Origin of the sequence: Desertibaculum subflavum (assembly GCA_003576705.1) — a bacterium.
In the GTDB taxonomy this organism is placed as follows: domain Bacteria; phylum Pseudomonadota; class Alphaproteobacteria; order Ferrovibrionales; family Ferrovibrionaceae; genus Desertibaculum; species Desertibaculum subflavum.
In genome coordinates, this window is the sequence record QOZS01000002.1 from 110699 (window position 1) to 168369 (window position 57671).

Annotated in this window: 51 protein-coding genes (2 of these 51 running past the window's edge); 14 read left to right on the forward strand and 37 right to left on the reverse strand. The window is 66.8% G+C overall.

Going from position 1 to position 57671, the window contains the following annotated elements; all coding sequences use genetic code 11:
* The 5 genes from lptF to DT074_RS01845 all read left to right on the forward strand — a co-directional run.
* Window positions 1–388, forward strand: partial view of an LPS export ABC transporter permease LptF gene (gene lptF, locus DT074_RS01825; protein ID WP_119418089.1) — the 3' portion only. The gene continues 812 nt to the left of window position 1, outside the view; 388 of the gene's 1200 nt are visible here — the last part of the coding sequence; its start codon lies off the left edge, out of view; it ends in the stop codon at window positions 386–388.
* A complete protein-coding gene (gene lptG, locus DT074_RS01830) occupies window positions 385–1455 on the forward strand; it encodes an LPS export ABC transporter permease LptG (protein ID WP_162914555.1) in 1071 nt (356 codons plus the stop codon). Before lptF ends, lptG begins: the two co-directional genes overlap by 4 nt.
* A 127-nt stretch (window positions 1456–1582) precedes the next feature.
* Window positions 1583–2353, forward strand: coding sequence for a sterol desaturase family protein (locus DT074_RS01835; RefSeq protein WP_162914556.1), 771 nt, complete (start codon window positions 1583–1585; stop codon window positions 2351–2353).
* Window positions 2354–2359: 6 nt separating this feature from the next.
* On the forward strand, window positions 2360–3514 hold the full coding sequence (locus DT074_RS01840; RefSeq protein ID WP_119418091.1) for a GNAT family N-acetyltransferase: 1155 nt from the start codon (window positions 2360–2362) through the stop codon (window positions 3512–3514).
* Complete coding sequence (locus DT074_RS01845; RefSeq protein ID WP_119418092.1) at window positions 3511–4314, forward strand: nucleotidyltransferase family protein; 804 nt, start codon at window positions 3511–3513, stop codon at window positions 4312–4314. The genes DT074_RS01840 and DT074_RS01845 overlap by 4 nt, the downstream gene beginning before the upstream one ends.
* Here the strand turns inward: DT074_RS01845 and DT074_RS01850 are convergent.
* The 11 genes from DT074_RS01850 to DT074_RS01900 form a co-directional block, all read right to left on the reverse strand.
* Complete coding sequence (locus DT074_RS01850) at window positions 4295–5047, reverse strand: phosphocholine cytidylyltransferase family protein (RefSeq protein ID WP_162914565.1); 753 nt, start codon at window positions 5045–5047, stop codon at window positions 4295–4297. The genes DT074_RS01845 and DT074_RS01850 overlap by 20 nt on opposite strands.
* Before the next feature lie 62 nt (window positions 5048–5109).
* Window positions 5110–6537 (reverse strand): glutamate synthase subunit beta, encoded by a 1428-nt coding sequence (locus tag DT074_RS01855; protein WP_119418093.1) that lies wholly within the window; start codon window positions 6535–6537, stop codon window positions 5110–5112.
* Window positions 6530–11206, reverse strand: a complete 4677-nt coding sequence (gene gltB / locus DT074_RS01860; protein ID WP_119418094.1) for a glutamate synthase large subunit — start codon at window positions 11204–11206, stop codon at window positions 6530–6532. The genes DT074_RS01855 and gltB overlap by 8 nt, the downstream gene beginning before the upstream one ends.
* A 119-nt stretch (window positions 11207–11325) precedes the next feature.
* The gene (locus DT074_RS01865) at window positions 11326–12867 is read right to left on the reverse strand and encodes an AMP-binding protein (protein ID WP_119418095.1); all 1542 of its coding nucleotides are present in this window, start codon (window positions 12865–12867) and stop codon (window positions 11326–11328) included.
* 46 nt (window positions 12868–12913) lie between these two features.
* Window positions 12914–13888 carry a branched-chain amino acid ABC transporter permease gene (locus DT074_RS01870; RefSeq protein ID WP_119418096.1) on the reverse strand — a complete coding sequence of 325 codons (975 nt, stop codon included), beginning with the start codon at window positions 13886–13888 and terminating at the stop codon, window positions 12914–12916.
* 4 nt (window positions 13889–13892) lie between these two features.
* The gene (locus DT074_RS01875) at window positions 13893–14759 is read right to left on the reverse strand and encodes a branched-chain amino acid ABC transporter permease (RefSeq protein ID WP_119418097.1); all 867 of its coding nucleotides are present in this window, start codon (window positions 14757–14759) and stop codon (window positions 13893–13895) included.
* Between the two features lie 3 nt (window positions 14760–14762).
* The gene (locus DT074_RS01880) at window positions 14763–15467 is read right to left on the reverse strand and encodes an ABC transporter ATP-binding protein (protein WP_119418098.1); all 705 of its coding nucleotides are present in this window, start codon (window positions 15465–15467) and stop codon (window positions 14763–14765) included.
* Window positions 15454–16200: an ABC transporter ATP-binding protein gene (locus tag DT074_RS01885; protein WP_119418099.1), complete on the reverse strand. Its 747-nt coding sequence runs from the start codon at window positions 16198–16200 to the stop codon at window positions 15454–15456. The genes DT074_RS01880 and DT074_RS01885 overlap by 14 nt, the downstream gene beginning before the upstream one ends.
* Before the next feature lie 81 nt (window positions 16201–16281).
* A complete protein-coding gene (locus tag DT074_RS01890) occupies window positions 16282–17574 on the reverse strand; it encodes an ABC transporter substrate-binding protein (RefSeq protein WP_119418100.1) in 1293 nt (430 codons plus the stop codon).
* A gap of 102 nt (window positions 17575–17676) precedes the next feature.
* Window positions 17677–18558 (reverse strand): MBL fold metallo-hydrolase, encoded by an 882-nt coding sequence (locus DT074_RS01895; RefSeq protein ID WP_119418101.1) that lies wholly within the window; start codon window positions 18556–18558, stop codon window positions 17677–17679.
* Window positions 18555–20960 (reverse strand): thiamine pyrophosphate-binding protein, encoded by a 2406-nt coding sequence (locus DT074_RS01900; protein WP_119418102.1) that lies wholly within the window; start codon window positions 20958–20960, stop codon window positions 18555–18557. Before DT074_RS01900 ends, DT074_RS01895 begins: the two co-directional genes overlap by 4 nt.
* Before the next feature lie 64 nt (window positions 20961–21024).
* Between DT074_RS01900 and DT074_RS01905 the strand changes: the two genes are divergently transcribed.
* Genes DT074_RS01905 through DT074_RS01920 form a run of 4 tightly spaced genes read left to right on the forward strand, consistent with a single transcriptional unit; the run spans window position 21025 to window position 24520 of the window.
* Window positions 21025–21876 carry an SDR family oxidoreductase gene (locus DT074_RS01905; protein ID WP_119418103.1) on the forward strand — a complete coding sequence of 284 codons (852 nt, stop codon included), beginning with the start codon at window positions 21025–21027 and terminating at the stop codon, window positions 21874–21876.
* 16 nt (window positions 21877–21892) lie between these two features.
* Complete coding sequence (locus DT074_RS01910) at window positions 21893–22711, forward strand: enoyl-CoA hydratase (protein WP_119418104.1); 819 nt, start codon at window positions 21893–21895, stop codon at window positions 22709–22711.
* A gap of 1 nt (window position 22712) precedes the next feature.
* Window positions 22713–23852, forward strand: a complete 1140-nt coding sequence (locus DT074_RS01915; RefSeq protein WP_162914557.1) for a CaiB/BaiF CoA transferase family protein — start codon at window positions 22713–22715, stop codon at window positions 23850–23852.
* 2 nt (window positions 23853–23854) lie between these two features.
* Entirely contained in the window at window positions 23855–24520 is a 666-nt protein-coding gene (locus DT074_RS01920; protein WP_119418106.1) for an aspartate/glutamate racemase family protein, read from the forward strand.
* A gap of 56 nt (window positions 24521–24576) precedes the next feature.
* On the opposite strand, the gene DT074_RS01925 is transcribed toward DT074_RS01920, so the two are convergent.
* The 6 genes from DT074_RS01925 to dnaE form a co-directional block, all read right to left on the reverse strand.
* Window positions 24577–25017: a putative toxin-antitoxin system toxin component, PIN family gene (locus DT074_RS01925; protein ID WP_119418107.1), complete on the reverse strand. Its 441-nt coding sequence runs from the start codon at window positions 25015–25017 to the stop codon at window positions 24577–24579.
* Window positions 24998–25240, reverse strand: coding sequence for a hypothetical protein (locus tag DT074_RS01930; protein WP_162914558.1), 243 nt, complete (start codon window positions 25238–25240; stop codon window positions 24998–25000). The genes DT074_RS01925 and DT074_RS01930 overlap by 20 nt, the downstream gene beginning before the upstream one ends.
* Window positions 25241–25389: 149 nt before the next feature.
* The gene (locus DT074_RS01935; protein WP_119418109.1) at window positions 25390–25806 is read right to left on the reverse strand and encodes a hypothetical protein; all 417 of its coding nucleotides are present in this window, start codon (window positions 25804–25806) and stop codon (window positions 25390–25392) included.
* A 116-nt stretch (window positions 25807–25922) separates the two neighbouring features.
* The gene (locus tag DT074_RS01940) at window positions 25923–27353 is read right to left on the reverse strand and encodes a mannose-1-phosphate guanylyltransferase/mannose-6-phosphate isomerase (protein WP_119418110.1); all 1431 of its coding nucleotides are present in this window, start codon (window positions 27351–27353) and stop codon (window positions 25923–25925) included.
* Between the two features lie 80 nt (window positions 27354–27433).
* Window positions 27434–27994, reverse strand: coding sequence for a hypothetical protein (locus DT074_RS01945; protein ID WP_119418111.1), 561 nt, complete (start codon window positions 27992–27994; stop codon window positions 27434–27436).
* Window positions 27995–28028: 34 nt separating this feature from the next.
* Complete coding sequence (gene dnaE / locus DT074_RS01950; RefSeq protein WP_368744374.1) at window positions 28029–31514, reverse strand: DNA polymerase III subunit alpha; 3486 nt, start codon at window positions 31512–31514, stop codon at window positions 28029–28031.
* Window positions 31515–31668: 154 nt separating this feature from the next.
* Here dnaE and DT074_RS01955 point away from each other — a divergent pair, with 154 nt between their 5' ends.
* From DT074_RS01955 to DT074_RS01975, 5 genes are all read left to right on the forward strand, one after another.
* The gene (locus DT074_RS01955; protein WP_119418112.1) at window positions 31669–32439 is read left to right on the forward strand and encodes a PEP-CTERM sorting domain-containing protein; all 771 of its coding nucleotides are present in this window, start codon (window positions 31669–31671) and stop codon (window positions 32437–32439) included.
* Window positions 32440–32687: 248 nt separating this feature from the next.
* Entirely contained in the window at window positions 32688–33389 is a 702-nt protein-coding gene (locus DT074_RS01960) for a PEP-CTERM sorting domain-containing protein (protein WP_119418113.1), read from the forward strand.
* 140 nt (window positions 33390–33529) lie between these two features.
* Window positions 33530–34501: a hydroxyacid dehydrogenase gene (locus DT074_RS01965; RefSeq protein WP_119418114.1), complete on the forward strand. Its 972-nt coding sequence runs from the start codon at window positions 33530–33532 to the stop codon at window positions 34499–34501.
* A gap of 492 nt (window positions 34502–34993) precedes the next feature.
* Window positions 34994–35665 (forward strand): PEP-CTERM sorting domain-containing protein, encoded by a 672-nt coding sequence (locus DT074_RS01970; RefSeq protein ID WP_368744376.1) that lies wholly within the window; start codon window positions 34994–34996, stop codon window positions 35663–35665.
* A gap of 70 nt (window positions 35666–35735) precedes the next feature.
* Window positions 35736–37427: a thiamine pyrophosphate-requiring protein gene (locus tag DT074_RS01975; protein ID WP_438503660.1), complete on the forward strand. Its 1692-nt coding sequence runs from the start codon at window positions 35736–35738 to the stop codon at window positions 37425–37427.
* Window positions 37428–37430: 3 nt separating this feature from the next.
* Here the strand turns inward: DT074_RS01975 and DT074_RS01980 are convergent, their stop codons facing one another.
* The 20 genes from DT074_RS01980 to DT074_RS02075 form a co-directional block, all read right to left on the reverse strand.
* Complete coding sequence (locus tag DT074_RS01980) at window positions 37431–38102, reverse strand: ABC transporter ATP-binding protein (RefSeq protein WP_119418115.1); 672 nt, start codon at window positions 38100–38102, stop codon at window positions 37431–37433.
* Entirely contained in the window at window positions 38095–39342 is a 1248-nt protein-coding gene (locus DT074_RS01985) for a lipoprotein-releasing ABC transporter permease subunit (protein ID WP_119418116.1), read from the reverse strand. Before DT074_RS01985 ends, DT074_RS01980 begins: the two co-directional genes overlap by 8 nt.
* 48 nt (window positions 39343–39390) lie before the next feature.
* Entirely contained in the window at window positions 39391–40710 is a 1320-nt protein-coding gene (gene proS, locus DT074_RS01990) for a proline--tRNA ligase (protein WP_119418117.1), read from the reverse strand.
* Window positions 40711–40778: 68 nt separating this feature from the next.
* Window positions 40779–41153, reverse strand: coding sequence for a hypothetical protein (locus tag DT074_RS01995; RefSeq protein ID WP_119418118.1), 375 nt, complete (start codon window positions 41151–41153; stop codon window positions 40779–40781).
* Window positions 41154–41370: 217 nt separating this feature from the next.
* Entirely contained in the window at window positions 41371–41922 is a 552-nt protein-coding gene (locus tag DT074_RS02000) for a nucleotidyltransferase family protein (RefSeq protein WP_119418119.1), read from the reverse strand.
* Entirely contained in the window at window positions 41919–42179 is a 261-nt protein-coding gene (locus DT074_RS02005) for a DUF1467 family protein (RefSeq protein WP_119418120.1), read from the reverse strand. The genes DT074_RS02000 and DT074_RS02005 overlap by 4 nt, the downstream gene beginning before the upstream one ends.
* A 9-nt stretch (window positions 42180–42188) precedes the next feature.
* Window positions 42189–43856, reverse strand: a complete 1668-nt coding sequence (locus DT074_RS02010) for a ribonuclease J (protein ID WP_368744378.1) — start codon at window positions 43854–43856, stop codon at window positions 42189–42191.
* Window positions 43853–44626, reverse strand: a complete 774-nt coding sequence (locus DT074_RS02015) for a type III pantothenate kinase (protein ID WP_119418121.1) — start codon at window positions 44624–44626, stop codon at window positions 43853–43855. Before DT074_RS02015 ends, DT074_RS02010 begins: the two co-directional genes overlap by 4 nt.
* Before the next feature lie 3 nt (window positions 44627–44629).
* Window positions 44630–45376, reverse strand: a complete 747-nt coding sequence (locus DT074_RS02020; protein ID WP_368744379.1) for a biotin--[acetyl-CoA-carboxylase] ligase — start codon at window positions 45374–45376, stop codon at window positions 44630–44632.
* Window positions 45373–46800, reverse strand: coding sequence for an NADH-quinone oxidoreductase subunit NuoN (nuoN, locus tag DT074_RS02025; RefSeq protein WP_119418122.1), 1428 nt, complete (start codon window positions 46798–46800; stop codon window positions 45373–45375). The genes DT074_RS02020 and nuoN overlap by 4 nt, the downstream gene beginning before the upstream one ends.
* Window positions 46801–46809: 9 nt before the next feature.
* Window positions 46810–48330 carry an NADH-quinone oxidoreductase subunit M gene (locus tag DT074_RS02030; protein ID WP_119418123.1) on the reverse strand — a complete coding sequence of 507 codons (1521 nt, stop codon included), beginning with the start codon at window positions 48328–48330 and terminating at the stop codon, window positions 46810–46812.
* Between the two features lie 3 nt (window positions 48331–48333).
* Window positions 48334–50259, reverse strand: coding sequence for an NADH-quinone oxidoreductase subunit L (nuoL, locus tag DT074_RS02035; protein ID WP_119418124.1), 1926 nt, complete (start codon window positions 50257–50259; stop codon window positions 48334–48336).
* A 4-nt stretch (window positions 50260–50263) separates the two neighbouring features.
* Entirely contained in the window at window positions 50264–50572 is a 309-nt protein-coding gene (gene nuoK, locus DT074_RS02040; RefSeq protein WP_119418125.1) for an NADH-quinone oxidoreductase subunit NuoK, read from the reverse strand.
* Window positions 50572–51186 carry an NADH-quinone oxidoreductase subunit J gene (locus tag DT074_RS02045; RefSeq protein ID WP_119418126.1) on the reverse strand — a complete coding sequence of 205 codons (615 nt, stop codon included), beginning with the start codon at window positions 51184–51186 and terminating at the stop codon, window positions 50572–50574. Before DT074_RS02045 ends, nuoK begins: the two co-directional genes overlap by 1 nt.
* Before the next feature lie 27 nt (window positions 51187–51213).
* Entirely contained in the window at window positions 51214–51702 is a 489-nt protein-coding gene (gene nuoI, locus DT074_RS02050) for an NADH-quinone oxidoreductase subunit NuoI (protein WP_119418127.1), read from the reverse strand.
* A 97-nt stretch (window positions 51703–51799) separates the two neighbouring features.
* Window positions 51800–52816, reverse strand: a complete 1017-nt coding sequence (nuoH, locus tag DT074_RS02055; protein WP_119418128.1) for an NADH-quinone oxidoreductase subunit NuoH — start codon at window positions 52814–52816, stop codon at window positions 51800–51802.
* A complete protein-coding gene (gene nuoG / locus DT074_RS02060) occupies window positions 52809–54875 on the reverse strand; it encodes an NADH-quinone oxidoreductase subunit NuoG (RefSeq protein WP_119418129.1) in 2067 nt (688 codons plus the stop codon). The genes nuoH and nuoG overlap by 8 nt, the downstream gene beginning before the upstream one ends.
* Window positions 54876–54887: 12 nt before the next feature.
* On the reverse strand, window positions 54888–56168 hold the full coding sequence (gene nuoF, locus DT074_RS02065) for an NADH-quinone oxidoreductase subunit NuoF (protein WP_119418130.1): 1281 nt from the start codon (window positions 56166–56168) through the stop codon (window positions 54888–54890).
* A gap of 7 nt (window positions 56169–56175) precedes the next feature.
* Window positions 56176–56793, reverse strand: coding sequence for an NADH-quinone oxidoreductase subunit NuoE (gene nuoE / locus DT074_RS02070; protein ID WP_119418131.1), 618 nt, complete (start codon window positions 56791–56793; stop codon window positions 56176–56178).
* A protein-coding gene (locus DT074_RS02075; RefSeq protein WP_119418132.1) for an NADH-quinone oxidoreductase subunit D crosses the window boundary here: on the reverse strand, window positions 56790–57671 show its 3' portion. The gene runs 312 nt beyond the window's last position; 882 of the gene's 1194 nt are visible here — the last part of the coding sequence; its start codon lies beyond the right edge, outside the window; it ends in the stop codon at window positions 56790–56792. The genes nuoE and DT074_RS02075 overlap by 4 nt, the downstream gene beginning before the upstream one ends.

Below are 57671 nucleotides of genomic sequence, written 5' to 3' on the forward strand. Positions count from 1 at the left end.
TCCCGGCATGCAGCGCCGGGTCCGCTCGGAGCTGAACGGCCGCCTGGCCCGCATCCTGTCCATTCCGGTGCTGCCCTTCGTCGCCCTGCCGCTCGGCATCTCGGCCAAGCGGGCAAGGCGGGCCTCCGGGCTGGCGATCGCCGGCGGCCTGCTTTTCCTGTATCACCACGCGCTGCAATTCGGCGAGAGCATGGCCGATCTCGGCCGCATCCCGCCGGCAGTCGCCATCTGGTCACCGTTCATCATCTTTGCGGCCAGCGGCGCCTGGCTGTTCAGCTGGGCCAATTCGCGGCCGGGCTCGAACCCGCTGGCCAGCCTTGCCGAGTGGCTGGCGCGATGGCTCGGCCGCTACGGCCGGCCGGTTTCCGACAAGACGGCCGCCTCGTGAGCCGGTCGCTCGCTCTCTACGTCTCGCGGCTCTTCCTTGCCCGCTTCGCGATGTGCCTGCTGGCGCTGGCCGGCCTGCTGCAGCTGCTCGACCTGCTCGACAGCGCCAAGGACATCCTGGCGCGGGAGAACAGCGGGCTCTCGACCATCTTCTACTATGCCCGGCTGCGCTTCCCGTCGCTGATCGTGCAGATGGGCACGGTCGCCACCCTGCTGGCGGCACTGATCACGCTGGTGACCCTGGTGCAGCGCAACGAGATCATCGCCATGAAGGCGATCGGGATCTCGTATTTCACACTGCTGCTCACCTTCACCCCGGCCGCCGCGGTGGTCGCCGCCTTCCATTTCGCCGTTGGCGAGTGGGTGGCGCCGCATACCGATCGCGAGCTGCAGCTCTGGTGGGAGGCGACCGCGCCGCGCGGCGAGGACAGTCCGGTCAACCGCTCGATTTCCTGGGTGCGCCGGGCGGATGTCATCGTCGCGGTCACTTCCATCCGGCTGCCCGGAACGCATCTGGAAGGATTGCGGATCTTCGACCTCGACGATGCCGGCGAGCTGACGATGGTCACGCTGGCCGAACGGGCCGATTATGTCGACGGCCGCTGGCGGCTCGAAGAAGTGCAGGAGATCGACCGGCGCGCCGACAGCCGCCAGCTCGCCAGCGCCGTCTGGCAAACCGACCTGAAGCCGGTCGATTTCGCCGAGCTCGCCCTGCCGCCGCGGCAATACTCCATCGCCTCGCTGGTCAGCCTGAGCGAACGCAGCAAGGTGGGCGCCCGCAACGTGCGGTTCTACGACGCCATGCTGCAGAAGAAGTTCGCGACGCCGGTGGCGACCTTCCTGATGGTACTGATCGCCGCGCCGGTGGCGCAGACCAGCCGCCGGCGCGGCGGCACCGGCTATGCCTTCGGCCTGGGCGTCATCATCGGCTTCGCCTTCTTCGTCACCGACGGCCTGGTTCTGGTCGCCGGGGAGAGCGGCATGTTCCCGACCGCCTTCGCCGCCTGGGCGCCGACCATCCTGTTCACCAGCGTCGCCGGCACCATCCTGGTGCACACCGAACGGTAGCTTCCATATCCAGAAAACCGCGGAAATCCGCCAGGGAAACACCCGCTAACATTTTGTGACTTTGCGTTAAGGCTGCGAGCCGCATCTATGCGGTTGAAGGCCGGTGAAAGGAACGGGCCCGCGCGCCATGTTCAACAGCAAATCCTGGAAGGGCCATGCCTACGACCTGGGACGCATGACGTTCCGGGAGCTGGTGGTCGCCTATGTGACCTATCCGGCGATCCAGGTCTATGCCCTGCTCGCGGCGGTCAGCCTCGGCCTGGCGATCTACTGGCTCGACGGGCTGGCCGCGCCGCTGCTGGCTGCTGCGGCCACGGTCACGATCTACCCCGCGGTCTGGTACGCACTGCACCGCTGGGTGCTGCACGGCCGCTGGCTCTATCGCATGCGATGGTCGGCGGCGCTGTGGAAGCGCATCCACTTCGACCATCATCAGGATCCGAACAAGCTTGAAGTCCTGTTCGGTTCGCTGACCAACACGCTGCCGACCCTGGTGCTGGTCACGCCGGCGATCGGCTGGCTGATCGGCGGGCCGCCGGCCGCGGCCGCCGCCTTCGCCGCCGGCCTGCTGACCACCTGCTTCTACGAATTCTGCCACTGCATCCAGCACCTGAACTACAAGCCGCGCTATGCCTTTCTGGCGCGGATGAAGGAACGGCACCTGCAGCACCATTTCCACAACGAGAACGGCAATTACGGCATCACCAATTTCGCCGTCGACCGGCTGCTCGGCACTTACTACGGCGCGGCGAAGGACCTGCCGCGCAGCGCCACCGTGTTCAACCTCGGCTATGACTTGGAAGAGGCCAAGCGCTATCCCTGGGTGGCGCAGCTCTCTGGCGAGCTGCCGCGCGACCGACCCCGCCGGCCGGCCCAGGGCTTGAGACAAGCGACCTAGGGCGTTGTGACGGCGGGGGGAGCACAACAAGGCCTGGAGATCGTCCCGGTCGAGGGCCCGCGCGATCTTGATGCCTTTGTCCGGGTCCAGCACGAGCTGCACCGCGGTCAGCCGCACTTCGTGCCGCCGCTCTACATTGAGCGGCGCGACGCGCTGTCGGCTACGAAGAACCCATATTTCAAGCATGCCGAGACCCGCTTCTGGTACGCCCGCCGGGGCGACAAGGCGGTCGGTCGCATCAGCGCGCAGATATGCCGCCTGCACATCGCCAAGCACGATCCCCAGGGCGGCCATTTCGGGCTGATCGAATCCATCGACGACGCGGACGTGGTCGCCGCGCTGACCGGCACGGCCGAAGCCTGGCTGAAGTCCAAGGGCATGCGCCGGGTGCTGGGGCCGTTCAACCTGTCGATCAACGAGCAGATGGGCCTTCTGGTCGCCGGCTTCGACACCCCGCCGCGCCTGCTGATGGCGCATGACCAGCCTTATATGGGCGGGCTGCTGGAACAGGCCGGCTATGCCAAGGCGAAGGACGTCTACGCCTACGACTACGACATGGTGGCCGAGCCGCCGAAGGCGATTGCGCGCCTGCTGTCGCGCCAGGCGCCGCCGCGGCTGGTGATCCGGCCGATGCGGGCGAAGGAATACGGTGTCGAGCTGGCGCGGGCCCTCGACATCTTCAACGACGCCTGGGCCGACAATTGGGGCGCCGTACCTTATACGCCGGAGGAGGTGCTGCATCTCGGCAAGGAGCTGAAGCCGCTGATCGAGGCGCGCTATTTCTGGTTCGCGGAGCTGGACGGCGAGCCGGTCGGCTTCATCATCGGCCTGCCGGACCTGCACCAGGCGATCCATGATCTCGACGGGAAGCTGCTGCCGTTCGGCGTGGTGAAGCTGATCTGGCGGCTCAAGATCAGGGGCGTGAACGGCGGCCGTGTGCCGCTGATGGGGATCAAGCGCAAGCTGCAGAGCACCGCGCTCGGCGCCACCATCCCGCTCTACCTGATCGCCAAGCTGCGCGAGGCGGGGCTCGCCCAGGGCTATCGCCATATCGAGCTGTCGTGGATCCTGGAAGACAACACGGCCATGCGACACATCTGCGAGGCGCTCTGCGGCCCGCCCTACAAGACCTATCGGATCTACGGCAAAGAGCTGGCGTGAGCGGCCCCATTCCCGCGCTCATTCTGGCCGGCAGCCGCGGGCCGGACGATCCCCTGGCGCTGGCGACGGGAACGGAGCACAAGGCCTTCATCGAGATCGGCGGACAGCCGATGCTGGCCCGCGTCGTCGCGGCCTTGTCGCAGGTGCCGGCGGTGGGGCGGATCACCATTGCCATCGAGCGGCCGGAACTGGTCGAGGCGGCGACAAGCCTGGCGCATTGGCGCGCAGAGGGCCGCCTCTCCGTGATGCGCGCCGCCGACTCGCCGGCGGCGACCGTCGCCCGGGCCTTGGAGCAGATCGACGGCGCCCCGCCGCTGTTCGTCACCACGGCCGACCATGCCCTGCTCACCCCGCAGATGGTTCGGCATTTCCTCGATCACGCGCCGGCCGAGGCGGATGTCGCGGCCGGCATCGCCACCGACCACACCATCCAGGCGGCCTATCCGGGCACGCGGCGCACCTATCTCCGCTTCCGCGGCATCGCCTTCAGCGGCTGCAACCTGTTCCTGTTCCGCAGCGAACGCGCCCGCCATGTCGCCGACCTCTGGCGCGAGGTCGAGCGCCACCGCAAACGGCCTTGGCGCATGATCGCAATGCTCGGCATCGGCAATCTGACCCGCTTCCTGCTCGGCAGGCTGACGCTGCCGGACGCGCTGGCGCGCCTGTCGACACGGACCGGGGCGCGGCTTGCCGCCGTCGACATGCCGTTCGCCGAGGCCGCGATCGACGTCGACAAGCCGGCCGATCTGGAACTGGTACGCGGGATCGTCGAACGCTCGGTCAGCCCTTCCCGGCCTTGATCCAGCGCCGGGCGAGATCGTTGGCGCGATCGACATCGGCGGGAAAGTCGACTTCGCCCCATTCCAGCCCCTCGATCGAGGCGACGCCGACATGGCCGGCGCGGGCGATCTCGGCGATCACCGAGAGGTACCAGAGCTTGAGCCCCTCGGGCCGCTTCATCACCGTCTCGACGGCGTTGCGGAACAGTGCCGGCCCGTCGCCCTTGAAATGGAGCATGCCGATCGATTCGCCGTTGGTGACGTCGCTGGTCAGCGTCTTGCCGATATCGATCAGCCGGTCGCCTTCGACCGCGACCTTCATGTCGTCGGCGTCGTAATTGTCCTTGCGGTCGATGGTGACGGTGATCGGCATCTTCGCCGTCTGCAGCAGGCGCTGCATGATCGCCGGTTCCGAGATGGTGTCGCCGTTCATCAGCACGAAATCGCCTTCCATCTCGCCGCGCGCCAGGAAGCAGCTCGCGAGATTGTCGGACACGGCATAGAACGGGTTGTGCAGCAGGCGGATCTTGAGACCCGGGATCTTCACGCGGGCGAGCCGCTCCTCGACCTTCTCGGCCATGAAGCCGACGACGACGACAACCTCGGTGATGCCGTTCCTGGCCAGCGAATGGATCTGCCACTCGATCAGGGTGCGGTCGCCGACAGGAAGCAGGCATTTCGGCCGGTCGGCGGTCAGCGGCATCAGCCGCTTGCCCTGGCCGGCGCTGAGGGTAATGGCTTTCAAGATCGCGATCTCCGGATCGGGAAAGCCCCCTTCTAGCTCGGATTCACCGCTTCGGGGAGAGCCGTGAGCGCTCAGCGCGGCAAATCGGAGCTTCCCATCAGGAAGGCATCCACCGCGCGGGCGGCCTGGCGCCCTTCGCGGATGGCCCAGACGACAAGGGACTGGCCGCGACGCATATCGCCGGCGGCGAAGACCTTCGGGTTCGACGTCTGATAGCGGTCGGTGTCCGCCTTGACGTTGCCGCGGCCGTCCCGCTCCAGGGCGAGCTGCTCCAGCATGCCGGCATGCACCGGATGCACGAAGCCCATGGCGAGCAGGACGAGATCGGCCGGGATCTCGAACTCGCTGCCCGCCACTTCCTGCATGCGGGCGCCTTCCCAGAGCAGCCTGGCACCGCGAAGCCTGGTGACCCGGCCGTTCTCGCCGATGAAGGCCTTGGTCGTCACCGCGAAATCGCGCTCGCAGCCTTCCTCGTGCGACGAGGAGCTGCGCAGCTTGAGCGGCCAATTCGGCCAGACCAGCGGCGTGTTCTCCTTCACCGGCGGCCGCGGCAGGATCTCGAATTGCGTGATCGAGGCAGCACCCTGGCGGTTCGCCGTGCCGATGCAGTCCGAGCCGGTATCGCCGCCGCCGATTACCACCACGTGCTTGCCCGTCGCCAGAATCTGGCGCTGGTCCGAGGCATCGTCGCCGGCGACGCGCTTGTTCTGCTGCGTCAGGTAGTCCATCGCATAGTGGACGCCGTCGAGCTCACGTCCCGGCACGGGCAGGTCGCGCGGATGCTCGGCGCCGCCGGTCAGCAGCACCGCATCGTGCTCGGCGGTGAGCCTGTCCGCCGCGAAGCCGACCCCGACATGCACGCCGGTGCAGAAGGTGACGCCCTCTGCCGCCATCTGCGCCATGCGGCGGTCGATCAGCCGCTTGTCCATCTTGAAATCGGGAATGCCGTAGCGGAGCAGGCCGCCGATACGGTCGGCCTTCTCGAACAGTGTCACATTGTGGCCGGCGCGGGCGAGCTGCTGCGCCGCCGCCATGCCGGCGGGACCGGAGCCGACCACGGCGATCCGCTTGCCGGTCTTCGCCGCCGGCACGACCGGCGCGATCCAGCCCTCGTCCCAGCCGCGATCGACGATGGCGCATTCGATCGTCTTGATCGTCACCGGGTCGTCGTTGATGGTCAGCACGCAGGACGCCTCACAGGGCGCCGGGCAGATGCGGCCGGTGAACTCGGGGAAATTGTTGGTCGAATGCAGCGAGTCCAGCGCGGCCCGCCACTGGTGGCGGTAGACCAGATTGTTCCAGTCCGGAATCAGGTTGTTGACCGGACAGCCGTTGTGACAGAACGGCACGCCGCAATCCATGCAGCGCGCAGCCTGCTTGGCGAGCTTCTCCTCCGGCAGCGGGACCAGGAACTCGTCGTATCCCTTGACCCGTTCCTTCGCCTTGACGTAGCCGCGATCCTCGCGGCCGAACTCGAGAAAGCCGGTGACCTTACCCATGCGCCGGTGCCCCCTCGCCGCCCTTGGCCGCGAGCGGCGCCTGCGCCTTCATCTCGTTCAGCGCACGGCGATAGTCGGTCGGCATGATCTTGACGAATTTCGGCAGATAGGCGTTCCAGTCGGCCAGGATCGCCCGGGCGACGTCGCTGTTGGTGTAGTGGAGATGCCGCTCGATCAGCACCCGCAGGCGCCGCGCATCATCGGCCAGATGATCGCCCGGCAGATGGCCGTTCATGTATTCACCGCTCGGCCCCGCATCGCCCACGACATCTTCGAGCTCAACCATCGCCGTGTTGCACTTGCGACGGAAACTGCCGTCGGCGTCCAGAACATAGGCGATGCCGCCCGACATGCCGGCGGCGAAGTTTCGGCCGGTCGGCCCGAGCACCACCACGACACCGCCGGTCATGTATTCGCAGCCATGATCGCCGACGCCCTCGACCACGGCGACGGCACCGGAATTGCGCACCGCGAAGCGCTCGCCCGCGACGCCGGAGAAATACGCCTCGCCCTCGATGGCGCCGTACAGCACCGTATTGCCGACGATAATGTTCTCGCTGGGCACATAGCGGCCCGCATCCGGCTTGTAGATGGCGATCCGTCCGCCGCTCAGGCCCTTGCCGACATAGTCGTTTGCCTCGCCCGCGAGCTCGATCGAAACGCCATGGGCGAGGAAGGCGCCGAAGCTCTGGCCGGCCGTGCCATGCGCCTTGATCGAGATCGTGTCGTCCGGCAACCCCTTGTGACCATAGGCCAGCGCCACCTCGCCGGACAGCATGGCGCCGACCGTGCGGTTGACGTTGCGGACCTCGGTCTCGATGCGGACGGGCTTGCCCCGCAGCAAGGCCGGCTGCGCCTCCGAGATCAGTCTGCGGTCGAGCGCGGCATCGAGCCCGTGATCCTGGGTCTCGCAATTGTGTATCGCGACTTCCGGCCCGACCGGCGGCCGATAGAGCAGCCGCGCGAGATCGACACCCTTCGCTTTCCAGTGATCGATGGCGCGGCGCATGTCCAGCCGGTCGGAGCGGCCGACCATCTCGCGAACCGTACGGAAGCCGAGCTCGGCCATCAGCTCGCGCACTTCCTCGGCGACGAAGAAGAAATAGTTGATCACGTGCTCCGGCGCGCCGGCGAAGCGCTTTCGCAACACCGGATCCTGGGTCGCGATGCCGACCGGGCAGGTGTTGAGATGGCACTTGCGCATCATGATGCAGCCGGCGGCGATCAGCGGCGCGGTGGCGAAGCCGAACTCGTCGGCGCCGAGCAAGGCGCCAACCACGACGTCGCGCCCGGTGCGCAAGCCGCCATCGACCTGCACGGCGATGCGGCCGCGAAGCCGATTGAGCACCAACGTCTGCTGCGTCTCCGCAAGCCCGATCTCCCACGGGCTGCCGGCATGGGTCAGCGAGGTCAGCGGGCTCGCGCCCGTGCCGCCCTCGAAGCCCGAGATCGTCACGTGGTCGGCCCGCGCCTTGGAGACGCCGGCTGCGACGGTGCCGACGCCGATCTCGGAGACCAGCTTCACGCTGACCCGCGCGCGCGGGTTGGCGTTCTTCAGGTCGTGGATCAGCTGGGCCAGATCTTCGATCGAGTAGATGTCGTGATGCGGCGGCGGCGAGATCAGGCCGACACCGGGCGTCGAATGACGCACCTTGGCGATCGGGCCGTTGACCTTGTGGCCGGGCAGCTGGCCGCCCTCGCCGGGCTTGGCGCCCTGCGCCATCTTGATCTGCAGGTCGTCGGCGTTGACCAGGTATTCGGTGGTCACGCCGAACCGGCCGGACGCCACCTGCTTGATCGCCGAGCGCATGGAATCGCCGTTCGGCAGCGGCTGGAAGCGGTCCGCTTCCTCGCCGCCCTCACCCGTGTTCGACTTGCCGCCGATACGGTTCATGGCGATGGCGAGCGTGGTATGCGCCTCGCGGCTGATCGAGCCGTAGGACATCGCACCGGTGGCGAAGCGCTTGACGATCTCGGCCGCGGGCTCGACCTCGTCCAGCGGCACCGGCGTCGCCGCCGGCTTCAGCTGGAACAGGCCGCGCAGCGTGAGCAGACGCTCGCTCTGCTCGTTCACTCCCTTGGCGTAGTCGCGGTAGGTGTCCCTGCTGTTGCCGCGCACGGCGTGCTGCAGCTTGGCGATGCTCTCGGGATTCCAGACATGCGCCTCGCCGCGCAGGCGGAGCTGGTACTCGCCGCCCGGATCCAGCGCATCGCGGTAGACCGGCGCGTCGCCGAATGCCTGACGATGGCGCTCCACCGTCTCGGCCGCCACCTCGTCGAGACCGACGCCCTCGATGCGGCTCGCCGTGCCGGTAAAGTATTGCTGCACAAAGCCGGTGGCGAGGCCGACCGCGTCGAAGATCTGCGCGCCGCAATAGGACTGATAGGTCGAGATGCCCATCTTGGACATCACCTTCAGGATGCCCTTGCCCATCGCCTTGATGTAGCGCTGCGCGACCTTGTCCGCCGTCGCATCCGCCGGCAGCTGCTCGCGCATTGCGCCCAAGGTCTCGAAGGCGAGATAGGGATTGATCGCCTCGGCGCCATAGCCCGCGAGGACACAGAAGTGATGCACCTCGCGCGCCTCGCCGGTCTCGACCACGAGGCCGGTCTCGGTGCGCAGCCCCTCGCGGATCAGGTGGTGATGCACGGCCGAGGTGGCGAGCAGCGCCGGAATCGCGATGCGGTCCTGATCCATCGCGCGGTCCGACAGGATCAGGATGTTGTGGCCTTGCTCCACTGCCTGCTTGGCGGCGGCGCACAGCCGGTCGAGCGCCGACGCCATGCCGGCGCGTCCCTCGGCAGCGTCCCAGCAGATGTCGAGCGTCTGGGTGCGGAAGGCATCGCCGACCAGGGCATTGATGCCGCGGATCTTCTCCAGATCCTCGTCGGTCAGGATCGGCGTGCGCACTTCGAGGCGACGATGCGTATCCGCATGATGCAGGCCGAGCAGATTGGGCCTCGGCCCGATCTGCGACACCAGCGACATCACCAGCTCCTCGCGGATCGGGTCGATCGGCGGGTTGGTGACCTGGGCGAAGCACTGCTTGAAATAGCTGTAGAGCAGCTTCGGCCGGGCGGAGAGCACCGAGATCGGCGTGTCCGAGCCCATGGAACCGATCGGCTCCTCGCCGGAAACGGCAATCGGCTCGAGGATGAAGCTCACATCCTCCTGCGTGTAGCCGAAGGCCTGCTGGCGATCGAGCAGGCTCGGCCCCGGCGCGCGGTTCGAGCGCACGGCATCCGGCAGCTCCTCCAGGCGGAACTGCGTCGCCTCGAGCCAGGCCTGGTAGGGATGCGCATTGGCGAGATCGGCCTTGAGCTCGGCATCGTCGACGATGCGGCCGCGCTCCAGGTCGATCAGCAGCATCTTGCCGGGCTGCAGCCGCCACTTCTTGACGATGCGCTCTTCCGGCACCGGCAGCACGCCGGCCTCGGAGGCGAGGATCACCTTGTCGTCGTCGGTCACGACATAGCGCGCCGGGCGCAGGCCGTTGCGGTCGAGCGTGGCGCCGATCTGCCGTCCGTCGGTGAAGGCGATGGCGGCGGGCCCGTCCCAGGGCTCCATCAGCGCCGCGTGGTACTCGTAGAAGGCGCGGAGCTTCTCGTCCATCAGCTGATGGCCGGCCCAGGCCTCCGGGATCATCATCATGACGGCCTGGGCGAGCGGGTAGCCGCCGGCGACCAGAAGCTCGAGCGCGTTGTCGAAGCTCGCCGTGTCGGACTGGCCCTCGGCGATCAGCGGCCACAGCTTGGCGAGATCCGAGCCGAACAGCTCCGACGACATCGAATGCCGGCGCGCCGCCATCCAGTTCAAGTTGCCGCGCAGCGTGTTGATCTCGCCGTTATGGGCGATCATCCGGTAGGGATGCGCGAGCCGCCAGGCGGGGAAGGTGTTGGTCGAGAAGCGCTGATGCACCAGCGCCAGCGCGGTGACGACGCGCGGATCCTTGAGGTCGACGTAGAACGTGCCGACCTGGCCCGCCAGCAGCATGCCCTTGTAGACCAGCGTGCGGGTCGAGAGCGACGGGAAGAACAGCTTGCCGAGGCCCTCGCGCGGCTCCTCACGCACGGCATTCTCGAGCAGCTTGCGGATGACGAAGAGCTTGCGCTCGAAGCTCGCCCGGTCGCGGCAATTGGCGCCGCGGCCGATGAAGATCTGGCGGATGACCGGCTCGTTCGCCTTCACCGTCTCGCCGAGCCCGGTGCGGTCGACCGGCACCTCGCGCCAGCCGAGCAAGGTCTGCCCCTCCTGGGCGACGGTGTCCTCCACCATCGACACGGCCTTGACCCGGTCGGCCTCGCCGCGCGGCAGGAACACCATGCCGACGCCGTAGTCGGGCTCCGGCGGCAGCTTCACGCCCTGCTCGGCCATGACAGCGCGCAGGAAGGCATCGGGCTTCTGGATCAGGATGCCGGCGCCATCGCCGGCCAGCGGGTCGGCGCCGACGGCACCGCGATGATCCAGGTTGATCAGGATCTGCAGGCCCTGGCGGATGATCTCGTGCGACTTGCGGTTCTTGATATCGACAACGAAGCCAACACCGCAGGCGTCGTGCTCGCGGCTCGGGTCGTACAATCCCTGCGCTACCGGCAGCTCATTCACCCCATCGACCCTTTCCCCATTCGCGGCCTTTCGGCCTGCGTTTCCGCCCACCCCCGCGCCCATGCCAACCGTCGGTCGGTCTGCCTGCCCGGCCGCCAGCCTCGTTGTCTCGCGGAAGCTTCAATTTGTTACATAGACCGCCCGTCGGCCGCAACGACCGAGTCGGTCCGCAACACGCCGCGTCACACCAGTTTCGACTGGCGCCCCTGCCAGTACCTATCGCGAATCAGTCGCTTGTAAAGCTTGCCCGTCGGGTGGCGCGGCAGCTCGGCCTCGAAATCCACGCTGCGGGGGCATTTGATCGCCGACAAGTGCGCCTTGCAGAAGGCGATCAGCTCCTCGGCCAGGGCCGGGCCTGCCGCGCCTGGATCGATCGGCTGCACCACCGCCTTCACTTCCTCGCCGAAATCGACGTTCGGCACGCCGATCACCGCCACGTCAGCGACCTTGGGATGGGTGACCAGGAGATTCTCCACTTCCTGCGGGTAGATATTCACCCCGCCGGAAATGATCATATGGGCCTTGCGATCGGTCAGGTGCAGAAAGCCGTCCTTGTCCAGGTAGCCGATATCGCCGAGCGTCGACCAGCCTTGCGGCGTGCGTGACTCTTTCGTTTTCCCCGGATCGTTGTGGTACTCGAAGACCGGGCCGTTGGCGAAGTAGATCATGCCCGCTTCGCCCTGGGGCTGCTCCTTGCCCGCCTCGTCCAGGATGTGGATCTCGCCGAGCAGCGCGCGGCCGACCGTGCCCTTGTGGGCCAGCCATTCCTGGCTGTTGCAGGCGACGAAGCCGTTGCCCTCGGTGCCGGCGTAGTATTCGTGCAGCACCGGGCCCCACCAGCGGATCATCTCCTCCTTCACCTGCACCGGACAGGGCGCGGCCGCGTGGATCGCGACCTTGAGGGAGGAGACGTCGTATTTCTTCCGCACCGCCTCCGGCAGTTTCAGCATGCGGACGAACATGGTCGGCACCCATTGCGAGTGCGTGACCTTGTATTTCTCGATCAGCGCCAGCGCCTGCTCGGCGTCGAAATGCTCCATGACGATGCTGGTGCCGCCGATCCGCATCACCGTCATGTTGTAGCGCAGCGGCGCCGCGTGATAGAGCGGCGCCGGCGAGAGATAGACGACCTCAGACGTCAGGCCATAGAGCGCCGTCGCCAGGTTGAGCAGCGAGCCCGGCGCGTCGATCGCCTCCTCCAGCAGCTCGGTCTTCACGCCCTTCGGCCGGCCGGTCGTGCCGGAGGAATAGAGCATGTCGCGGCCGGCGCGCTGGTCGGCGATCGGCGTCGACGGCATGGCGGCGAGGGAGGTTTCCCAGCCCTCGTAGCCGTCGATCTCGCCGCCGACGGCGAAGCGATGCGGCACCTTCGGCATGCGCGTCCGCAGTTCCAGCGCCTGGCTCCGCTGGCTGACGGAGGCGATGAACAGCTTCGCGCCGCAATCGTTGATGATGTACTCCGCCTCCTCGGCCGTCAGGCGCGAGCTCATGGCGGTGTAGAGCAGGCCGGCGCGCTGCGCCGCCCAGCAGATCTCGAAATAGCGGGCGTTGTTGTCCATCTGCAGCGCGATGGCATCGCCCGCCTTCAGGCCGAGCTGGCGGAACAGCTGCGCGCCCTGGTTGGAGCGCTGGTCGAGCTGGCGGTAGGTCACCGTCTCGCCGGTCGCGGCCATGATGTAGGCCGCCTTGTCCGGCGTCTTCTGGGCATGGATATAGGGATGCATTGTCGTTGCTGGTCCTGAACGGGGACGCTTCCTCCGGGAAGCGCCGTTATGCCGCTTTGGCCTTGGCCCGTTCAAGCCCGGCGAAGACGGCACCCAGGATACCCTTCGGCATGAAGATGATGAACAACACCAGCATTAGGCCGTAAATCGTTGTATCGGCGGCATGATACTCGTTACCGATCAGAATGCGGAGGGTCTCGGCCAGGATCAGGGTGAAGGCGGCGCCGACGGTCGGGCCGAGCTGGACGAACATGCCGCCGGCGACGACCGCGAACACGATCTGCAGCGAGACGCCGATCCCTGAGACGGTCTCCGGGTTGATGTACATCTGGTACTGCCCGAACACCGCGCCGCCGAGCGCGGTCAGCCCGGCCGAGAGCAGGATGATGCGGATCTTCTCGACGCCGACATTGATGCCGACCGAAGCCGAGGCATCCTCGTCGGAGGAGATCGCCTGCAGCGCGTAGCGGCCCATGCCGCGATCCACCGCGCGCCACACGAAGAGACCGATCAGCCAGAGTACCAGGGCGACGTAGAGGAACACGGTCTTGGAGGCGAACTGGAAGGCATAGATCGACGTGCCCGCCGCCTCGCGGTTCGGCGTCAGACCGAGCGAGCCGCCGGTGATGTCGCGCAGACCCACGATGCTGAGGGCGACCACCGCGGTCAGCGCGAGCGTCACCAGCGCGAAATAGTGGCCGACGATGCGAAGCCGGACGCAGGGCCAACCCACGATCGCCGCCAGCGCCACGGCCGCCGCGACAGCGATCGGCATGCCGATCCAGGGCGTCAGCTCGAAGAAATTCCACAGCAGGACCGTGACATAGGCGCCGATCCCCATGAAGGCACCGTGGCCGAGCGAGACCAGGCCGAACCGGCCCATCAGCGACCACGCGGTGTAGATGAAGCCCCAGAGCAGGATCTGCACCAGGATGTGGATGAAGTAATCCGTCTGGCCGGCGAACGGGGCCAGTGCCACCAGCGCGGCGATGACCAGAGGGGCGATGACGTCGCGCTGCATGGGCCTATTTCCCGAACAGGCCCTGCGGCCTGATGAACATGGTCAGGATGAAGAAGGCGAAGGCGATGACGTAGCCCCACTCGATATGGAAGAAGAACCCGCCGATCGAGATGAACTGGCTGATGATGAAGGCGGCGACGAAACCGCCGATCATGTTGCCGAGCCCGCCCAGCACGCAGATCATGAAGGTGATCGGCCCAAAGGTGAGGCCGATCGCCGGATGCACGTCGTATTGCAGCACCAGCAGGCAGGCCGCGAGGCCGGCGAGCCCGCCCCCGATGCCCGAGGTGACCAGATAGAGCTTGCGGCTGTCGACGCCCATCAGCGGCATGATCTCGCGGTCCTGCGCGATGGCGCGGATCGCGGTGCCGAGGAAGGTGCGGGTGAGGAAGAGGTAGAGGCCCACCATGCCAGCCAGCGCCACCAGGAAGGCCAGCACGCGGGCATAGGAGAAATACATCTCGCCGAAGTTCAGGATCGGCAGCTTGAGGCCGAGATTGCGGAACTCGATCCCGAACACCAGAGTCGCGAAGCTCTGCAGGAAGAACAGGACCCCGCCGGTGACCAGCAGCTGGTTGATCGGCTCGCTCTGCAGGACGGGACGAATGACCAGGTAGTGCAGCAGCGCACCGAGCACGCCGACCACCACCACCGCCCCAAGGCAGGCGAGCAGGACCGGGACCCCGTAGACGACGTGCAGAAAATAGACCGTGTACATGCCGAGCATGACCAGCTCGGCATAGCAGATCCACACCACGTCGATGACGCCGAAGACCAGGTTGAGGCCGAGCGCGAGCAGGCCGAGCACGCCGCCGAGCAGCACGCCGTTCACGATCGCCTCGAGCAGGTAGATGTCGAAGATTGTGTCCATGCGTCAGAGCCCGATATAGGCGCGGCGGATCTCGTCGCTGGCGAGGAGATCGGCACTTTTGCCGGAAAGCTTGATGCGGCCGACTTCGAGGAGATAGGCGCGGTCGACCACCTTCAGCACCTGCTGGATGTTCTGTTCCACGATCAGCACCGTGTAGCCCTCGGAGCGGATGCGGCGCACCAGATCGAAGACCTGCTGGACGATCACCGGCGCGAGGCCGGCCGAAGGCTCGTCCATCAGCAGCAGCTTCGGTCCCGACATCAGGGCGCGGCCGATGGCGCACATCTGCTGCTCGCCGCCCGACATGGTGCCGGCGAGCTGGTTGCGCCGCTCCTTCATGCGCGGGAACAGCGAGTAGACGAAATCGAGCCGCTCGGCGAAGCGGCTGCGCGCCGCCGGCAGATAGGCGCCGATCTTCAGGTTCTCCTCGACTGTGAGTCGCGGGAACAGCCGGCGGTTCTCCGGCACATGAGCGATGCCGGTCTCGATGATGCGGTGCGCCGGCACCCGGTCGAGGGGCCGCCCTTCCATGCTGAGATGGCCTTCGCGCAGCGGGATGATGCCGGAAATGACCCGGAGCAAGGTGGTCTTGCCGGCACCGTTCGGGCCGATCACCGCGACCGCCTCGCCCGCCTGCACGTCGAGGCTCGCCCCGAACAGCGCCTGGAAGTCGCCGTAGCCGGCGGAGACACCCTCAAGCTTGAGCATGCTGCCTCGCCGTCGGGTCAGAGCCGAGATAGACCTCGATGACCTTGGGATGGGCCGCCACCTCGGCCGGCGTGCCGCTGGCGATCACCTCCCCGTGGTCCAGCACCATCACCCGGTCCACCACCCGCATCAGCACGCCCATGATGTGCTCGACCCAGATGATGGTGATGCCCTTGTCGCGCCGGATCGCCTGCAGCATGTCGGCGGCCTGGTCCATCTCCGATTCGTCGAGGCCGCCGAGGCTCTCGTCGGCGAGCAACAGCTTCGGCCCGGTGGCGAGCGCGCGGGCCAGTTCGAGCTTCTTCAGGCCGGCGGCGCCGAGTCCGCCGATGCCGAGCGTCGGATCGACCGGCAGGCGCACCATGGCGAGCGCCTCCTCCGCATGGACGAAGGCCTCGCGCCGCGAGACCGACCTCGCCCGGCCGTAATAGGCCGAGACGGCGACGTTCTCCAGGATGGTCAGGTTCTTGAACGGCCGCGGAATCTGAAAGGTCCGCGCAATGCCGGCATGGCAGACCCGGCTCGAGCTCCATCCCGCGATGTCGCGCCCCTGGAAGCGGACGTTGCCCGATGTCGGCAGATACAGCCCGGACAGGCAGTTGAACGTCGTGCTCTTGCCGGATCCGTTGGGCCCGATCAGGCCCAGGATCTCGCCTTCGGCGAGATCGAAGCTGACGCCGCTGACCGCGGTGAACCCGCCGAAGCGCTTGGTAAGGTCGCGAACTTCAAGCAATGGCACACGCCCCCGACTGTGGCACTGCGCGCCCGCCCCGGGCGCGCAGTGTCTCCCCCTTCACCGAACGAAACGCTCGGATCAGCGTGCGTAAGCGTGGCCCTTGGGCAACGGGATCACCGGGTCGATCGTGCGCAGGCCCGTCGGCCAGGCGATCTTGGTCTCGCCCTTGACGTATTGCATCACCACCGGCGAGGACAGCGCATTCTGCCCCGCCATCTTGTGGCCCGGCGGATTGAACTTCACGCCGTAGCCCTGGATCGTGCCGCCCTCCGGAATGTTGGTCTCCAGCGCCGCCTTGCGCAGAGCCTCGGCATCGAAGCCGCCATATTTCTTGATCGCGCGCGGCAGCACGTCGCTGAGGAAGATCCAGGTCTGGTTGAAGCCCATCGAGGTGTGAGGGGGCACTTCCTGCACGCCAGTCTGCGCCTTGTAGCGCTTGATCATCTCCGCCGTCAGGTCGCCGATGCCGGGCTTCAGGCTCTTGGCATCGAGCAGCTGCGCGGCGACCGGGTCGACGTTGTAGAAGTAGTTCACGTCGTCCTTGAAGGTCTCGATCAGCTTGTCGATCTGGCCGTAGCCGGCACCGTGGCCGATCATGGCATCGAAGCGCAGGCCACCCTCGCGGGACTGGCGCAGGAACAGCGTGATGTCCGGGTTGTAGCCGGTATGCAGGATCACGTCGGGTCGGGCGCGCTTCAGCTTGGTCACCAGCGAGGAGAGATCGGCCGAGCTCGCCGAATAGCCCTCCTTCAGTACGACCTGCATGCCGAGCTCTTTGCAGACCTCCTCGTTGCCTTGCGCCACGCCGACGCCGTAGGGGCCGTCCTCGTGGATGATGGCGACCTTGAGGTCCTTGACCTCCTTCTTCATCTTCGGCTTCGCCACCTCGGCCAGGAACTTGCAGCTCGCCTCACCGAACTGATCGGAATGCACCTGCGGGCGGAACACGTATTTCAGGTTCTTGTCCTTGAACACCGCGGAGGCGACGCAGACATTGGCCCAGAAGAATTTCTGCGCGGCGTCGACCTTCTGCGCCAGCGGCACGCAATGGGCCGATGAGTAGACGCCCATCAGCAGGTCGACCTTCTCCTGGTTCAACAGCCGCTCCGCCTCGTTGATGGCGACATCGGCCTTGGACTGCGCGTCGGCATTGATCGGGATGATCTTGTGGCCTTCCACGCCGCCCTTCTCGTTGATCATGTCGATGGCGATCTGCGTGCCGATCGCGGCCGCCTTGGAGCCGCCGCCGGCGAACGGGCCGGTCAGGTCGTAGATCACGCCGATCTTGATATCGGCCGCGGCCGACAGCGCGGACCCGCACACCAGTGCGCCCGCCAGCACGCTCACGCGCGCAGGGAATCCCAGCCTCATTCCACCCTCCCCGTTTATCGATATCCCTTGGAGGGCAGATTGAAGAAGCCCGCGAAGGATTGTCAAGGAGCGCGACGGCGTTCGGGCCGCCGCGCCCGCTTTTCAGCCCTTCGCCCAATCGATGCGGAAGTTTCCCTGGTGGGGATGGATATGGCCGCAGCCGGAGGCGCCGAAATGCGCCGGCAGCAGCAGCGACTTCCGCTCCACGCAGAGCTCGAGAACGCGGCGCCGGCTCGACGCCGACATCTTCGGATCCCAGCAGAACTGGCTGGACCAGCCCGGCCGATAGACCTGGATCGGGTGATGCATGATGTCGCCGATGAAATGCGCTTCCTCGCCCTTGCTCTGCAGCCCGATGACGAGGCTGCCCGGCGTATGGCCCGGAAACTCCTCCAGCGTGATGGCGCGGTCGAAGTCGTAATCCTTGTCGACCATCACGGCGAGGCCGGCATCGACGATCGGCACCACGCTGTCGAGAAAGGCGCCATCGCCGACATTGGCGCCGGGCTTTTTCTGCTCCTCGGCCCAATGGGCGTACTCGGTGCGGCCGAACAGGTATTTCGCGTTCGGGAAGGTCGGCACCCAGCGGCCGTCCTTCAACTGGGTGTTCCAGCCGACATGATCGACATGAAGATGCGTGCAGCAGACATGCGTCACATCCTCCGGCTGCACGCCGACAGCGCGTAGCTGCTGCAGGAAATCGCCCTGGCGCCGGTGCCAGAACGGGCGGTCGGGCCGCTCCTTGTCGTTCCCCAGGCAGGTATCGATCAGGATGGTCTGCCGCCCGTTGCGCACCACCCAGCTGTGGATCGACATGTTGAAGCGGTTCTTCTCCCGGTTCCAATGATCGGGGCAGAGCCAGTCCGCATTGGCCTCCAGCACGTCGGGCTCGAGATCGGGCAGCAGTTGCTTCGTCACGAAGCCCATGCCCGCCAGATCGACCACCTTGTCGATCGTGATGTCACCGACCCTCTGCACGCTCATGCACTTCCTCCCGACCCTTTGGCTCGTTCGACCAACAATGACGCCGCGGCGTTCATGATCGCCTCGGCATCGATCCCGTAATGTCGGAACAGGTCCGGCAGGTCGCCGGACTGGCCGAAATGCTCGACGCCCAGCGAGCGCACGCGATGCCCGCGCACCGCGCCGAGCCAGGCGAGCGTCGCCGGATGCCCGTCCAGCACAGTGACGATGCCGGCGTCCGCCGCAAGCGGCGCCAGCAGGCGATCGATCGGTGAACGCGCGCCCGCATTGCCGTGCTCGCGCGCCCGCGCCGCCGCGGTCCAGGCGGCGTTCAAGCGGTCTGCCGAGGTGACGGCGAGCAGGCCGATCCCCGGCATTTCCTCGGCCAGCTCGTCGAACGCGGCCAGCGCCTCCGGAGCGATGGCCCCGGCATAGGCGATGGCGAGCTCGGCACCGGGCCCGGGCTCGCGGAGCCAGTAGCCGCCGGCGATGACGCCGTTGCGCAGAGCCTCGTCCATCGTACGGCGCGGCTGGTCGATCGTGCGCGTGGAGAGGCGAAGGTAGACGGAGCCGCCCTCCATATCGCGCAGCCATTCGATCGGCGAAGTCCCTTCGCCGGAGCGCTGCATATAGTCGAAAGACCAGGTCATGATCGCCGCCAGCTCGTCGGCGAAGGCCGGCTCGAAGGCGGCAATGCCGTCCTGCGCCATGCCGATCAGCGGCGTGCCGATCGACTGGTGCGCACCGCCTTCCGGCGCCAATGCAAGGCCCGAGGGTGTCCCCACCACCATGAAGCGCGCATCGACATAGCAAGCGTAGTTCAGCGCATCGAGGCCGCGCGCGACGAACGGATCGTAGAGCGTGCCGACCGGCAGCAGCCGGGCGCCGAAATGCTGTTCCGACAGGCCGAGCGCGGCGAGCAGCAGGAAAAGGTTGTTCTCGGCGATGCCGAGCTCGATATGCTGACCCTTCGGTCCCTTGGCCCAGCGGAACGGCGAGGCCACTGCCTCCTCCCGGAACAGGTCCGGCTGCTCGATCCGGTGGAACACGCCGCGCTGGTTGACCCAGCCGCCGAGATTGGTCGAGACGGTGACATCCGGCGAGGTGGTGACGACGCGCCTGGCCAGCTCGTCGTCGCGCCGCGCGAGATCGTTGAGGATGCGGCCGAAGGCCTCCTGCGTCGATTGCTTCTCCTGCGCCGGCGCCGGCAGGGCCGCGAACGGCATCACAGGCCCGCGCCTTGCCGGCTTGGGCCGGCGGTTGAAGGGGACGGCATCGAGAAAGGCGCGCAGCTCCTCCGCCGGCAGCTCGAGGCCCGCGAAGGGGTCCCATTCGCTGCCCTCGGGCACGCGCTGGGCCGCGCGGAACGCCGCCATCTGCTCCCTGGTCATCAGGCCGGCATGGTTGTCCTTGTGGCCGGCGAGCGGCAGGCCATGGCCCTTGATCGTGTAGGCGACGAAGCAATGCGGCCGGTCGTCCTTCACGCCGTGGAACGCCTCCAGCAGGGTCGGCAGGTCGTGACCGCCGAGATTGGTCATCAGCCGGTGCAGCGCCGGATCGTCATGCCCGTCGAGCAGTTCCTTGAGTCCTGACGTACCGCCAAGGTCGCGCTGCAGATGCTCGCGCCACGCCGCCCCACCCTTGAAGGTCAGCGCCGAGTAGAGCTGATTCGGGCAATCGTCGATCCATTGCCGGAGCGCCCCGCCGGCCGGCCCCTCGAAGGCGTGCTGCAGCAGCTTGCCGTATTTGATGTTGACCACCTGCCAGCCGACATTCTGGAAGAAGGTCTGGATGCGTTGGAACAGGTCGTCGCTGACCACGCCGTCCAGGCTGTGGCGGTTGTAGTCGATGACCCACCAGAGATTCCGGACGTCCTGCTTCCAGCCTTCCAGCAGCGCCTCGAAGATATTGCCTTCGTCCAGCTCGGCATCGCCGACGATGGCGACGAGGCGGCCCTGCGTGCGTGCCTCCGGCGCCAGCCCCTGCAGGCGCACATAGTCGCGCACCAGCGCCGCGAACAAGGTGGCGCCGACGCCGAGGCCGACCGAGCCGGTCGACCAGTCGACATCGTCCCTGTCCTTGGTGCGCGACGGATAGGATTGCGCGCCGCCGAAGCCGCGGAACCGTTCCAGCGCTTCGCGGCCCTGCCGGCCGAGCAGATACTGGATCGCGTGGAAGACCGGCGAGGCATGCGGCTTCACCGCCACCCGGTCGTCCGGCCCCAAGACGTCGAGATAAAGCGCCGACATCAAGGTGGCGGCCGAGGCGCAGGAGGATTGATGCCCGCCGACCTTGATACCGTCGCGGCTCGGCCGCACGTGGTTGGCGTTGTGAATCGTCCAGCAGGCGAGCCAGAGCACCTTGCGCTCCAGCTCGCTCAGCACGCCTGTGATATTGCCGCCGCGCGGCGAGGGCGCGTCCATCGAAAATCCTCCTTGCGGAAACCTATGCTAGCCTGACCGGAAACAGAATGCCCTTGGAGGAAGCGTGTTCCAGGCAGGCCTGCTGGCCGGCAAGCGCATATTGATCACCGGCGGCGGCACCGGCCTCGGCAAGTCGATCGGCCGGCGCTATGCCGAGCTCGGTGCCGAGCTGGTCATCTGCGGCCGCAGGCTTGAAGTCCTGGAGGCCACCGCCGCCGAGATACACAAGGAATACGGCGCCAAGGTCACGCCCATATCCTGCGACGTGCGCGATCCCGAGGCGGTCGAAGCGATGCTGGATCGGATCTGGGCCGACCGGGCGCTCGACGTGCTGGTCAACAACGCGGCCGGCAATTTCATCGCCCAGACGCACAAGCTGTCGCACCGCGCCATCGATTCCGTGCTCGGCATCGTGCTGCACGGCGCCGCCTATTGCACCATCGGCTGCGGCCGGCGCTGGATCGAGGAAGGCCAGCCCGGCACGGTGCTCAACATCCTGACATTGTCGGCGCTGACCGGCGCGCCGTTCACGGTGCCCTCAGCCATGGCCAAGGCGGGACTGGTCGCGATGATCAAGAGCCTAGCCGTCGAATGGGGGCCGAAGGGCATCCGCCTGGTCGGCGTGGCGCCCGGCCCCTTCCCGACCGAGGGCGCCTGGAGCCGGCTCCGCCCCGAAGGCGCCGGCCGCAAGCCTGCCGAGGCCGCGATCCCGCTGGGCCGCGTCGGCCGGCATGAGGAGCTGGCCGATCTCTGCGCCTATCTGGTCTCGGACAAGGCCGGCTTCATCACCGGCGAGATCATCGCCATCGACGGCGGCAAGCAGCATACCGGCGGCGGCGGTGTCGGCACGACGGAGATGTTGAGTTGGACCGATGCCGATTGGGACCGCATCCGCCCGGCGAAGAAGAACAGTTGAGCCTGAGGATACGTCCATGAACTTCCAGGAAATGCTCTACGACGTCGCCGATGGCGTCGCCACCATCACCTTCAACCGGCCGGACAAGCTGAACGCCTGGACGGTGCAGATGCAGCACGAGCTGAAGGACGCGCTGAAGCTCGCGACCGATGACGAGGCGGTGCGCGCCATCGTCATCACCGGCGCCGGCAAGGGCTTCTGCTCCGGCGCCGACATGGCCCGGCTGCAGGCCTCCTCCACCGGCGAAAAATCGGCCATGCAGCAGCCGCCGCTGACCCCGCCGGGCGACGGGCTGGAAGCCAATTTCGAGCGCCGCTACAGCTACATGCTGCGCGTGCCGAAGCCGGTGATCGCGGCGATCAACGGCGCCTGCGCCGGCGTCGGCTTCGTCATCCCGCTCTATTGCGACCTGCGCTACATGGCCGACGGCGCCCGCATCGGCACCGTCTTCGTGCGCCGCGGCATGGTGGCGGAACACGGCATGGCCTGGATGCTGCCGCGGCTGATCGGCACCGCCAACGCGCTCGACCTCTTGTTCTCCGGCCGGATGATCGAGGCGCGGGAGGCGAAAGCGATCGGCCTGGTCAACGACGTGCTGCCTATGGAAGGCTTCCTCCCCGCCGTGCAGGCGAAGGCGCGCGATCTCGCGACGCTCTCCTCGCCCCGCGCCATGCGCATCATCAAGCGCCAGGTCTACGACGCCTGTTTCCAGAGCCTGGCGGAAGCGACCGCGGTCGCCGATGCCGAGATCGTCAAGTGCCGCGGCACCGAGGATTTCAAGGAAGGCGTCGCGCATTTCATGGAGAAGCGCCCGCCGCGCTTCACCGGGCGTTGACATGCTGCCGCTGAAAGGAATCAAGGTCGTCGAGGTGGCGCAGAATCTCGCCGGCCCCTACTGCGCGCAGATCCTGGCGCATCTCGGCGCCGATGTGATCAAGGTGGAGCGGCCCGAGGGCGGCGACGATGCGCGCCACTGGGGCCCGCCCTTCCTGGACGGCACCTCCGGCGGCTTCAACGCCGTCAACCTGAACAAGCGCTCCATCACCGTCGACCTGAAGGACAAGGCGGAGATCGAGAAGCTGCTCACGCTGATCGACCATGCCGACGTGCTGGTGCAGAACCTGCGCCCGGGCTCGATGGAGGCGCTCGGGCTTGACGCGGCGACGCTCACCGCGCGCAACCCCAGGCTCGTCTACTGCTCGCTCTGGGCGCTCGGCAGCGTCGGGCCGCTGAAGGACAAGCCGGGCTTCGAACCGATGGTGCAGGCCTTCTCCGGCCTGATGACCCTGCAGGGCGACGAGGGCGGCAAGCCGATCCGCATGGGCACGCAAGTGCTGGACCACGGCACCGGCATGTGGGCGGCGATCGGCGTGCTCGGCGCGCTGGTGCGGCGCTCGGTGACCGGCCGCGGTGGCATCGTCGACACCTCGCTGTTCGAGACGGCGCTTGGCTGGTGGACCATGCCCTATTCCGGCTATGCGCTCTCCGGCGAGCTGCCGCAGCGCCACCCGACCGGCTCCAGCCGACTCATCGTGTTCCAGGGCTTCGACACGAAGAACGGTCCGGTCGTGGTCGCCGCCGGCAACGACCGCCTGTTCGCCAAGCTCGCCATCGCACTCGGCCGCAAGGATTGGGCCGAGGATCCGCGCTTCGCCAAGAATGCCGGGCGCTACGAGCACCGGGACGAGATCATCCCCGAGATCGCCCGCATCATGACGACCAAGACCAAGGGCGAGTGGATCGACATCCTGGAGGCGGCCGGCGTGCCCTGCGCGCCGATCAACACGCTGCCCGAGGTGCTGGCCGAGCCGCAGACCGAGGCCGTCGGCATGCTGATGAACGTGCCGGGCATCGACATCCGCCTGATGGGCCTGCCGATCAAGTTCGAAGGCGAGCGCCCCCAGGTGGTGCGCCGCGCGCCGAAGCTCGGCGAGCACACGGCGGAGATTCTTGGCGAGGTTTTCGCTAAGAAGTAGCCATGCCCTATCGTGACCCGCCGAAGCCGGGCCAACGCCGCATCGCTCTGGTGCATGCCATCCCGGTCTCGATCGATCCGATCAACCAGGCCTTCGCCGAGCATTGGCCGGAAGCCTGGGCCTTCAACCTGCTGGAGGATTCGCTGATCGCCGGCCTCGCCGAGGCCGGGGGATTCACAGCCCTGTTCAACCGCCGCCTCACCGATCTCTGCCGCTACTGCGTCGATGCCGGCGCCGACGCCATCCTGTTCACCGGCTCAGCCTTCGGCCCGGCGGTCGATGCGGCGAAGGCCAAGGTCACGGTGCCGGTGCTGAAGCCCTACGAGGCGATGATCGCGCAGGCGCTGGCTGCCGGCAGCAATCTCGGCCTGATCGCCAGCTTCCGCGGCACCTTCGCCCCGTTCAAGGCCGACGTGATGGCAGCGGCCAGGCACCCGATCGGCCTGTTCACCGAGGAGGCGACCGGCGCGCTCGAAGCACTGGAGGCCGGCGATGCCGCCACGCATGACCGCTTGGTAGCCGAAGCCGCCGCACGCCTGCCCGCCTGCGACGCCGTCATGCTGGCGCAGTATTCGATGGCGCGCGCCGCACCGCTGGTGAAGCACCCGAAAGTGCTGACGCCGCCCGACGCGGCGGTGCTGCACCTGAAGCAGCTGCTCGGGGCGTAGGCGAAGATCTTCCCCCACAGGGCGGCGGACGCCGGCCCAGCGCGCCAATGGCTTTGTCAGGAGCGCTTCCGATTCCCCGGTTCGGGCAACGGTTCGAACCGCCTCACATATTCGGCCGGAGTGACGATGCGGATGCCTCGCCAAGGGTCCAGGACCAGAAGATCGTCGTCGCTCGATACGATGGTCTGCGCCCCTGCAGCGAGCGCAAGTTCGAGATACTTGTTGTCCTTCGCGTCACGACAGTCGGTCACGGATTCGGTCGGCGTGACGAATGTGGCCGCCATCGATAGCAGGCTCAGGACCGCGCCCCCGCGTCCACCAGAAAGATGCCTGGCAAATCGGGGACGGGAGAACACCTCGCGGATCTCCGCCTCGACCACCGGCGAAAGGCATATCGTTTCATGACTGCGCGCGAGAAGCAGAGCCCGCTCGGGGATCGAATCCGCCTTCAGCAGCGCACCGACAACCGAACTCGCGTCAAAGACGACGGTCGGCATTGTAGGCGGCAAGCTCGGCGTCGATTTCCTTGTCGCTCAGGCCCTCAGCGCGGGCCGCAGCCTTGATCTCGGCAATCAGCGCTGCAAGCGGATCGCTCACCGGCGCCTCGGGACGCAGGAGATTGCTGACCAATTTCCCCACCTTCTCGCGCCGCGCCTGCTCCTGCAGAGCCGCTGCAGCCTCGCGCGAGACGGGGATCTGAACCATGACGGTGTCGTTCATCATCCATCTCCTCCAGCGAATAGCCTAGCATACGGACGTGGGCAACGGCTCTAGTCGGCAACGCCTCGCAGGAAGCTACATCGGGCTTGTTGCCAGCCGCAGACGCGTTGCCATTCGGGAGTTTCGGTGCCGTGCGCTCCGCAATACGATCAAGGAGCGACTCCCGTCGATCTTTCCCATCTGTCCAGGATCCTCTCCTGATCGTCGAACAGAAACAGGACTTGGACGCCACCGTCGCCAAATCCCTTCGGGCAAAAGACGCGGCGCAGACGCACTGTTTCGATCCCCGTATAGGTGGGGTTTCGGGCTCTGACGTCGTCGGGAAGCGGAACGACAAATACATCCTTTCTCTTATCCAAGATGCCGAGATCTAGGCCCAACTCGCCCGCAGCTGATACCACTTCGCCAACAACAGCGGCTTTCTCGATCTCCGACTTAAAGCGGTCATAGGACGGGCGGCCGGTGAGATCGGCAGATGGCCTCGAAGGGCATTCCTGGGCCGCCGCGGGAAACCATCCCGACACGAGGCACGACAGCGTCAGCACAGCTACGATGATCACCCGCATCGCGGTTTCCAAACCTGGTTCAGCTCGATACCTTCTTCTACAAGACATCGCCTCGCGCACGTGAAAGACGGTTCTCCGCCTGCACATGCTTGGACCGGCGCCACATCGTTCGCATTTCAGCTCCGCCCGTAGGTATCGGCGAAGCGCACGATGTCGTCCTCGCCGAGATAGCCGCCGGATTGCACCTCGATCAGCTCGAGCGGGATGTGGCCTGGATTCTCCAGCCGGTGCGTCATGCCCATGGGGATGAAGGTCGACTGGTTCTCGTAGAGCAGGAAGGTCTCCTCGCCCTTGGTGACGCGGCCGGTACCGCTGACCACGATCCAGTGCTCGGCGCGATGGTGATGCATCTGCAGCGAGAGCGAGGCGCCAGGCTTGACCACGATGCGCTTGACCTGGAACCGCGCGCCTTCGCCGATGCCGCGATAGCTGCCCCAGGGCCGGTACACGGTCGGATGCTCGGCATGCTCCTTGCGGCCCATCTGCTTCAAGCGGTCGACCACGCCCTTGACGTCCTGCACGCGATCCTTGGCCGCGACCAGCACGCAATCGTCGGTCGCCACCACCACGGCCTCGTCGAGGCCGATCACGGCGGTCAGCGGGCCTTCGGAGCGGATATAGGAATTGGTGGCGTCGAACGTCACCACGTCGCCGCGCAGCACGTTGCCGGCGGGATCGCGCTCGCCGATATCCCACAGCGCCGTCCACGAGCCGACATCGCTCCAGCCGACATCGATCGGGCAGGTGGCGGCGAGCGCGGTCTTCTCCATCACGGCATAGTCGATCGATTGCGACGGCGAAGCCGCGAAGGCCTTGGGATCGAGGCGCAGGAAGTCGAGATCGCTGGAGCCCTTCGCCACCGCCTCCTTGGCCGCGGCGAGCATGGCCGGCTCGAGCCGGCCGAGCTCGGCGAGATAGGCCTTGGCGGAGAACAGAAACATGCCACTGTTCCAGGCATAGCCGCCCTCGGCGAGATAGCTCTCGGCCGTCTTCAGGTCCGGCTTCTCGACGAAGCGATCGACCGCGAAACAGCCGACGCAGCCCGGCAGCGGCGCACCGGCGCGCACATAGCCGTAGCCGGTCTCCGGCCGGTCCGGCTTGATGCCGAAGGTCACGAGCTTGCCCATCGTCGCCGCCTTGGCGGCGACTTCCACGGCGGCGCGGAAGCCTTCGGCATCGCGGATGACATGGTCGGAGGCCATCAGCAGGACCAGCGCCTCCGGGTTTTCCTGCTGGGCGATCAGCGCGCCGGCCGCGGCGGCGGGCGCGGTGTTGCGGGCGACCGGCTCGAGAACGATATGGCCGCCGTTGATGCCGGCCTCGCGCATCTGCTCGGCGATGATGAAGCGGTGGTCCTGGTTGCAGATCAGGATCGGCGGCGCGAAGGCGGACGTGGCGACGCGCTTCAGCGTCTCCTGCAGCATGCTCTGATCGCCGGCGAGCGGCAGAAGCTGCTTCGGATAGGCCTGGCGGGAGAGCGGCCACAGCCGCGTGCCGCTGCCGCCCGCCATAACGACCGGGTGAATCCGCATCTGCCTGGACGCCATACTTGCCTCGCTCTTCCGCCGAAACGCTAGCGAATGCGCTGTTAACGCATTTCTACCATTTCAAGGAGGCATTTGCGGCATCAGCAGGGCCGGAACCGGCAACCGGCGTCGAACCTCTCGGTGACCGGATTGCGCGGCGGCAGCAGGGTCGCCAGCAGCAGGTCCAGGGTGCTGCGGAAGGCCGGGTCGTCCAGCGATGCCGGCCGGTCGGTATAGCCGTTGGCTTCCGAGACGAAGCGGTCATAGGCGCAGAAAACCGCCTGTATGCGCATCTTCCGGTCCTTGGGCGGCGGATTCAGATCCGCTGAGCGCTCGCCCTGGCAGACCCGTTCGCCGCTGACGGCGGCGGATGCCGGATCGAAATGCAGAATCACCCGATAGCCCGCCGGCGTCTCGGGATCGGGCCGCGTGGTGAAGCGGAACGGCGGCAGCCAGCCCGGCGGCCGCATCAGGAAAGTGACGGCTTCCGGCGTGCCCGGCACATTGCCGCGGATCTCCGTCGCCATCTCGCCTTTCGGCGTCGCATAGGCGACGAGGCCTGTCGTGTAGATGGTGCCGTAGTGGCCGGGACCGATATGGTCCGTGCCGCAGGCCATCAGGGCCGACGCGGCCAGTATCGCCGCGCAATCGCGGTATCGCATATCCGACCTCCGGGGCAATGACCCGCGTTCGGCCTCAGCGTTCCTCGACCAGGTCGACGCCGCCCACCTGCTTCAGCGCGGCGCGCGCCTCGCGCGTCACCGCATAGCCGCCGGGCAGCTGGATCTCCACTTCCGACCCGTCTTCCGGCAGGCGCAGCATGATGCTGACCTGGCCGCGCGCCGTCGCCTTCTTTACCCGGTCGAGCACGGCGCGGATGCCGCCGATCGGGGCCATGTCGCGGATATGCACGACGATGCCGTCGGCCGCCGTATCGGCCACCTTCTCCAACGGCTCGATCGCCTTGGCGCTCAGGCGCGCGGTTTCGCCGTCGGGCCGCGCTTCGACGGTAACCACCAGGGCCTTGCCGGGTTCCAGGTGCTCGCGCGCGTTCGACAGCGCCTCGGCAAAGACCAGCACCTCGAACGTGCCGGAGGGATCCGACATCTGCACATAGGCGAAGCGGCTGCCGCGTTGCGAGGTGCGCTCCTGCCGGCCCATCACGATGCCGGCGATCCGGGCCTGCGTCGGCCGGTCGGAGAGGCCGCGCGCCAGATCGGCATAGCGCATCACGGCGAGCCGCTTCAGCGACCGCGCATAGGCATCCAGCGGATGCGCCGAGAGATAGAAGCCGATGGCGGCGAATTCCTGCTCCAGGCGATGCAGGTCGTCCCAATCCGGCCCCTGCGGCAGCGGCAGCGGCGGCTCTGCCGCCGCCGCCCCGCCGAACAGCGACACCTGCTTGGATTCGCGCGCCTCCGCCGCCGACTGCGCCTGGCGCATGATGACGTCGGCGCCTTCGCAGACCTTGCGCCGGTTGCGCTCCAGCGCGTCGAAGGCCCCGGCCCGCGCCAGGTTCTCCACCATGCGCTTGTTCAGCGCCTGAGGGTCCATCCGGCGGGCAAAATCGGCGACGCTGCGGAACGGTCCGCTCTGCCGTTCCCTGACCAGCCCCTCGACCGCGCTCATGCCGACATTGCGGATCGCCGCCAGCGCGTAACGCACCGCACCCTTCCCGCTTGCAACGGCTTCGACCGAGAACTCGACCTCCGACCGGTTGACGTCCGGCGGCAGCAGCTCGATGCCGAGCCGGCGCAGCTCCTGGCGGAAGGTGCCGAGCTTGTCGGTATTGGCGATGTCGAGGCTCATGGTCGCGGCCATGAACTCGACCGGGTGGTTCGCCTTGAGATAGGCCGTCTGATAGGCGACCAGCGCATAGGCGGCCGCATGGCTCTTGTTGAAGCCATAGCCCGCGAACTTGTCGACCAGGTCGAAGATGTAGCTGGCGCGCTCGGCCGGAATGCCTTTCGCCTCGGCGCCTTGCACGAAGCGCTCGCGCTGCGCCTCCATCTCGGCCTTGATCTTCTTGCCCATGGCGCGACGCAGCAGATCGGCTTCGCCGAGTGAATAGCCGGCCAGGATCTGGGCGATCTGCATCACCTGTTCCTGGTACACGATGACGCCGTAGGTCTCCTTCAGCACCGGCTCCAGCAGCGGGTGCAGGTAGTCGGGCTCCTCGCGGCCGTGCTTGCAGTTGATGAAGCGCGGGATGTTCTCCATCGGGCCCGGGCGGTACAGCGCCACCAGGGCGACGATGTCCTCCAGCCGGTCGGGCTTCAGGTTGCGCACCACGTCGCGCATGCCCTGGCTTTCCAGCTGGAAGATGCCGACCGTATCGGCCCTGGACAGCAGATCGAAGCTCGGCCGGTCGTCGAGCGGCAGGTTGCCGAGATCGAGATTGATGTCGCGCTTCCGCAGCAGCTGCACGGCACGCTGCAGCACGGTCAGCGTCTTCAAGCCGAGGAAGTCGAACTTCACCAGGCCGGCCGGCTCGACCCATTTCATGTTGAACTGGGTCGCCGGCAAGGGCGAGCGCGGGTCGCGGTAGAGCGGCACCAGCTCGGTCAGCGGCCGGTCGCCGATCACCACGCCGGCGGCATGCGTCGAGGCATGCCGGTGCAGGCCTTCGAGCTTCATCGCCACGTCGAGCAGGCGCGCCACGCTCTCGTCGGTATCGCGCTCGTGACGCAGCCTCGGCTCGCCCTCCAGCGCCTTCGACAGGGTCACCGGATTGGCCGGATTCATCGGCACCATCTTGGCAATGCGGTCGACCTGGCCGAGCGGCATTTCCAGCACGCGGCCGCAATCGCGGATCGCGGCCCGCGCCTGCAGGGTGCCGAAAGTGATGATCTGCGCCACGCGGTCGGCGCCATAGCGGTCCTGCACGTACTTGATCACCTCGTCGCGCCGGTCCTGGCAGAAGTCGATATCGAAATCCGGCATCGACACGCGCTCGGGGTTCAGGAAGCGCTCGAACAGCAGGCCGAAGCGCAGCGGGTCGAGATCGGTGATGGTGAGCGCCCAGGCGGCGACCGAACCGGCACCGGAGCCGCGGCCCGGTCCGACCGGAATGCCCTGCCGTTTCGCCCATTGAATGAAGTCGGCGACGATCAGGAAGTAGCCGGGAAAGCCCATCGTCACGATCACGTCGAGCTCGTAGTCGAGCCGCTCGCGATAGGTCTTGGCCTGCTCCGGCGACAAATCGCCCATCGCGGCGAGGCGCCGGTCGAGACCTTCATGCGCCATGCGGCGCAGCGCCGCCGGCTCGTCCTCGCCCACTTCGGTGGTGAAGCGCGGCAGGATCGGCTTCCGCTCCGGCGCCATCACGGCGCAGCGCTGCGCGATGACCAGCGTGTTGGCGATCGCCTCCGGCAGATCGGCGAAGGCGGCCTTCATTTCGGCGGCCGAGCGGAAACGGTGGTTCGGCGTCACCCGCCGCCGGTCGTTGTTGCTGACCGAGGAGCCCTGCGCGACGCAGAGCAGCGCGTCATGCGCCCCGTACATCGCCTCGGTCGGGAACAGGCAATCGTTAGTCGCGACCAGCGGCAGGTCCAGCGCATAGGCAAGATCGATCAGCCGCTCCTCGATCGCCGCCTCGGCCGGCACGCCATGCCGCTGCAGCTCCACATAGAGACGGCCGGGATAGAGCGCGGCCAGCCGCTGCAGCACCTCGCGGGCCGCATCGTTCTGGCCGTCGGCGAGCAGCCGGCCGACCACGCCGGCGGTGCCGCCGGTCAGGCAGATCAGCCCGTCGGCCATTGCCTCCAGGTGGCGCCAGATCACGTGCGGCGTCTCACCGGCCGGCGTCTCCAGATAGCCGGCGGAGCTGAGCGCCATCAGGTTGCGCCAGCCGGCCTCGTCCTTGGCGATAACGACGATGGCATCCGGCTCCGGCTTGCGGCCGATCCGCCCGGACAACCCCTCCGCCTCCTCACGCGCCAGGCCGAGCTTGCAGCCGACCACCGGCTGGATGCCGGCCTTGGCCAGGGTCGCGCAGGCCTCCATGGCGCCGAACAGGTTGCCGCTATCGGCGATGCCGACCGCCGGCATCGCATGCGCCTCGCAGAGCTTGGGCAGCTCCTTGATGCGGATCGCGCTCTCGGAGAGCGAATAATCGGTCTGGACGCGGAGATGGACGAAATCGGCGGGCATGGCTCGGCTGGCGGAGTCGCGGCCGGCCATTGTCGCACGCTCTCGATCGCGTGTCGGTAGGCCGGTGCGCATTAACCTGAACGCGATATTCACCACGAATCCGGTGCCGGCCGAAACCCGGCGGTAAGGCCTCGCACCTCAGTCTGCAGCTTCATTCCCGAGGGATCGGAGCTGGAGGCGGATCATGCTGAAGCAACTCTTGCTGACGGGCGCGGCGGTGACCGCTCTGGCCGGCGGCGCACAGGCGTCCGCCGTCACCTGGGACTTCGAGGATCTGTCCAATACGACGGTGACCTCGGGCGGCTCGGGCTTCGGCAACAGCCTGACCTTCACCGCCGACGGCCAGCAGGTGCGGCTGACGGCCTGGAGCCTGACCAGCGGCGGCGTGTTCGAGGCGGCGCAGCTCCTGCGCTATGGCGGCGCCGGGCTGGGTATCTGCAACCAGGGCGAAAGCACCGGCTGTGGCTCGCCGAGCCACCAGATCGACAATGTGGGGAACAGCGGCCGAAACGACTTCGTGCTGATCGAGTTCCTCGGCGGCGGCACCTTCGACCCGACCAGCGCCACCATCCGCCGCTACAGCAGCGACAACGACTACAAGGACCTCGACGTCACCTATTGGGTCGGCGACGGCAACGTGCCGCTCGACCTGGCCGGCGCGGGGGTGAACGACCTCGCCGCCCTGGGCTTCGACAGCCAGTTCGACGACGACACCTCCAACAGCTCGTCCAACCGTACGGTCTGGACCGGCGGCGACACCACGGCGACGGCGCTGCTGTTCGGGGGTCGGATCGGGTACGACGAAGACGACGCGTTCAAGCTGCAATCCCTGACGGCCAGCTATTCCGCCCCGCCGCCGGCAACGAGCGACGTGTCGGAGCCCGCCTCGCTGGCGCTGCTCGGGCTGGGCGTCGCCGCGCTCGGGCTGCTGGTCCGCCATCGCCGCCGGAATTGAGCGGCACGCCGTTAACTATAAATCCGGATACGCGTCCACCTTTACTGTCAGGAATCGATACATTCATAGAGATAAAGGGAGATAGTGAAGAGAAATTCACTAGAAAAGCGCCCAGTTTCTGGGGCGTTTCGTGGCTTCTGATATCGACACCTTCAGTTGGCATCCTCGTTGCTTATAGGTCGGCATCGCTAGTCGATCCGGGGTCAGGTGAGGCAACGGGCGGCGCGTAGATCAACTGGAGGAGTACAATGCTGAAGAACACCCTTTTGGCCGGCGCCGCGGTTGCCGTGCTTGCCTTCGCAAGCTCGGCCCATGCCGCCGCCTATAGCTGGAGCTTCACTGGCGGGAACAGCAACGACAACGGCTCGGCCGGCAACACCCGCAACTTCGCCAGCAGCCCGGCCGGCATCTCGCTGACCGCCTCGGCCTTCTATGCGACCTCGAGCTCGTCGAACATCCAGGCCGCCTATCTCGGCCACTATTCGCCGGGCCTCGGCGTCACGAATACCTGGAACGAAGATCACTATGTCGATAACGGCGGCCGTATCGATCTCGTCCTGTTCCAGTTCAGCCAGGCGATCGACATCGACAGCATCATCCTGACCTCGTACGGCGACGCCGACATCAAGGTGTGGTTCGGCAGCAACTTCGCCGGCGGCACGATCAACGGCGATTTCGGCCTGACCGATCTCGGCAGCTTCTCCTGCAACAGCAGCTGCAACGGCAACGGCGAGGTGCAGACCTACAGCAACGTCAATCCGCTCAACATGACGGGCACCTACCTGCTCATCGCCGCCGATCCGAGCGGCGACAACGACGAGTTCAAGATCCGTGGCCTGGCGGCCAGCTACAGCCCGCCGACCACCGTCGCGGAGCCGGGCACGCTGGCCCTGCTCGGCCTCGGCCTCGCCGGCCTCGGCGCGGCGACCCGCCGCAAGCGGAGCGCCTAAGCACCTCCAGATCTCGGGGGAAGACGGACGGGCGGCGCGCCAGCGCCGCCCGTTTCCGTTTGCGCTATAAGTGCGGTCGACATCATCCAAGGACCGCCGGCGTAAAAACGCGGCCCGCGACCGACCTCTGGGGGAAACGCATGAACCGCAAGAAGATCCTGATCCCGCTCGGCATCCCGGAAGCGGGCCTCGCTTTGGTCAAGGCACGCGACGACATCGACTACGAGGTCCTGGATCCCGCCCCGCCAGAGCAGTTCCGCGCCAAGCTGAAGGACGTGCACGGCGTGACGCTCCGCGTCACCGGCTTCACCGCGGCCGACCTGGCAGTGGCGCCGAACCTGATGGCGGTGGCCCGGCTCGGCGTCGGCTATGACAACGTCGACGTCGCCGCCTGCACGGGGCGCAACGTCGCGGTGATGATCGCCGGCATCGCCAATTCGGTCAGCGTGGCAGAGCAGGCGGTGTTCTTCATGCTGGCGCTGGCCAAGCGCGCCGCCGAGATGGACGCCATGGTGCGCCGCGAGCGCTGGGCCGAAAGATTCGGCGCGCTGCCCGGCGACCTTGCCGGCAAGACCGTGCTGGTGATCGGCGGCGGGCGGATCGGCTCGCGCGTGATCCGCCGCTGCGCCGCCTTCGAGATGAACGTGCTGGCCTATGACCCCTATCTCAAGACCGACGTGTTGCGCATGTACGGCGCCGAGCCGGTCAGCGACCTGCGCGCCGCCCTGGCCCGGGCCGATTTCGTCACCATCCATTGCCCGAAGTCAGGGGAGACGGTGGGCCTGATCGGCCGGGCCGAGCTCGCGGCGATGAAGAAGGGCGCCTTCCTGGTCAACACCGCCCGCGGCGGCATCGTCGACGAGGGCGCCCTGCACGCCGCCCTGACCGGCGGCCAGCTCGCCGGCGCGGCGCTCGACGTGTTCGACCGCGAGCCGGTCGACCCGGCCAATCCCTTGCTCAAGCTGCCCAACACCATCTACGCGCCGCACATGGCCGGTGTGACGCGGGAGGCGCTGGACCGCATGGCGGTGGCGGCGGTGCAGAACCTGCTGGATGTGTTCGACGGCCGGCCGAAGCGGGAGAACTGCGTCAATCCGGAAGTGCTGGGGTGACGATGGGATCTGCTGCGTCCGGTTGTATTCCAAGTTGACAGCAGCTCTCGACCCGCCGTGCCAGAACCGCGCGTTTGCGATATCGGTGTGATATTGAATGGCGCGGCAGACCGGCGACAGCTGCATCGGTGCGGCAGAGCACCATGCTCGGCGCATGAATTCCCGTTAACCAAATAAGAGACCATGCTCTCGAACGAATTCGCGGACAAGAAAGCCGCGAGGAGGTTCGGCATCAAGACTTATCCACAGCGTATTTGCCTCGCGCTGTAAGGGCCGATCATTTGTGTAACTTGGCGTGACCATTGGGTTGTTGTCCCGACGCGCCCGATTTGATCGGCCGACCGCCAATCGGAGTCAATATTTTTTACGAAACTTGACACACTCTTCCGTGATAAATCTGAAATATCAACGGGACCAAATAGTTAACAAATTGGCACGAAGCCTGCTTCGTTAACGGCGTGTGACGCACTCGTCCAACAGTTGGGGGTATAAATGAACCACGTGATGGGCCGCCTGGCCCTCATTTCGGCAGGCTTGGGCGCCGGGCTGATGCTCAGCTCGGCAGCCTCGGCAACACAGATCACGCAGTGTTCCAACGTCGGTGACGTCGGCGATTGGGCGCGCGTAGGCAGCTGCGTGTCCGGCGACAAGAAATTCACCTATGTCAGCAGCAACAATGCGGGCTCTGGCAGCGACATCGACTTCGATATCAATGGGAACGGCCTTCTGCATACGTTCCAGTACGATCAGGATCGGGATGGCGGCTTCAACGGCGTCGATTTCAACCTGAAGTACATTATCGAAGTGCTCGACCCGAACTACAAGATCACGTCGGTGGAGCTGACCTCGGACTTCGATTGGGAGCAGGGCTCTGGTTCGAGCACGGTGACCAAGAAGATCTACAGCTCGCTGGGCGGCGCTTTGCTGGACACGCTCGAAGTGACCAACGACGGCTCGGACACGTCGATCCCGCTGAGCGCGTCGATCCTCTACATTGAGGACTACGTTCACGTCGACGACGACGACAAGCTGAAGAGGTTCGAGAACAAGTTCACCCAGACCCTGACCCCGCCGACCACCGACGTGCCGGAGCCGGCCACGCTGGCGCTGTTCGGCGCGGGCCTGGTGGCGATGGGCCTGATCCGCCGCCGTCGCTCGGCCTGATACCCGAGCCTCTCCGGAGGTTTACGGAACGGGCGGCGCGCAAGTGCCGCCCGTTTTCTTTTGCGGCCTTCTGGATCACACTGCGCCCCGCGCCGGCCCGGCCGGCGCCATCGATCGGGAGGGACGCAAGATGAAGGCAGGCCCGGCCATTGCCGAGATCCTGAAGCGCGAAGGCGTGGAGATCATGATCGGCTATCCGGTCAACCATCTCCTCGAGCACGGCGCCGCCGCCGATATCCGCCCCATCATCGTGCGCCAGGAGCGGGTCGGCCTGCACATGGCGGATGCCATGTCGCGCGTCAGTCGCGGCAAGAAGCTCGGCCTCTTCGTCATGCAGCACGGCCCGGGCGCCGAGAACGCCTATGGCGGCGTCGCCCAGGCCTTCAGCGAGAGCGTGCCGATCCTGGTCATGCCCCAGGGCTATGCCCGGCGCATTGCCCATGTGCCGCCGAACTTCAACTCCACCATCCAGATGGCCGGCATCACCAAGAGCGCCGAGCCGATCACCTCAGGCCGCGAAATTCCCAACATCCTGCGCCGCGCCTTCACCCAGCTGCGCAACGGCCGCGGCGGCCCGGTGCTGGTCGAGGTGCCGACCGACATCTATGCCGAGGAGGTGCCGGAGCCGCTCGACTATCAGCCGGTCTTCACCACGCGCTCGGGCCCCGATCCCGAGGCCGTCGCCAAGGTGGCCGAGCGGCTGGTGGCGGCGAAGCGCCCCGTCATCCATGCCGGCCAGGGCGTGCACTGGGCCGAGGCCTATGCCGAGCTCCGCGAGCTCGCCGAGCTGCTCGCCGCGCCGGTGATGACGACCCTGCAGGGCAAGAGCTGCTTCGACGAAACGCACCCGCTCGCCCTCGGCTCCGGCGGCCGCGCGCACCCGGCGCCGGTCACGCATTTCCTCAAGGCCTCGGACCTGATCTTCGGCATCGGCTGCAGCTTCGGCGAGACCAATTTCGCCACCGCCATGCCGGCGGGCAAGCCGATCATCCACGCGACGCTCGACAGCCGCGACCTCAACAAGGACGTCCGCGCCGAGATGGGCCTGGTCGGCGATGCCAAGCTGACACTCGCCGCGCTCACCGATGCCTGCCGCAAGTTGCTCGGCGGCAAGGCGCGCGATGCCTCGCAGGTCGCGGCGGAAATCAAGCAGGTCGAGGCTGCCTGGCTCGAAACCTGGGCACCGAAGCGCAACTCGAACGACGCGCCGCTCAACGCCTATCGCGTGCTGGCCGAGCTGCACCGCACCGTCGACGTCGCCAACACCATCATCACCCACGATGCCGGCAGCCCGCGCGACCAGCTATCGCCGTTCTGGAAGACGACCCGGCCGATGACCTATCTCGGCTGGGGCAAGACCACGCAATTGGGCTACGGCCTCGGCCTCGCCATGGGCGCCAAGCTCGCCGCCCCCGACAAGCTCTGCATCAACGTCTGGGGCGACGCGGCGATCGGCTTCACCGGCATGGATTTCGAGACCGCGGTGCGCGAGCGCATCCCGATCCTCTCCATCCTGCTCAACAACTTCTCCATGGCGATCGAGCTGCCGGTGATGAAGGTGGCGACCGAGAAATACCGCTCGACCGACATCTCCGGCGACTATGCCGCGATGGCGCGCGCCTTCGGCGGCTTCGGCGAGCGGGTGACGCGGCCGGAGGAGATCGTGCCGGCGATCAGGCGCGGCATCGAGGCGACGCAGAAGGGTCAGGCCGCGCTGCTGGAGTTCATCACCTCGAAGGAGATCGACATCTCCCGGCCCTGAGGGTCAGACCAGCACGCCGTCCTTGAGATGGACCACGCGGTCCATCCGGGCGGCGAGGTCGGGATTGTGGGTCGCGATCAGGGCGGCGAGCTGGTGCTCGCGCACCAGGCCGAGCAGCTCGCCGAACACCACGTCGGCGGTGGCGTGGTCGAGATTGCCGGTCGGCTCGTCGGCCAGCAGCACTTTCGGCCCGTGCACCACGGCACGGGCGATGGCGACGCGCTGTTGTTCGCCGCCCGATAGCCGCGCCGGCCGGTGCTTCAGCCGCTCGGCAAGGCCGAGCCGGCCGAGCAAAGCGGATGCGCGCTGCTTCGCCTCGCTCTTCGGCAGTCCGGCGATGATCAGCGGCATCGCCACGTTCTCCAGCGCGGAGAATTCCGGCAGCAGGTGATGGAATTGATAGACGAAGCCGAGCTTGGCCCGCCTCGCCAAGGTGCGCTCGGTCTCGCTCATGCGCGAGGCGGGCGCGTCGTCGATCAGCACCTCGCCGCCGCTGGCGCGCTCGAGCAGCCCGGCGATGTGCAGCAGGGTCGACTTGCCGGCGCCGGATGGCCCGACCAGCGCCGCCACCTCGCCGGCGCGGAGCGCAAGGTTGACGCCGCGCAGCACATGCAGCCGCTCGGCGCCCTGGACGAAGACCCGCTCCACATCCTGCAGGCGCAGCGGCTCACTCATAGCGCAGCGCCTCCACCGGATCGAGCCGCGCGGCACGCCAGGACGGATAGATCGTGGCAAGGATCGACAGCGCCAGCGCCATCGCCACCACCTGCACCACCTCCATGACCTCGACCTTGGCCGGCAGCCGGGTGAGGAAATAGACCTGGGCCGGGAACAGCTCGACCAGGAAGGTGGATTCGAGCCAGCGGCGGATCGATTCGATATTCGCCGCGAAGGCATAGCCGGCGGCGCAGCCGAGCACGGTGCCGATCACGCCCACCGCCGCGCCGGACAGGAAGAAAACGCGCATCACGCTGCCGCGCGTCGCGCCCATCGTGCGCAATATCGCGATGTCGCGCCCCTTGTCCTTCACCAGCATGATCAGGCTGGAGATGATGTTGAAGGCGGCGACCAGGATGATCAGGCTCAGGATCAGGAACATCACGCTGCGCTCGACCTGCAGCGCGTTGAAGAACTGCGCATTGGCCTGCTGCCAGTCGTAGATGCTGTAGCGGTTGTTCAGCGCCTGGGCGATCTCCAGCCGCTTCTGCGGCGCCGCGTTGCCGTCCTTCAGCATCACCTCGATGCCGCTGACCTTTTCGCCCAGGCGGAAATAGATCTGCGCCTGCGCGAGCGGCATGAACACGAAGGCGCTGTCGTATTCGAACATGCCGATATCGAAGGTGGCGACCACGCGATAGGCCTGCAGGCGGGGCACGGTGCCGAACACCGTCGCCGTGGTCTGCGGCGAGATCAGCGTGATGCGGTCGCCGATCTTGAGGCCGAGCGTGCGCGCCATGCGGTCGCCGACCACCACGGCATCCTCGCCGCCGAAATCGGCGAGGTCGCCCTGCACGATCCGGCGGGCCACCAGCGACTGCTTGCGCAGGTCGTCAGGAGCGAGTCCGCGCACGCGCGCCCCGGTCGCGGCGCCATTCGCCGTCGCCATCACCTGGCCGTCGACCACCGGCTGCACATAGGTGATGCCGTCGAGCCTCTTCAGCTCGCCCATCAGCCGCTCGTGGTCGTCGAGCCCGCGCTCGAAGCTCTGCACCATCAGATGGCCGTTGAGGCCGAGAATGCGGCCGAGCAGCTCGGCCCGGAAGCCGTTCATCACCGCCATGACGACGATCAACGTGCCGACGCCCAGCATGATGCCGAGCAGCGAGAACAGCGCGATGACCGAGATGAAGCCTTCCTGCCGCCGCGCGCGCAGATAGCGCCCGGCCATCATCCATTCGAAGCGGGAGAAGATCATGGGCCCGGGATCAGAGAGGCGGATCGCGGCGAAACCGTGGCACCGCGCTCACGATCCGAGCAGCCTGGCGAGAGCGGCGTCGACCGACAGCTCCTGCTTCTCGCCGGTCGCGCGCCGCTTCAGCTCCACCGTACCGGCCTTCGCACCGCGGGGCCCCGCGGTCACCTGCCAGGGCAGTCCGATCAGGTCCATGGTGGCGAACTTCGCGCCGGCGCGGTCGGCGCTGTCGTCGTAGAGCACGTCCTTTCCCGCCGCCTTCAGCTTGCTCTCAAGCTCCGCGCCGAGTTTCGCGCAAGCCGCATCGTCCGGCTTCAGGTCGACGATGCCGACATCGAACGGCGCCACGCTGTCCGGCCAGATGATGCCGGCATCGTCGTGGCTCGCCTCGATGATGGCGCCCAACAGCCGCGATACGCCGATGCCGTAGGAACCGCCGTGGACAGTGACCATCTCGCCGTTCGGCCCGGCCACCTCGGCTTTCAACGGGCCCGAGTACTTGGTGCCGAAATAGAAGATATGGCCGACCTCGATGCCGCGGGCGGAGACCTGGCGCTCGGCCGGAATGGCATTGAACCGCGCCGCGTCGTGCTTCTCGTCGGTCGCCGCATAGGCTGACGTCCAGCTGTCGACCATCGGCTGCAGGTCGGCGTCGTAGTCGACCGCTTCCGACAGCACGTCGCGCTCGACCAGTGCCTTGTCGCAGAACACCGCGCTCTCGCCGGTCTCGGCCAGGATGATGAATTCGTGCGAGAGATCGCCGCCGATCGGCCCGGTATCGGCCTGCATCGGAATCGCCTTCAGGCCCATGCGAGCGAAGGTGCGCAGATAGGCGACGAACATCTTGTTGTAGGCGCGGCGCGCGCCGGCCTGGTCGAGATCGAAGGAATAGGCGTCCTTCATCAGGAACTCGCGGCCGCGCATGATGCCGAAGCGCGGGCGCACCTCGTCGCGGAACTTCCATTGGATGTGATAGAGCAGCATCGGCAGGTTTTTGTAGCTCTTCACCTCCTTGCGGAAGATGTCGGTGATCAGCTCCTCGTTGGTCGGGCCATAGAGCATGTCGCGCTCGTGCCGATCCTGGAGGCGCAGCATCTCCTTGCCGTAATCGTCGTAGCGGCCGCTCTCGCGCCACAGATCGGCCGACTGGATGGTCGGCATCAGCAGCTCGTTGCAGCCGGCCGCGTCCTGCTCCTCGCGCACGATCTGCTCGATCTTCTTCAGCACCCGGAAGCCAAGCGGCAGCCAGGAATAGATGCCGGCCGAGGCCTGGCGGATCATGCCCGCGCGCAGCATCAGCCGGTGCGAGACGATCTGCGCCTCGCTCGGGTTCTCTTTCAGGACGGGCAGGAAGAAGCGGCTCAAGCGCATTGCGGCATCCGATACGGGACGGGTCCGCAACTATTTACGTGGCCCCCGGTTGGGCCGCAACGAAACCCTCAGCGCCGGCGGCAGGCCGCCACGACGTCGGATTCGAAGGCCTGGTCCAGCGGCTTGCCGTTCAGCATGGCCTTGCCGGTCTTGAGATCGACCGCAACCTCGCCGACCACGATCTCGGAGGCACCAAGGCTGCCGGTACCGATGGCGAGGTCGCGCTTCAGCGCCACCCGCACCTCGTCGGGCCCCGCCGCCGCCTCGGCCGGCAGGTCGGCCGGTGCCACCGGGCGCCCCTGCACGTCGACTCCCGGCTTGTATTCGACGCCGGGCGCCGGGCGGTGGGCGGTCAAGGCCCGGCAGGTGTCGCGTCCAACCACGACGACTTCCAGCGGCTGCGCGCGCAGCGGATCAGGAAATAAAATAACCACAACTGCCATAACCAGCGAAAGAATCTTGATGACTTGCTGCCCGGACTCGACTAATTTTTCCAGCGATAAATAGTGTCTCCGGGCAGTTTCCCGGTGGCCCAAGTCTTGGGAGGAAAAGCCCGACCAACGGTCGTTCGCCATGGGCGGCCGGATGGAACAAGAAGGGTTCATTGCCAGATGGCAATAGCGCAAGCCCCCGGATGGGTCTTGCGCTTTCTTTTTGCCCTCAGAGACGGACCGTTAACCGGGGCCAGCGGCGAATCCAGCCTTTGGCGGCAATGCGGGCATAGAAGACGTCGAGCCGGTCGCGATAGGCCGGCACCGGCCGCAGCACCAGGGCCAGCAGGTCGTCGACCCCGTGCGGCGCTGCGATCTCGATGCCGCCGCGACAGTCGAGTCGCGCCGCGACGGCGGTCACCGTCTCCACCCAATGGCCGATCGCGTGCACGGCGCCGGCATAGGGCGCATGCCCATTGCGCCGGTGCATGCGCGCCTGGTTGTGCACCGACCATGGCAGGCCCGGCGCCTGCCGGCGCAACTCGGCTTCGATGGCGGCGTCGCGCTCGGCCGAGGCGTCGTCCGGATCGAACCAGGCGACATCGATATCGGCGAGCGGTTGCGGCGCGAGCTCGTGCAGATGGTCGAAAACCGGATTGCGGACAGCGCCGGCACCGATCCAGGCATCCGGCAGTGCCAGGCCGGCGAGCGCCGGCAGCGCCCGCTGCAGCACCGGATCGCGCCGCAGGATGTCGGCGATGCGGGTTTCCGCCGGGTTCACTTCCCCTTCCAGAACGCGCCAAGACCGAACAGGTCGCGATCCTGCACAAACCAGAAAGCGGCGAACAGCACGCTGGCGATCGCCGTCGTCAGCAGGGCCTTCATCACCAGCCGCGGGCGGATCGGGGCGCTCGGGACTTGGCCGGGCACCGCGTCGACGCCGGCCTCCTCCGGCGTGCGCACGCCGATCGGCAGCACGGCGAACAGCACGCACCACCAGATGATGATGTAGGTCATGACGCCGGTGTACCAGTTCACCTGAGCCTCTTATCGTACCCGTGCAATACGGATCTCGACATGCGGGCGACGGTCGATGCGTCGACGGACCGCCGCGCGCAACGCCTTGGTCGCGCTCTCGATCACCTTGTCGTCGTCGAAGCGCATGCGTCCCGGCAGGCCTTCGACCGCCCGAGCAACGGAATCGGCGACCTCATCCTCGAAGCCGTCGCTCTCGTCCTCGGCCACGCCGACCAGGGTGATCGCCGGCTCGGTCTCCAGATCGCCCTGGGGGTCGAATACCAGGTTCGCCACCGCGACGCCGTTGTACATCAGCCGGCGCCGGCGCCGCACCAGCTCGCCCTCCGGCGCGATCAGATCGGCATCGCCGTCGAGGGCGAGCCGGCCGGCCGGCACCTCGCCCGCGACCGCAGGCTCGCCGGGTCCGAGCCTCAGCACGTCGCCGTTGTTCAGGATCACCGCCTGCGGCACCTGCAGCGACTTGGCGAAGGCGGCATGCTCGGCCAGGTGCCGCGCCTCGCCATGCACCGGCACCGCGACGCGCGGGCGGATCAGGCGGTACATCTCGGCCAGCTCCTCCCGCGCAGGGTGGCCGGAGACGTGCACGAAGTGATCCTTCTCGGTCACCACCTCGATGCCGGCGCGGGCCAGCTTGTTGTGCAGCGAAAACAGCGTCCGCTCGTTTCCCGGGATGATGCGCGAGGAGAACACCACCGTGTCGCCGGGCGAGAGGTGGACATGGCGGTGGTCACCGTTGGCGATGCGCGCCATGGCACCCTGAACCTCGCCCTGGCAGCCGGTGCAGAGCAGCAGCACCTTGTCGCGCGGCAGGTCGCCGAAATCGCGCTCCGACAGGACCGGTGGCAGGTCGCGCAGATAGCCCGCCTCGCGCGCCGCGTCGTGGATGCGCCAAAGCGATCGGCCGACGATGACGAGATGGCGGTCCAGCTCCCGCGACACATGCGCCACGGTCTCGAACCGCGCGACATTGGAGGCGAAGGTGGTGACGGCGATACGGCCCGGCTTGTCCTTCAGCAGGTCGAGCAGGCCCTCGCGCACCGCCGCCTCCGAGCCCGACCTGCCCTTGTTGAAGACGTTGGTGGAATCGCAGACCAGCGCCAGCACGCTCATGTCGCCGAATTTCTGCAGCGCCTCGCGGTCGGTGGCGGGGCCGACCAGCGGCGTCTCGTCGAGCTTCCAGTCGCCGGTATGCAGCACCGTGCCGGCCGCGGTCTCAATCGCCAGCGCCATGGATTCCGGGATCGAATGGGTGATGCCGATGGGCGTCACGCGGAACGGCTTGATGTCGAGCACGTCGCCCGGCTCGTAGAGCCGCACCTCGACCTCGTCCTCGAGCCCGGCATCCACCAGCTTGCGGTGCAGCAGGGCCGCGGCGAAGCGTGTCGCATAGACCGGACAGCGCAGCCTCGGCCAGAGATGCGGCACGGCGCCGAGATGATCCTCATGAGCATGCGTCAGCACCAGCGCCACCAGGTCGTCGCGCTCGCCCTCGATGAAGGCGGGGTCCGGCATCAGGATGTCGATCCCGGGCAGCGTCTCGTCGGCGAAGGTGATGCCGAGATCGACCATCAGCCATTTGCCGGCATGGCCGTAGAGCGACAGGTTCATGCCGATCTCGCCGGCGCCGCCGAGCGGCAGGAAGACCAGGCCGCCGTCCCGTGTGTCGGTGGCGCTCACAGGCGGCCGCCGTTCCGCCGCCAGATCTCGAACAGGCCGCGCATGGTAATGTCGGGGATGACCTGCTCGATCACCCCGCCGGTCGAGCCGTCGAATACCGGGGCAAGGCCGCCGGTGGAGATCACCTTCATGGGCCGGCCGAACTCCGCCTTGATGCGGGCGACGATGCCCTCGATCAGGCCGACATAGCCCCAGAACACCCCGGAATGCATGCAGGCGACCGTGTTGGTGCCGATCACCTGCTTCGGGCGCTCGACCACGATGCGCGGCAGCAGCGCCGTGGCGTTGACCAGCGCCTCGATCGAAAGGTTGATGCCCGGCGCGATGACGCCGCCGCAATAGGCACCCTGCTCGTCCACCACGTCGAAGGTGGTGGCGGTGCCGAAATCCACCACGATCATCGGCTGCTGCGGAAACATCACCCCCGCGCCGACGGTATTGCAGATGCGGTCGGCACCGGCCCCGGCGCCCTTCACCTCGATGCCGTAATTCATACCGGGCTCGCCCAGCACCATCGGCTCGGAATTGAAGTAACGGGTGCAGAGCCGGCGCAGATTGAAGGTCGCCTGCGGCACCACGCTGCCGATGATCGTGGCGGTGATCGATGCCGGATCGATCTTCTCGATCGCCATCAGCTGGAACAGCCAGACGGCATGCTCGTCGCCGGTGCGCAGGGCGGTGGTGTGCTGGCGCCATTCGCCGACGATCCGCTCGCCGTCGAACACGGCGAACTTGGTGTTGGTGTTGTTGGCGTTGATGGCAAGCAGCATGATTCAGCCCACAGGGAAGACTTCGCCGGCCGTGATGACATGGCGCTTCCCGTCATCGCCGGCAAGCAGCAGGGCGCCGGCCGCGTCCAGCCCCTCGAAGGTACCATGCAGCTCGTGGCTACCGGTACGGGCCCGGATACGGCGGCCGAGCGCATGGGCGCGCGCCAGCCAGGCCGCGCGGACCGGCGCGAAGCCCTCCGCCCGCCAGCGCCCGAGCCAGCGGTCGAGCGCCGCCACCTCGGCCGCCACCACCGCCTCGACACCGCCGGCATAGCCCTCCGCCGACAGCGACGTGGCCGGCCATTCGGTGCCTTCCGGCCTGGTCGCAACATTGGTACCGATGCCGACCACCAGTGCCTCCACTATGCCGGAGGTGCCGAGCCGCGACTGCAGCAGGATGCCGACCGCCTTGCGGGCGTCGATCAGCACGTCGTTCGGCCATTTGCAGGCAACGGCCTTGCCGGGCGCCAGCAGGGCCTCGAAGGCCTCCGCCACGGCAACGGCGGCGAGGAAGGAGAGGCTTGCGGCTTCGGCCGCAGGAACCGCGGGGCGCAGCAGCAGCGAGAAATAGGCATTGCCCGGCGGCGACGCCCAGCCCCGGCCCGACCGTCCGCGCCCGCCCGATTGCGCCTTGGCCCAGACCACCGTGCCGGCCGGCGCGCCCGCCTCGGCCAGCCTCAGCGCCTCGTCATTGGTGCTGCCGATCGTGTCATAGGCGGCCAGCTGATAGCCGGCCGGCAGGGCGATCACGGCAGCAGGGCCCGCGCGGCGATCTGCGCGCCGGCGACGATCGGCGCCGGATAGACGAAGAAGAAGAGCGTGAACAGACCCGCCGCCACGGTGACGACGCCGACGCCGCGGTCGGTATTGGCCGCGAAGGGCTCGGCCGGCGCGTCGAAATACATCAGCTTGACGATGCGGAGGTAGTAGTAGGCGCCGACCACGCTGGTCACCACGCCGATCACCGCCAGCACGTAGAGCCCGGCATTCACCGCCGCCATGAAGACGTAGAACTTGCCGAAGAAACCGGCGAGCGGCGGCACCCCGGCGAGCGAGAACATGAAGACGGCCATCGCCGCCGCCAGTCCCGGCCGCGTGCGGGCGAGGCCGGCAAGGTCGGAAATCTCTTCGCTGTAGCCGGTGGCCCGGCGCATGCAGAGAATGACGCCGAACGTGCCGACATTCATCGCGAGATAGATCGCGAGGTAGATCAGCACGCCGCGCACGCCTTCCTGGTTCGCGGCAGCGAGACCGATCAGGGCGTAGCCGACATGGCCGATCGAGGAATAGGCCATCAGCCGCTTGATGTTGCTCTGTCCGATGGCGGCGAAGGCGCCGAGCACCATCGAGAGCACCGCGATCACCACGATGATCTGCCGCCACTCCTCCACCATGCCGCCGAACGGCACCAGGAAGACCCGCATGAAGAGCGCGATCGCGGCCACCTTCGGCGCCGCCGCCATGAACGAGGTGACCGGCGTCGGCGCGCCCTCGTAGACGTCGGGCGTCCACATATGGAACGGCGCGGCCGAGCATTTGAAGGCGATGCCGGCGGCGATGAAGACCAAGCCGACCAGCACCCCGATCGGCGTGCCACCGCCCTGCAGCACCTGGGCGAGGCCGGCGAAGCTGGTGGTGCCGGCGAAGCCGTAGACCAGCGAGGCGCCGTAGAGCAGCATGCCGGAGGAGAGCGCGCCGAGGACGAAGTATTTCAGCCCGGCCTCGGTCGAGCGCGTCGAATCCCGCTTGAACGCCGCGCAGACATAGATGGCGAGCGACTGCAGCTCGAGGCCGAGATAGAGCGCGATCAGGTCGCCGGCCGAGACCATGATCATCATGCCGATCGTGGAGAGCATCAGCAGGACCGGGAACTCGAACCGCTCGATGCCCTGGTCGCGCAGATAGCCGAGCGACATGGCGATGGCGAGGCCGGTGCCGACCAGGATCAGGATCTTGGCGAAGCTGCCGAAGGCATCCACGACGAACATGCCGCCGAAGCCGGTCGCGGCCTGCCGGCCCAGCACCAGCACGATGGCGGCGGCGAGCGCGACGATGGCGGCCGTCGCGACGAAGCGGGTCGACTTCTCGCCGGCATAGACGCCGAACACGAGCAGCACCATGGCGGCGACGGCGAGGAAGATCTCCGGCAGGGCGAGGGCGATATCGGCGATCATCTTCGCCTCCTACATCCCGGCCAGTTTCTTGGCGGTCTCGAGCGCCGCGAGATGCTGCTCGATCAGGTTGTCGACCGAGACCTGCATGACCTTGAGGAAGGGATCCGGCCAGACGCCCATCCAGAACACCACCAGCAGCAGCGGCGCGAAGATCGCGATCTCGCGCGGGCTGAGGTCGACCATCTTCTTCAGCTCGTCGCGCGTCAGCGTGCCGAACACCACCCGGCGATAGAGCCACAGGCTGTAGGCGGCGCCGAGAATGATGCCGGTGCAGGCGAGCGCCGCGACCCAGGTCGACACCTTGAAGGCGCCGAGCAGGATCAGGAACTCGCCGACGAAGCCGGAAGTGCCCGGCAGGCCGATCGTCGCCATGGTGAACACCATGAAGACGAAGGCGTATTTCGGCATGTTCTTGACCAGCCCGCCATAGCGGGCGATCTCGCGCGTGTGCAGCCGGTCATAGACCACGCCGACGCAAAGGAAGAGCGCGCCGGAGACGATGCCGTGCGACAGCATCTGCAGGATGCCGCCCTGCAGGCCCGCCGCGGTGAAGGTGAAGATGCCGATCGTCACGAAGCCCATATGGGCGACCGAGGAATAGGCGATCAGCTTCTTCATGTCCTCCTGCATCAGCGCCACCAGCGAGGTGTAGATCACCGCGACGACCGAGAGCGCGAAGACCAGCGGCGTGAAGTAGGCGCTCGCCTCCGGGAACATCGGGATGGAGAAGCGGAGGAAGCCGTAGCCGCCCATCTTCAACAGCACGCCGGCCAGGATGACCGAGCCCGCCGTCGGCGCCTCCACATGCGCGTCCGGCAGCCAGGTATGCACCGGCCACATCGGCACCTTGACCGCGAAGGAGGCGAAGAAGGCGAGCCAGAGCCATTTCTGCACGTCGGCCGCGTAGAGCTTCCCCTCGCCCGCCAGCTGGATCAGGGTCGGGATGTCGGTGGTCCCCGCCTTGAGGTAGAGCGCCAGGATGGCGAGCAGCATCAGCACCGAGCCGAGCAGGGTGTAGAGGAAGAACTTGAAGGTGGCGTAGATCCGCCGCTGCCCGCCCCACACGCCGATGATCAGGAACATCGGGATCAGGCCGGCCTCGAAGAAGAGATAGAACAGCACCACGTCGAGCGCGCAGAAGACGCCGATCATCAGCGTCTCCATCGCCAGGAACGCGATCATGTATTCCTTGACGCGGGTCTCGATCGCATCCCAGCTGGCCAGGATGCAGATCGGCATCAGGAAGGTGGTCAGCAGCACGAAGAACATCGAGATGCCGTCCACGCCCATGTGATAGGCGATGCCGGCGCCGATCCACTCGCCCCGCTCGACGAACTGGAAATCGGCGGTGCGCGGATCGAAATCCTTCCAGATCAGCAGGCTCACCGCGAAGGTGATGATCGTGGTCCACAGCGCCACCATGCGGATGTTGCGCTTGGCGAGCTCGCTGTCCTCGCGGATGAACAGCAGGATGAAGAGAACGCCGACCAGCGGCAGGAAGGTGACGGTGGAAAGCAGCGGCCAGGTCATCGATCAGTGCCCTACCGCGAAGTACCAGGTGACGAAGGCGGCGACTCCGATCAGCATCGCGAAGGCGTAGTGATAGACATAGCCGGTCTGCAGCAGGACCACGCGCCTGGTCACCCGGATCACCGTGGCCGAGACGCCGTCGGGGCCGAGGCCGTCGATCACCCTTCCGTCGCCGCCCTTCCACAACAGACGGCCGAGCCGCATCGCGGGGCGCACCAGCGCCCAGTCGTACAGCTCGTCGAAGTACCACTTGTTGAGCAGGAACCTGTACAGCGGCTCGTTGCGCGCCGCGAGGCCGGCCGGCACCCGGCGGTCGCGGATATACATCCAGTAGGCGACGGCGATGCCGAGCACGCCCGCCGCCACCGGCGCGAGCTTCACCCAGAGCGGCACGTCGTGGAATGTCGCCATCACCTTGTGGTTCTCGGCGACGTAGATCGAGCTGCCCCAGAATTCCTGCCAGTGGTGCCCGGTCATCATGCCGGCGAAGACGATGCCCGCCAGCACCGCGCCGGCGGCCAGCACATAGAGCGGGATCAGCATGACGGGCGGGCTCTCATGCGCCGCCTCGAAATGGTGATGGTCGTGCGGATGGCCGTGGAAGGTCATGAAGATCAGCCGCCAGGAATAGAAGGCGGTCAGCACGGCGGCGGCGAGGCCCATGGCGAAGGCGAAGTCGCCGACGCCGGAATTCGCCGCGAAGGCGGATTCGAGGATCGCGTCCTTGGAGTAGTAGCCGGCGAAGAACGGCACCCCGGCCAGCGCCAGGGACCCGATCCACATCAGCACATAGGTCTGCCTGATCTTCGACCAGAGCCCGCCCATGTGGCGCATGTCCTGCTCGTGATGCATCGCGTGGATGACCGAGCCGGCGCCGAGGAACAGCAGCGCCTTGAAGAAGGCATGGGTGAACAGGTGGAAAATCGCCACCGGATAGGCCGAGACGCCGGCGGCGAAGAACATGTAACCCAGCTGCGAGCAGGTGGAATAAGCGATCACCCGCTTGATGTCGTTCTGCACCAGACCGATGGTCGCCGCGAAGAAGGCGGTGAAGGCGCCGACCGCCGCCACCACGTTGAGCGCGAACGGCGCCATCTCGAACATCGGCGAGCAGCGCGCCACCATGAAGACGCCGGCCGTCACCATGGTCGCGGCATGGATCAGGGCCGACACCGGCGTCGGGCCCTCCATCGCGTCGGGCAGCCAGGTGTGCAGCGGCACCTGCGCCGACTTCCCCATGGCGCCGAGGAACAGCAGCAGGCAGAGCGTGTTCATGATGTCCACGTCCCAGGACAGGAAGTGGAACGTCTTGCCCGCCATGTCGGGCGAGGCCTTGAACACGGTGGCGAAATCGACCGAGCCGAACGCCAGGTAGACGCCGAAGATCCCGAGCGCGAAGCCGAAATCGCCGACCCGGTTGACCACGAAGGCCTTGATCGCCGCCGCATTCGCCGAGGGCCGCTCGTACCAGAAGCCGATCAAGAGGTAGGAGGCGAGGCCCACGCCCTCCCAGCCGAAATACATCTGCACGAAATTGTCGGCGGTCACCAGCATCAGCATGGCGAAGGTGAACAGCGACAGATAGGCCATGAAGCGCGGCTTGTGCGGATCTTCCGCCATGTAGCCGACCGAGTAGACATGCACGACGGCGCTGACCACGTTGACCACGATCAGCATGACCGAGGTCAGCTGGTCGATGCGCAGCGCCCAGGCGATCTGCAGGTCGCCGGCGACGATCCAGTCGAACAGCATCACCGTGGTCGGCTGGTGGCCGATCACCACCTTGAAGAACGCGACGATGGAGAGCAGCGCCGAGGTGATGACGGCGCCGCAGGTGACGATCTGCGATCCCCGGTCGCCCAGAAAGCGCCCGAACAGGCCGGCGACGATGGCGGCGATCAGCGGCAGGAAGACGATGGCGGCGTACACGCGCTCAGCCCTTCATCATGTTGACGTCCTCGACCTCGATCGAGCCGCGGTTGCGGAAATAGACCACCAGGATGGCAAGGCCGATCGCCGCCTCGCCGGCCGCGACGGTGAGCACGAAGAGGGCGAAGACCTGGCCCACCAGGTCGCCGAGGAAGGCGGAGAAGGCGACCAGGTTGATATTGACGGCGAGCAGCATCAGCTCGACCGACATCAGGATGATGATGACGTTCTTCCGGTTCAGGAAGATGCCGAATATCCCGAGCGTGAACAGGATCGCCGCGACGGTCAGATAGTGCCCGAGCCCGATGGTCATCACACGCCCTGCCTCGGCTCGACCTTGCGCAGCGCCACCGCTTCCTCGCGGGTGCGGGAAACCTGCACGGAGATGCGCTGCTTCCTGACGCCTTCGCGCACGCGCAAGGTCAGCACGATGGCGCCGATCATGGCGACCAGCAGGATCAGGCCCGACACTTGGAATGCGAACATGTATTTGGTGTAGAGCACCTGGCCGATCGCATGCGTATTGGCGATCTGCTCGACCGGCGGCGTCGGCGTGGACGCGAACTTCGCCGCCTCCGGCGCGATCGCCCAGGCGCCCAGCACCAGGAACAGCTCGACCAGCAGGATGCCGCCGATCACCAGGCCGATCGGCAGGTAGTTGAGGAAGCCCTCGCGCAGCTCCGCGAAGTTGATGTCGAGCATCATGACGACGAACAGGAACAGCACGGCGACGGCGCCGACATAGACGATGACCAGGATCATCGCCAGGAACTCGGCGCCGAGCAGCACGAACAGCCCCGCCGCGTTGAAGAAGGCGAGGATCAGGAACAGCACGGAATGCACGGGGTTGCGCGCGGCGATCACCATGAAGCCGGCGGCCACCGTGACGGCGGCGAACAGGTAGAAGGCGAGCGCCTGGACGATCATGGTCCCCTTGTGTCCCCCGCTTCCGGCTCAGCGGTACGGCGCGTCGGCCGCGATGTTGGCGGCGAGCTGCCGCTCCCACCGTTCGCCGTTCGCCAGCAGCTTGGCCTTGTCGTAGAACAGCTCTTCCCGCGTCTCGGTGGCGAACTCGAAATTCGGCCCCTCGACGATCGCATCCACCGGGCAGGCCTCCTGGCAGAAGCCGCAATAGATGCACTTGGTCATGTCGATGTCGTAGCGCGTGGTGCGGCGCGAGCCGTCCTCGCGCGGCTCGGCCTCGATGGTGATCGCCTGGGCCGGGCAGATCGCCTCGCAGAGCTTGCAGGCGATGCAGCGCTCTTCTCCGTTCGGATAGCGGCGCAGCGCATGCTCGCCGCGGAAGCGGGGCGAGAGCGGCCCCTTCTCAAACGGATAGTTGATGGTCGCCTTCTTCCGGAACATGTAGCTGAAGGTCAGCGCCAAGCCGGAGACCAGCTCGCTCAGGAAGATGGTCCGCGCGCCGCGGTCGAACATCGCCATGGCCTACCTCCGGACCGGCGCGACAGGGCCGGTTCCCGTTTGGCGCCGCACCATAGTGAGGCGACCTCTCGTTGCAAGCTCGCGCGTCATGCTCATCTCACATCACCGTCTTCGGCGCGAGATCGAAATAGACCAGCACCGCCGCCGTCAGAACCAGCCAGGCGAGCGAGAACGGCAGGAACACCTTCCAGCCGAGCCGCATCAGCTGGTCGTACCGGTAGCGCGGCAGTGTCGCGCGCACCCAGATGAAGACGAAGAGCAGCAGCGTGACCTTGAGCGCAAACCAGAACGGTCCCATCCAGACCGGGGTCGGCAGCGGATACGGGGCCAGCCAGCCGCCGAGGAACAGCACGGTGGTCATGCCGCACATCAGGATCATGTTGGCGTATTCGCCGAGCATGAAGAGGCCGAAGGACATCGACGAGTATTCGACCTGGTAGCCGGCGACGAGCTCCGATTCCGCCTCCGGCAGGTCGAAAGGATGCCGGTTGGTCTCGGCCAAGGTCGAGATGAAGAAGATGATGAACATCGGGAACAGCGGCAGCGCGAACCACACGGTCCGTTGCGCCTCCACGATCTTCGACAGGTTGAGCGAGCCGACGCAGAGCAGCACCGAGATGATGATGAAGCCCATGGAGACTTCGTAGGACACCATCTGCGAGGCCGAGCGCAGCGCCGCCAGGAACGGATAGCGCGAATTCGACGACCAGCCGGCCATGACGATGCCGTAGACGCCGAGCGAGGAGATCGCGAACAGGTAGAGCACGCCGACATTGATATTGGCGATGACGAGGCCGGCGCCGACCGGAATCACCGCCCAGGCGATCATCGCCAGGATGAAGGTCAGCATCGGCGCGGCGAGGAAGATCACCTTGTTGGCGCCGGTCGGGATGATCGTCTCCTTGAAGATCATCTTCAGCGCGTCGGCGAAGGGCTGCAGGATGCCGAACGGGCCGACCACGTTGGGCCCGAGGCGCAGCTGCATCGCCGCCATCACCTTGCGTTCGAACAGGGTCAGGAATGCGACGATCACCAGCAACGGCACCAGCAGCGCCAGGATCTGAGCGACAATGATCCCGCCGGGCAGGAGATAGCCGGACCAGAGCTCATCCATGGGTGCCGGTCCCTTTTTCGGGCATGCGGCCGGCCGCCAGCGCGCTGCACTCCGCCATGGTGCGCGAGGCCCGCGCGACCGGGTTGGTCAGATAGAAATCGGCGACCGCCGGCTGGAACGGCGCCGCCTCGATTGCGCCGCCGCCCGCGCTCACCGCCCAGCTGGCCGACACGAGACGGTCGACCCTGGCGAAGCAAGGTGCCACGGCGGCGAGCTTCTCGCGCACCGCACCGATCGTGTTGTAGGGCAGCGTCTTGCCGAGCCGCTCCGACAGCGCCCGCAGGATGGTCCAGTCCTCGCGCGCATCGCCCGGCGGCAGCACGGCGCGGCGGCCGCGCTGGGCCCGGCCTTCGAGATTGACGTAGGTGCCGTCCTTCTCGGTATAGGCGGCGCCCGGCAGGATCACGTCGGCGCGATGCGCGCCGCGATCGCCGTGATGGCCCTGATAGATGACGAAGGCCTTGCCGAGACGGTTCGTGTCGATTTCGTCGGCGCCGAGCAGGTAGACCACCTCGATCTGACCCTTGGCCGCGCCGTCCAGGATGCCGGCGACATCGCGCCCGCCCTCGCCCGGCACGAAGCCGATCTCCAGCCCGCCGACCCGCGCCGCTGCGTTGTGCAGCACGTTGAAGCCGTTCCAGCCTTCCTGGATCAGGTTGCAGGCCTCGGCGAGCTTCTGCACGGCGGGCAGCAGCGCGGCGCCGTCCGCCCGCGCCAGCGCGGCCATGCCGACGATGACCATCGGGCGTTTCGCCGCCTTCAAGATTTCGGCGAAGGGATGCGCGCCCGCGGCGATCTGCTCGATCAATTTGGGATCGTTGCCGAGATCCTCGCAGGCGAAGGTCAGATCCGCCTTCGGCCCGATGCTCGCCGCCTTGAAGCCACCGGCCAGATAGCGCTTGCGGATGCGGGCGTTGAGCACCGCCGCCTCCTTGCGCGGGTTGCAGCCGACCAGCAGCAGCGCATCGGCCTGCTCGATGCCGGCAATGGTGGAGTTGAACAGCCAGCCGGCGCGATTCTTCGGATCGAGCCTGGCGCCGTCCTGCCGGCAGTCGATGTTGGCCGAGCCGAGCGATGCCATCAGCTCCTTCAGCAGCAGCATGCTCTCGGCGTCGCAAAGATCGCCGGCAATGGCCGCGATCTTCGCGCCGGCAACGCCATTGAGGCGCGCGGCAATGGCATCGAAAGCCTCGGCCCAGCTCGCCGGCTTCAGCTTGCCGTCACGGCGCACATAGGGCGTGTCGAGGCGCTGGCGCTTCAGCCCGTCGCAGGCGAAGCGGGTCTTGTCGGAGATCCACTCCTCGTTGACGTCGTCGTTGGTGCGCGGCAGCACGCGCATCACCTCGGTGCCACGGGCATCGATGCGCACGTTGGAGCCGAGCGCGTCCATCACGTCGACAGATTCGGTCTTGCGCAGCTCCCAGGGCCGCGCGCTGAAGGCATAGGGTTTCGATGTCAGCGCACCGACCGGGCAGAGATCGATCACATTGCCCTGCATCTCGGAGGTCATCGCCTTCTCGAGATAGGTGGTGATCTGCATGTCCTCGCCGCGGCCGACCGCGCCGAGCTCCTCCACACCGGCCACCTCGGTGGAGAAGCGGATGCAGCGGGTGCAGTGGATGCACCGCGTCATGATCGTCTTGACCAGCGGGCCGATATACTTGTCCTTCACCGCCCGCTTGTTCTCGTGGAATCGGCTCGAGCCCCGGCCATAGCCCATGGCCTGGTCCTGCAGGTCGCATTCGCCGCCCTGGTCGCAGATCGGGCAATCGAGCGGATGATTGATCAGCAGGAACTCCATCACCCCTTCGCACGCCTTCTTCACCAGCGGCGTGTCGGTGTGGATCACCATGTTGTCCATCACCGGCATGGCGCAGGACGCGATCGGCTTCGGCGCCTTCTCCTGCTCCACCAGGCACATGCGGCAATTGCCGGCGATCGACAGGCGCTCGTGATAGCAGAAGCGCGGGATCTCGATGCCAAGCTGCTCACAGGCCTGCAGCACCGTCGTGCCGGGCTCGACCGTGATCTCCTTGCCGTCGATCGTGAGCTTGGGCATGGACGCTTATCCTTACGCGGCGCGCGACGGCTTGGCCGCCGCGATGCGCCGTTCGAGCTCGGGTCGGAAATGCCGGATCAGGCCCTGGATCGGCCAGGCGGCCGCATCGCCCAGCGCGCAGATCGTGTGGCCGTCGACCTGGGTGGTGACTTCGAGCAGCAGGTCGATCTCCGCAGGCTCCGCGTCGCCCCTCACCAGCCGCTCCATCACCCGCCACATCCAGCCGGTGCCTTCGCGGCAGGGCGTGCACTGGCCGCAGCTCTCGTGCTTGTAGAATTCCGACAGGCGCGCGATCGCCTTCACCAGGTCGGTCGACTTGTCCATCACGATCACCGCGGCGGTGCCGAGGCCCGACTTCACCGCGCGCAGAGAATCGAAATCCATCAGCACGGTGTCGCAGATCGATTTCGGGATCATCGGCACGGACGAGCCGCCGGGGATGATCGCCAGCAGATTGTCCCAGCCGCCGCGCACGCCGCCAGCATGCTTCTCGATCAACTCCTTCAGGGAGACGCCCATCTCCTCTTCCACGTTGCACGGCTTGTTCACGTGGCCGGAGATGCAGAACACCTTGGTGCCGGTGTTATTGGGGCGGCCGAGCGCTGCGAACCAGGCGCCGCCGCGGCGCAGGATGGTCGGCGCGACCGCGATGCTCTCGACATTGTTCACCGTGGTCGGGCAGCCCCAGACGCCCATATTGGCCGGGAAAGGTGGCTTGAGCCGCGGCTGGCCCTTCTTGCCTTCCAGGCTCTCGATCAGCGCGGTCTCCTCGCCGCAGATATAGGCGCCGGCGCCGCGATGCACGAAGACGTCGAAATCGTAGCCGGAGCCGCAGGCATTCCTGCCGAGCAGGCCGGCGTCATAGGCCTCCTGGATCGCCGCCTCCAGGATGTTGCCCTCGCGGTGGAACTCGCCGCGGATATAGATGTAGGCGGCAACGGCGCGCATGGCGAAACCCGCAAGCAGGCAGCCCTCGACCAGCTTGTGCGGGTCGTGGCGCATCATGTCGCGGTCCTTGCAGGTGCCGGGCTCGCCCTCGTCGGCATTGACCACGAGATAGCTCGGCCGGCCGTCCGACTTCTTCGGCATGAACGACCATTTCACGCCGGTGGGGAAGCCGGCGCCGCCGCGGCCGCGCAGGCCCGAGGCTTTCATCTCGTCGATGATCCAGTCCTGCCCCTTCTCCATGATGGCCTTGGTGCCATCCCAGTCGCCGCGCCGCCGCGCCGCTTCCAGGCGCCAGTCGTCGAAGCCGTAGAGGTTGGTGAAGATGCGGTCCTGGTCCTTCAGCATCTGGGCACTACTCGGCAGGACGGTTGATTGACGTAAGGGTGGTCGCGCCGCCCGCGGGCTCGGAGGTGTGGCGACCGGACTGCGTGCCGGGCTTCGGCGTCTCGCCGGCGGCGAGCTGCTTCAGCACCTTCACCGCCGTCTCCGGCGTCAGGTCCTCGTAATACTCGTCGCCGATCTGCATCATCGGGGCGTTGACGCAGGCGCCGAGGCACTCGACTTCCTTCAACGTGAACATGCCGTCGGCGGTGGTCTCGCCCACCTTGATGCCGAGATGCTTCTCGCAGGCCTGGACGATATCGCCGGAGCCGCGCAGCCAGCACGGCGTCGTGGTGCAGACCTGCACATGGTGCCGGCCGATCGGCTGCAGGTTGTACATGGTGTAGAAGGACGCCACCTCCCACACCCGGATCTCCGGCATGCCGAGGAAGCCCGCGATGTAGCGGATCGCCGGCTCGGTCAGCCAGCCGCCGATCTGGCGCTGCGCGATGTCGAGCAGCGGCATGACCGCGCTCTGCTGCCGGCCCGGCGGATATTTCGCCACATGCTTCTGGGCCAGCGCCTCGTTCTCTGCCGTGAAGGCGAAAGGCGCATTGGAAAGCGTCGGCGTGTAGTCGTGTCCACTCATCGGTCGATGCTGCCGAAGACGATGTCGAGGCTGCCGATCACCGCCGGCGCGTCGGCCAGCATGTGCCCTTTGCAGAGGAAATCGAGCGCCTGCAGGTGGGCGTAGTCCGGACAGCGGATCTTGCACTTGTACGGCCGGTTGGTGCCGTCGGCGATGACATAGACGCCGAACTCGCCCTTCGGCGCCTCGACCGCCACATAGGTCTCGCCGGGCGGCACCTTGTAGCCCTCGGTGTAGAGCTTGAAGTGGTGGATCAGCGCCTCCATGGAGCGCTTCATCTCAGCCCGCGAGGGCGGCGCCACCTTGCGGTCCAACGTGACCACCTCGCCCGGCGGCATCTTCTCGAGGCACTGCTCGATGATGCGCACCGATTGGCGCATCTCCTCGATGCGGCAGAGATAGCGGTCGTAGCAGTCGCCGTTCTTGCCGACCGGGATATCGAAATCGACCTCCTCGTACATGTCGTAGGGCTGCGCCTTGCGCAGGTCCCACGGGAGCCCTGAGCCGCGCAGCATCACGCCGGAGAAGCCCCAGTCCAGCGCGTCTTCCAGCTTGACCAGGCCGATATCGACATTGCGCTGCTTGAAGATGCGGTTCTCGGTCAGCAGGCCTTCCAGGTCGTCGATGAACTTCTGGAAGCCGCGGGCATAGGCGCCGATATCGTCGCCGAGCTTCGCCGGCATGTCCTGGTGCACACCGCCGGGCCGGAAATACGCCGCGTGCAGCCGGGCGCCCGACACGCGCTCGTAGAACTCCATCAGCTTCTCGCGCTCCTCGAAGCCCCAGAGCGCGGGCGTGGTGGCGCCGACATCGAGCGCCTGCGTGGTGATGTTGAGCAGGTGGTTCAGGATGCGGGTGATCTCGGAGAACAGCACCCG

Excerpts from the sequence above, each read along its gene's own strand:
- DT074_RS01930 (WP_162914558.1), bottom strand. The coding sequence starts at position 25,240 with ATGAACGACACCGTCATGGTTCAGATCCCCGTCTCGCGCGAGGCTGCA.
- DT074_RS01945 (WP_119418111.1), bottom strand. The coding sequence starts at position 27,994 with ATGCGATACCGCGATTGCGCGGCGATACTGGCCGCGTCGGCCCTGATG.
- DT074_RS01920 (WP_119418106.1), top strand. The coding sequence starts at position 23,855 with ATGCCCTATCGTGACCCGCCGAAGCCGGGCCAACGCCGCATCGCTCTG.
- nuoN (WP_119418122.1), bottom strand. The coding sequence starts at position 46,800 with ATGATCGCCGATATCGCCCTCGCCCTGCCGGAGATCTTCCTCGCCGTC.
- nuoE (WP_119418131.1), bottom strand. The coding sequence starts at position 56,793 with ATGAGTGGACACGACTACACGCCGACGCTTTCCAATGCGCCTTTCGCC.
- DT074_RS01915 (WP_162914557.1), top strand. The coding sequence starts at position 22,713 with ATGCTGCCGCTGAAAGGAATCAAGGTCGTCGAGGTGGCGCAGAATCTC.
- DT074_RS01965 (WP_119418114.1), top strand. The coding sequence starts at position 33,530 with ATGAACCGCAAGAAGATCCTGATCCCGCTCGGCATCCCGGAAGCGGGC.
- DT074_RS01955 (WP_119418112.1), top strand. The coding sequence starts at position 31,669 with ATGCTGAAGCAACTCTTGCTGACGGGCGCGGCGGTGACCGCTCTGGCC.
- nuoI (WP_119418127.1), bottom strand. The coding sequence starts at position 51,702 with ATGGCGATGTTCGACCGCGGCGCGCGGACCATCTTCCTGAGCGAGCTG.
- DT074_RS01880 (WP_119418098.1), bottom strand. The coding sequence starts at position 15,467 with ATGCTCAAGCTTGAGGGTGTCTCCGCCGGCTACGGCGACTTCCAGGCG.
- DT074_RS01960 (WP_119418113.1), top strand. The coding sequence starts at position 32,688 with ATGCTGAAGAACACCCTTTTGGCCGGCGCCGCGGTTGCCGTGCTTGCC.
- nuoG (WP_119418129.1), bottom strand. The coding sequence starts at position 54,875 with ATGCCCAAGCTCACGATCGACGGCAAGGAGATCACGGTCGAGCCCGGC.
- DT074_RS01925 (WP_119418107.1), bottom strand. The coding sequence starts at position 25,017 with ATGCCGACCGTCGTCTTTGACGCGAGTTCGGTTGTCGGTGCGCTGCTG.
- DT074_RS01980 (WP_119418115.1), bottom strand. The coding sequence starts at position 38,102 with ATGAGTGAGCCGCTGCGCCTGCAGGATGTGGAGCGGGTCTTCGTCCAG.
- DT074_RS01855 (WP_119418093.1), bottom strand. The coding sequence starts at position 6,537 with ATGGGTAAGGTCACCGGCTTTCTCGAGTTCGGCCGCGAGGATCGCGGC.
- nuoF (WP_119418130.1), bottom strand. The coding sequence starts at position 56,168 with ATGCTGAAGGACCAGGACCGCATCTTCACCAACCTCTACGGCTTCGAC.
- DT074_RS01900 (WP_119418102.1), bottom strand. The coding sequence starts at position 20,960 with ATGGACGCGCCCTCGCCGCGCGGCGGCAATATCACAGGCGTGCTGAGC.
- DT074_RS01870 (WP_119418096.1), bottom strand. The coding sequence starts at position 13,888 with ATGCAGCGCGACGTCATCGCCCCTCTGGTCATCGCCGCGCTGGTGGCA.
- DT074_RS01865 (WP_119418095.1), bottom strand. The coding sequence starts at position 12,867 with ATGCATCCCTATATCCATGCCCAGAAGACGCCGGACAAGGCGGCCTAC.
- DT074_RS01940 (WP_119418110.1), bottom strand. The coding sequence starts at position 27,353 with ATGGCGTCCAGGCAGATGCGGATTCACCCGGTCGTTATGGCGGGCGGC.
- nuoH (WP_119418128.1), bottom strand. The coding sequence starts at position 52,816 with ATGGATGAGCTCTGGTCCGGCTATCTCCTGCCCGGCGGGATCATTGTC.
- DT074_RS01890 (WP_119418100.1), bottom strand. The coding sequence starts at position 17,574 with ATGAGGCTGGGATTCCCTGCGCGCGTGAGCGTGCTGGCGGGCGCACTG.
- DT074_RS01910 (WP_119418104.1), top strand. The coding sequence starts at position 21,893 with ATGAACTTCCAGGAAATGCTCTACGACGTCGCCGATGGCGTCGCCACC.
- gltB (WP_119418094.1), bottom strand. The coding sequence starts at position 11,206 with ATGGGCGCGGGGGTGGGCGGAAACGCAGGCCGAAAGGCCGCGAATGGG.
- nuoK (WP_119418125.1), bottom strand. The coding sequence starts at position 50,572 with ATGACCATCGGGCTCGGGCACTATCTGACCGTCGCGGCGATCCTGTTC.
- DT074_RS01895 (WP_119418101.1), bottom strand. The coding sequence starts at position 18,558 with ATGAGCGTGCAGAGGGTCGGTGACATCACGATCGACAAGGTGGTCGAT.
- DT074_RS01985 (WP_119418116.1), bottom strand. The coding sequence starts at position 39,342 with ATGATCTTCTCCCGCTTCGAATGGATGATGGCCGGGCGCTATCTGCGC.
- DT074_RS01835 (WP_162914556.1), top strand. The coding sequence starts at position 1,583 with ATGTTCAACAGCAAATCCTGGAAGGGCCATGCCTACGACCTGGGACGC.
- DT074_RS01875 (WP_119418097.1), bottom strand. The coding sequence starts at position 14,759 with ATGGACACAATCTTCGACATCTACCTGCTCGAGGCGATCGTGAACGGC.
- DT074_RS02045 (WP_119418126.1), bottom strand. The coding sequence starts at position 51,186 with ATGATCGTCCAGGCGCTCGCCTTCTACCTGTTCGCCGCCGTCACGGTG.
- DT074_RS01995 (WP_119418118.1), bottom strand. The coding sequence starts at position 41,153 with ATGGCAGTTGTGGTTATTTTATTTCCTGATCCGCTGCGCGCGCAGCCG.
- DT074_RS02015 (WP_119418121.1), bottom strand. The coding sequence starts at position 44,626 with ATGCTGCTTGCCATCAACGCCAACAACACCAACACCAAGTTCGCCGTG.
- dnaE (WP_368744374.1), bottom strand. The coding sequence starts at position 31,514 with ATGGCCGGCCGCGACTCCGCCAGCCGAGCCATGCCCGCCGATTTCGTC.
- DT074_RS01935 (WP_119418109.1), bottom strand. The coding sequence starts at position 25,806 with ATGCGGGTGATCATCGTAGCTGTGCTGACGCTGTCGTGCCTCGTGTCG.
- DT074_RS02030 (WP_119418123.1), bottom strand. The coding sequence starts at position 48,330 with ATGACCTGGCCGCTGCTTTCCACCGTCACCTTCCTGCCGCTGGTCGGC.
- DT074_RS01970 (WP_368744376.1), top strand. The coding sequence starts at position 34,994 with ATGAACCACGTGATGGGCCGCCTGGCCCTCATTTCGGCAGGCTTGGGC.
- proS (WP_119418117.1), bottom strand. The coding sequence starts at position 40,710 with ATGCGCTTGAGCCGCTTCTTCCTGCCCGTCCTGAAAGAGAACCCGAGC.